The sequence below is a fragment of the Sediminimonas qiaohouensis DSM 21189 genome (assembly GCF_000423645.1).
Lineage (GTDB): Bacteria > Pseudomonadota > Alphaproteobacteria > Rhodobacterales > Rhodobacteraceae > Sediminimonas > Sediminimonas qiaohouensis.
Genome location: NZ_AUIJ01000012.1, coordinates 1 through 57,109 on the forward strand (window position 1 = coordinate 1; position 57,109 = coordinate 57,109).

Sequence of the window (57,109 nt, forward strand, 5' to 3'; positions counted from 1 at the left end):
AAAACGCCAAGCCGTGGAAGACCGTCACCGCGGGTGCAATGGCCAGAAACGAGGCCCTGCGAGCTTCGAAATACCTCGGCCGCGCGATCTGGCGAAACTGGAGTGGATACCACCGCCGAAGCCGCGTCGAGACCAAAATGCACTGCGTGAAAATGCTGGGCCAGCGCCTCATGGCGCGGGACTTCGATCGTCAGGTTGCGGAAGTCCAAGTCCGCATCCTCGTCATGAACGGCTATACCGCGCTCGGCATACCCATAACTGAGCCCGTAGGATGAGTCTGTCTGGGGAAAGGGGGCGTCTGGCCTTCAACCAATTTGTGCAACAGAGTCACGCGCAATCCGAACCTCGCGCCGGACCTGTCGGCCGTGATCGACGCCGTGCTTGCAGCGGAGCGCCGATTCGAAAAGGACATCGCATGACAACCGAAACACATGACACCAGCACGCCACGTGGGCTGCCGGATTGGGCGTGGTACGCGTGCGTTCCCCTGGCCGCGATCATCTGGTGGGCGCTCTACAATCAGCTGATCCCGTTCTCGGAATGGGCCACGTCCCTGTTCCCGGTCGCACGGAATAGCCACACCGGCGAAGCCATTGTCTTTTTCATCTACGACGTGCCCAAGGTGCTCTTGCTGCTGACGGGCATCGTCTTTGTCACCGGCGTGCTGCGCAGCTGGTTCAGCCCGGAAAAGACGCGTGCGATCCTTGCGGGCAAGCGTGAGATCCTTGGCTACCCACTGGCTGCACTGCTGGGCGTGTTCACACCGTTTTGCTCGTGCTCTTCCGTGCCGCTGTTCATCGGCTTCGTCTCGGCCGGAATCCCGTTGGGGGTGACATTCTCTTTCCTTATTGCCGGGCCTCTGGTGGGGCCCGTGGGTCTCGGGCTGCTCTATGGCCTCGTCGGTTGGCAGATCGCCACGATCTACCTCGTCTTCGGTTTCACCATCGCAACGGTCGCGGGGTTCGTCCTCGGGCGCATGGGGCTGGAGCGGTATCTGCAGGACTGGGTGCGCGAGCTGAACGCGGGCCCGGTGGGCGATCTGCCCGAGGAGCAGTTGACGCTGGTGGACCGTCTGAAGATCGGTATCGACCAGGTGCGCGAGATCGTCGGCAAGGTCTGGATCTGGGTGCTGGTCGGCATCGGCATCGGCGCAGCGATCCACGGCTACGTTCCCGAGGCCATGATGCTGCGGATCATGGGTGGCGAGGCGTGGTGGTCCGTGCCGGCGGCGGTCGTGGTGGGAGTGCCCATGTACACCAATGCAGCAGGCGTCATCCCGATCGTCGAGGCGCTCTTGGGCAAGGGGGCCGCACTCGGTACTACGCTGGCCTTCATGATGAGTGTCATCGCGCTCAGCCTGCCCGAGATGATCATCCTCAAGCAGGTGCTGACCTATCGCCTGATCGCGATCTTCATCGCAGTCGTGTCGGCGGGCATCCTCGCCACCGGCTTTTTCTTCAATATCATTCTGTAACCCCCCAAAAGGAGACGCCCATGAAAACCGTCAAGGTCTACGGCCCCGGCTGCAAACGCTGCGAGACAACCGAAGCCATGGTCAAGGAAGCGGCGCAAAAGCTGGGCCTCGACGTGGAGGTCGAAAAGGTGACCGACCAGAAATCAATCGCGATGGCTGGCGTCATGTCCACGCCGGGCATCGCGGTCGACGGCAAGCTTGTGCATGCCGGCGGAGTGCCGGATGCGGTGAAGCTGGAAGGATGGCTCAGCGCATGATTCGTGGTCTTTTTGCCTTCGCCGCGCTTGCTGCGCCGACCGTCGCCGCCGCAGACGTCCTCGATATCCAGCCCGTCACTGACGATGTCTGGGCCATCGTGGGCCCGACCGAACAGCGCAGCCCCGAGAACCTTGCCAACAACGCGACCTTCGGGCTGGTGGTGACGGCGGAGGGCGCCGTGCTGATGGACCCGGGCGGGTCCTACACGGGCGCCGAAATGCTGCACGATGCGGTGCGCAGCATCACCGATCAGCCGGTGGAATACGTCATAAACACCGGTGGACAGGACCACCGCTGGCTTGGCAACGGCTATTGGCAGGCGCAGGGTGCCACGGTGATCGCCTCCGACGCGGCGGTGGAAGATCACCATGCGCGTGCCGAGGAGCACATGATCGCGCTGTCGCGGTTTCTGGACGACGGGCTGGCCGGGACCGAGCCAGCCTATGCCGATGTGACTTTCGAGGCCGACTACACGCTTGATATCGGCGGGCTGACCTTCGACATCATGCATCGCGGCGCCGCCCACACGCCGGGCGACAGTTTCGTCTGGCTGGAAGAGCGGGACGTGATGTTCACCGGAGACATCGTCTATGTGGACCGCATCCTCGGCAACGGTCCGGCACGCGATACCGACAGCTGGATCGCGGTGTTCAAGGCGATGGCGGCGTTTGACCCGGCGCATATCGTGCCCGGTCACGGTGGTGCGACCGATCTGGCCACCGCCACCCGCGACACCCACGACTACCTCGTGAACCTTCGCACGCAAATCGGGGCACTGATCGACTCGGGCGGTGACATCATGGATGCGCCGCAGATCGACCAGTCAGCCTGGTCTTATCTGAAACAATTCGACGCCCTCGCTGGGCGGAATGCACAAGCCACCTATGAAGAAATGGAGTGGGAATAGGAGGGGGGTTGCGTTGCGATCGCCTGCTGTCTTGTATCATCCGCACTTACGTTGCCCGGCGCTTCAGTCGCAATAAGTGGTAAGCAAGCCTTCCGTTTACCTGATTGCAATCTGCGCAGTGAAGGCCAGCTATTACAAATTTTGATCAAGAGTTGACGGGCCGCTTCGGGGCTGGGAGCCGCCGCTAAACGCGTCCTGCGTCAATGGCCGGTTAAGGCCGTTCGCAACGCCCTGCACGAAGGGTGAATTCGTGACGTTCACTGCATGTTTCACCCACGTCAGCACAGCCTCTGAAGCGGATATTGCAGAGAGTTCCCTATCGAATATCGCCCCGCGTCGCCGGTTAACCGCTCCGATCGTTTTACTGCGCACGCTGTCGCTGGGGCTATGCCGCCGAAGCATCCTCGGCACCGGGAGGCCCCCGCTTTCAGAATCTCCGCCGCTGCTCCGCTATCCGGCGTGGGGGAAAAGAAAAAAGCGGCAGGTGGAGGCGGCTCCAATGCCTTGCTTCTCAGTATTATTTCATTTATTCACGAAATATGGAAAAAATGATTCCCTCCCGCCTCGCGACACTCGGCCACCCGCAGCGCCTGACCATCTTTCGGCTGCTCATGCGCCGGTATCCGGACCGCTTGCCGGCCGGGGAACTGGCCGAGGTGCTGGGCCTGAAGGCATCGACGCTGTCGGCCTATCTATCCGCTCTGATGCAGGCCCGGTTGGTGACGCAAGAGCGGGTGGGAACCTCACTGCGCTACGCCATCGATATGACAGAGGTGCGACACACCTTCGACTACCTCCTCCTCGACTGCTGTCGCGGTCGACCGGAGGTCTGCTCGCCCGTCTCACTCCCACAGGTCACAGGAACAACGGCCATGTCCGACCCAAAGTACAAGGTGCTTTTCATCTGCACCGGCAACTCCGCCCGCTCGATCTTTGCCGAATCCATCCTTCGCAAGGAGGCCGGCGACCGCTTCGATGCCTATTCGGCGGGCACGAAACCTTATTCGGAACTCAACCCCTTCGCGCTCGAAGTTCTCGAACAGAAGGGGCATGACATTTCCGCCATGCGGGCCAAAAACGTATCCGAGTTCCACGGCGAAGACGCCCCGAGGTTCGATTTTGTATTCACGGTCTGCAATCAGGCTGCGAATGAGGACTGCCCGGCTTGGGAGGGGCAGCCCGTCAGCGCTCATTGGGGCATGCCCGATCCCGTGCAAGTGGAAGGCACCGATGCACAGAAAAGCCTTGCTTTCCACCAGGCCTACGGAGCGCTACAAAACAGGATCAAGGCGTTCACCGCGCTTCCGGTCTCCTCGCTCGACCGCATCTCGCTGCAGCGGGCAGTAGACGACATTGGCGCAGCGCAAACGGGAGCGTCGGCATGACCGTATATGCACTGAACGGACTCGGCCGAGTCGGCAAGCTGGCCCTGCGTCCCTTGCTTGAGCGGGGGGCGGAGATCGCCTGGATCAACGATGCGGTGGGAGATGCGCAAATGCATGCGCATCTGCTGGAATTTGACACGGTGCATGGGCGTTGGAATGCCTCCTTCGCGGCGGATGACGACAGCGTCACCATCGACGGCAGACGGCTACCCTTCATCGGCACAAAAGACCTCTCGTCTCTTCCGCTGGACGGCGTGGACGTGGTGATCGACTGCACCGGCGTCTTCAAGACCGAGGCAAAGCTTGCCCCGTATTTCAAGGCGGGGGTGAAAAAGGTGGTCGTCTCGGCGCCGGTCAAGGACGGGCCGACGGCAAACGTCGTCTTTGGCGTCAACGACGACGCCTACGATCCGACCCTGCACAGCATCGTGACGGCGGCCTCCTGTACGACGAACTGCCTCGCCCCGGTGGTCAAAGTGATCCACGAGAATTTGCGCATCCGTCACGGGTCGATCACCACGATCCATGACGTAACGAACACACAGACCATCGTAGACCGCCCGGCAAAGGATCTGCGCCGCGCGCGTTCGGCGTTGAATTCGCTGATCCCGACGACGACCGGCAGCGCCACGGCGATCACGCTGATCTATCCGGAACTGAAGGACCGCCTGAACGGCCATGCCGTGCGCGTGCCGCTGCTGAACGCGTCGATCACCGACTGCGTGTTCGAGGTCGAGCGCGAGACCACGGCAGAAGAAGTGAACGCTCTTTTCAAGGCGGCCGCCGAAGGGCCGCTGAAGGGCATCCTCGGCTACGAGGAACGGCCACTGGTGTCCGCCGATTACGTGAACGACGCCCGTTCCTCAATCGTCGACGCGCCCTCGACCATGGTCGTCAACGGCACGCAGGTGAAGATCTACGCCTGGTACGACAACGAGATGGGCTATGCGCACCGGCTGGTGGACGTGGCGCTGATGGTGGGGGCATCTCTGTGAGCCAGCATCCAGAAGGCCTTTCGGCCTATATCGCCGTCACTGCCTCCTACTGGGCCTTCATGCTCACGGATGGAGCGCTCAGGATGCTGGTGCTGCTGCACTTCCACACGCTCGGCTTCACGCCGGTGCAGCTTGCCTACCTCTTCGTGCTTTACGAGATCGCGGGGATGGTGACGAACCTGTCTGCGGGCTGGATCGCGGCGCGTTTCGGGTTGACCTCGACGCTCTATGCGGGGCTCGGCCTACAGGTCGTGGCGCTGCTCGCATTGGCGCAGCTCGACCCGGGCTGGGCGGTCGGGCTGTCTGTGGCCTTCGTCATGGTCGTCCAAGGCGCATCGGGCGTGGCCAAGGACCTCGCCAAGATGTCCTCCAAGTCGGCCGTGAAGATCCTTGCGCCGACAAACGCCGGCGGGCTCTTCCGTTGGGTCGCGCTCCTGACGGGATCGAAAAACGCGGTGAAGGGGCTGGGCTTTCTGCTCGGCGCGGCCCTTCTGGCCATTTTGGGCTTCGTGTGGGCGGTGCTATCGATGGCGGCCGTGCTGGCCGTCATCCTCGTGGCCGTCCTGATCGCCATGCCGCCGGGGCTGCCCAAAGGACGCAAGGGCGCCAAGTTCTCCGAGGTGTTCTCCAAATCGTCCAACGTGAACTGGCTCTCGGCCGCCCGCGTGTTTTTGTTCGGCGCACGGGACGTCTGGTTCGTGGTGGGCATCCCGATCTACTTCTATGCGGTCCTTTCGGACGGGTCGGAAGAGGGCAACCGCGCCGCCTTCTTCATGGTCGGCGCATTCATGGCGATGTGGGTTATTCTCTACGGCATCGTGCAAGCAACAGCCCCGAGGCTTCTGCGCGCGGCAACCCGGCCCGAGGGCGAGCTCGTCACCACCGCGCGCGGCTGGGCGTGGGCGCTCGCGGCGATCCCGGCGGCCCTGACCGCGGCGGCGCTGACGTCGCCCGAGCCGCAGCCCTGGCTCACCGTCACGCTGATCGCGGGGTTGCTCGTCTTCGGCGCGGTCTTCGCGGTGAACTCCGCGCTGCACTCCTACCTGATCCTCGCCTTCACCAAGGCCGAGCGGGTGACGATGGATGTCGGCTTCTACTACATGGCGAATGCAGGCGGGCGCCTCCTCGGCACGGTTCTCTCTGGCCTCACCTACCAAGTGGGCGGTCTTGGCCTAATGCTTGGCACGGCGACCGCGATGGTTGCGCTTTCGGCACTGGCGTCCGGCCGCCTTGACCCCGAGCACACGCAGGTCACCACGCAATGAGTGTCTTCGCACGATAACTGTCGGTCCGGGTCGCCCTCGCCGCAAGGCGCTCCCGGATGATCGACAGGTCCAGGGAAAGACACGCGTCAGGTCGATCGGGATGAGGGTGAGGTCACACCGGAAAGCCATGCGGCACCAACCCAGCGAATGGTCGATCGGTGTTAGAGTCAAACCACCCGAGAACTGGTGATCATCATATGACTATATGAATGGAACAGCGCTTTCTGCGTGCGGATGCAGGTGATGGCGGTCACCCCGGGGGGTGTCCGGCGCCTCCACGCCGGACTGCCGCGTTCAAACTGTGGACTACCGCAGCGCGAAAGTGCGTGCCTTTACACGGTTTCGGAATTGCGACACCATGCCGCGCATGACCGGGCCGATCATGCGCACAGACGCAGAAAACGGCCCTGCGAAATAGGGAGACACCGATGAATACATTACAAACAATAGCAACTGCGGCCGCGGTTGCCATAGGGACGGCCACAATGGTCCCGGCCCAGACCCTGAACTTCGCCTATGACGCCGATCCGGTATCGCTCGATCCACATGAGCAGCTATCGGGCGGCACCTTGCAGCTGTCACACATGATCTTCGATCCGCTGGTGCGCTGGAACAAGGATCTGGGCTTTGACGCGCGCCTTGCAGAAAGCTGGGAGCGGATGGACGACACAACGATGCGCTTTCATCTGCGGGATGGCGTGACGTTCCATTCCGGCAACGAGATGACAGCCGAAGACGTGGTCTGGACCATTGAGCGACTGAAATCTTCTCCCGACTTCAAGGGTGTATTCGCTGGCTGGACCTCGGCCGAGGCCATCGACGAGGATACCGTCGAGATCAAGACCGACGGCCCCAGCCCGCTGGTTCTGCACACGGCGACCTACGTGTTCCCGATGGACAAGGAGTTCTACGAGGAAGGCGGCGCCGAGATCGCCAAACATGGCGACAGTTTCGCCAGTCAGAACGTATCGGGCACCGGCCCCTTCACCATCGTGAGCCGCGAACAGGGCGTGCGCGTGGTGTTCAAGCGCAACCCCGACTACTGGGACGAAAGCAGCCCGGGCAACGTACAAAAAGCGGTCCTGACCCCGATCAAGGAAGCGCCCACTCGCGTGGCGGCCCTGCTGTCGGGCGATGTGGATTTCATCGCGCCGGTGCCCCCCACCGACCTGGAGCGGATCAAGAACGACCCCGACACCAAGTTGGTGACAGAGACCGGCACGCGCATCATCACGCTGCAACTGAACCAAAAGCGGCATGAGGCGCTGGCCAACCCGAAGGTGCGTCAGGCCATAGCCTATGCCATCAACAACGAAGGCATCGTGCAGAAAATCATGAAGGGGTTCGGCACCGTCGCGGCGCAGCAATCGCCCAAGGGCTATGTCGGTCACAACCCCGACCTCGAGCCGCGCTATGACGTCGCCAAGGCACAGGCGCTGATGGAAGAAGCGGGCTATGCCGACGGGTTCGAGGCCACGATGATGTGCCCCAACAACCGCTACGTGAACGACTTCAAGATCTGTGAAGCCTCGGCCGCGATGCTGGCCAAGATCGGGATCGAGATCGACCTCACCACCATGCCCAAGGCGCAATACTGGCCCAAGTTCGACGAACGCGCGGCCGACATCATGATGATCGGCTGGCATTCGGATACCGAGGACAGCGCCAACTTCAACGAGTTCCTGACCATGACCCCGAACCCCGATACCGGGCGCGGGCAATACAACTCGGGCAACTACTCGAACGCCGAAGTTGACGAGCTGACCATAGCCTCGCTGACCGAAACCGACCCGGAAAAGCGGGCGGAGATGCTGCAGCGGGTCGAGGAGATCCTTTACAACGAGGCGGCCTTCATCCCCTTCCACTGGCAGGACCTGGCCTGGGGCGCGCGCAAGGGCGTGATGATCGAGGATGTCGTCAACGTTATGAACTTCCCCTACCTGGGCGATCTTGTGATCAAGCAGTAATGTGATACAGGCGGGCCGGTCCACCCGGCCCGCCTGACAAATAGAAAGACCCCATGCATATTCTCGCATTCCTCCTTCGTCGCGGCGTTCAGGCTGTCGTCGTGATGTTCGTCATCTCGCTGATCGGGTTTTCCATTCAGGACAACCTCGGCGATCCGCTGCGCGAATTGCTCGGACAATCCGTGTCCGAAGAGGTCCGCAACGAAATGCGCGAGGAGATGGGGCTGAACGATCCCTTCGTCGTGCAATACATCCGCTTTCTAGGAGACGCGGTACAGGGCGACCTAGGCGATTCCTATTTCTTCAAACGTCCCGCGCTGGGCGTGATCATGGACAAGTTCTCGGCGACATTCGAATTGGTCCTCGGCGCAGTTTTCATCTTTCTTTCGCTATCGATCCCGGCAGGGATTTATTGCGCCATCCACCGCGACAGCCTTGTCACGCGCATCATCATGTCGGCCTCCATCATCGGGATTTCGGTTCCTGTTTTCCTGACGGCGATCGGCATGGTTTGGCTTTTCGGCGTGGAACTGGGCTGGTTGCCGGCATTCGGTCGCGGCGAAACAGTCGAGATGCCTTGGGGCTGGGATACCGGCCTTCTGACGTGGGACGGCATCAGCCACCTGATCCTGCCCTCGATAACGCTCAGCTCGATCATGCTGCCGCTTTTCATCCGCCTGATCCGGGCCGAGATGATGGAAACGATGAGCACTGACTACGTCCGCTTTGCCAAGGCAAAGGGGCTCAGCACCGCGCGCGTGCGCTATGTGCATGCCTTTCGCAACACGCTGTTGCCGGTGGTCACGGTGGGCGGGCTGATGATCGGCACACTTATCGCCTACACCATCCTGACCGAAACCGTCTTTCAATGGCCCGGCATGGGGTTCCTGTTCCTTGAGGCGGTAAACCGCGTCGATACCCCCCTGATTATCGCTTATATCATCGTCGTCGGCCTGATCTTTGTCGTGGTCAACACGCTGGTCGATTTCCTTTACACGCTCATCAACCCGATGGTGAAGCTCCCGGGGGGCAAGTCATGATCTCACTCAAGGGCTTCATCACGCGCTTCCTGTCTGATCCGGTTGCCATCGGGGCTGGCTCCGTGCTGCTTATCCTGGTGCTGATGGCGATCCTCGCGCCGTTTCTCGCACCGCAGAATCCCTACGACCTGATGCAGCTCGACATCATGGACAGCGAAATGCCCCCCAGCTGGAAACCCGGCGGAGATGAGCGTTTCCTGCTGGGCACCGATGCACAGGGGCGCGGGGTGCTGTCGACGATCATGTACGGCACCGGCATTTCGCTGCTGATCGGGATCGGTGCAGTGATCGTGCAAGGGGTGCTTGGCGTCACGCTGGGCCTGATCGCGGGCTATCGCGGCGGCTGGATCGACGCGTTCCTGATGCGGCTGGCGGATATCCAGATGTCGCTTTCCACGCTGATGATCGCGATCATCGTGCTGGCGATCTTTCAGGCGGCATTCGACGCCAATACATATGCCGATTACGCCATCTTCATGCTGATCGTGATCATCGGCGTGGCGGAATGGCCGAAATTCGCGCGCACGGTGCGCTCATCCGTTCTGGGCGAGAAGAGCAAGGAATATGTCGATGCCGCCCGGGTGATCGGCCTGCCACCGCGCAAGATCATGGTGACACATATCCTGCCCAACACGCTGACGCCGGTGCTTGTCATCTCGACCATCCAGGTGGCCGAGGCGATCATGACCGAGGCCGCGCTGTCGTTTCTCGGGCTTGGCATGCCCACGGACCGGCCCTCGCTCGGCTCGCTCATCCGATCCGGGTTCGAATTCATCTTCTCTGGCTCATGGTGGATCACGCTTTACCCGGCCATCGTGCTGGTTGTCCTGATCCTCGCCCTGAACCTGCTGGGCGACTGGTTGCGCGATGTGCTCAATCCGAAACTGCGCCGGGGGGATGACTGATGGCGATGCTTGAAATCAAGGACCTGCACGTCGCCTTCCCCAAGGGCAAGAAGTCCGAGGTCGAGGCGCTGCGCGGTGTCAACCTGACGCTTGAAAAAGGCGAGCGCCTTGGTGTTGTTGGGGAATCCGGCGCCGGAAAATCCATGCTGGCCTTCGCTATTCTGAACCTCATCGCCGAGCCGGGGCGCGTCTCGCAAGGAAGCATTGCCTTCCACGGCGAGAACCTCCTGGAGCTTTCCGAACGCGATATCCGCAGTATCCGCGGCAACCGCATCTCGATGATTTTCCAGGACCCGATGGTCACGCTCAACCCGGTGCTGTCGATCGGCACACAGATGGTTGAAACGCTCAAGGCGCATCGACGTATATCAGATGCCGAGGCGCGCAAGCTATGCATCGCCAAGCTCAAGGAGGTCGCGATCCCGTCAGCCGAAAGCCGGCTGGACGCCTACCCGCACGAGCTGTCCGGCGGGCTGCGCCAAAGGGTTGTGATTGCCATTGCGCTTTTGACCGATCCGGAACTTATCATCGCCGACGAGCCGACAACCGCCCTCGACGTGACCATCCAGGCCGAGATCATGGCCCTGATCCTCAAACTTTGCCGTGACAAGGATGTGGCCCTGATCCTCATTACCCATGATCTTGGCGTCGTGGCCGAGGTGACCGAGCGGATCATGATCATGTACGCGGGCCTGTGCGTTGAAACCGGCGCCACCCAGCAGATCATTCAAGCCCCGCACCACCCCTATTCCGCCGGCCTGTTGAAGGCGCTGCCGCAATTCGCGGGGCGCGGTACGCGGCTGTATCAAATCCCGGGGTCGATGCCGCCCATCACGGCGCTGCCACCGGGGTGCGCCTATCATCCGCGCTGCGAACGCGCGACCGATATGTGCAAGGCGCAGATCCCTCCGCTCGAACATGGCTGCGCCTGTTTCCACCCGCTCGATCAGACCGAGGCCGCCTCATGACAGACGCCATTGTCGAGACAAAAGGCATCGAGGTCCGTTTCCCGCTGCCCACCCATTTTTTGGCCAGGGAAAAACCCGTGCTTCATGCGCTCAACGGTGTGGATATCGCGATCCAGCCGGGCGAGTCGTTCTGCGTCGTGGGCGAATCCGGCTGCGGTAAAACCACACTGGGCCGCACCATCATGGGGCTTCAGTCCCCCACCGCGGGCGAGATATATTTCAACGGCCAACGCATAGACCAGATGGACGAGGCCGCGCGCAAACCCATCCGCCGCGATATGCAGATGGTGTTTCAAAATCCCTATGCGTCGCTCAACCCGCGCCGCAACGTGTTCGAAACGCTGGCCGAACCGATCCGCCACCTCATGCCCGAAAAGACGGGCCCGGAGGTGCGCGCGCAGGTCGAAGAGGTGCTTGCCGCCACCGGGTGCGATCCGTCCTGGCAGCGCAAGCTGCCGCATGAGTTCTCGGGCGGTCAACGACAGCGTATTGCCATCGCCCGCGCGTTGGTGACCAATCCCGCCTTCATCGTCGCGGACGAGCCGATCTCGGCGCTCGATGTCTCGATCCAGGCGCAGATCCTCAATCTGCTTGATGATTTGCAGGCCGAGCGAGGATTGACCTATCTCTTCATCACCCACGACCTGAGCGTGGTCGAACATTTCGGCACCCGCGTCGCGGTGATGTATCTGGGCCGGGTGATGGAACTGGCTGAAACCGACACGCTCTTCTCGGCGCCCAAGCATCCTTATACAAGGCTGCTGTTGGATGCGATCCCCAAGATCGAAGGTGGCTCTTTCGACAATCCCCGCGAACCGGGTGAGTTGCCCGATCCGGTCAACATGCCCCCCGGCTGCCCCTTCGCGCCGCGCTGCCCGATGGCAGAAGCGCGATGTCGGACCGAGCGGCCCGAACTGCGCACCCTGGACAACGGCACGCAGGCCGCCTGCCATTTCGCGGAGTGATTTGGGACCGACGGATTGATCGACGGTCATCGCAGTTTCACTAATTGGAAATGTGTGTTTTCCGCAGGTCAAAATACAAGAGGGGCACGGCACACCCGGCCAAGCCGACGATCCGACGCAAGCACAACCCGCTGCAGCGGCCGGGCCACCTGCTCCTGAAGCTGGTTACAAACCCGGCGACCTGGCTGACCGGCATCTTTGTACCTGACGGCGAACATCACCGGGTTGGACCTGTTGACGGTCGCGTGGGCGCCTGTCGTGGCGCCCACGCGATGCATGCGGCCTGCGCCGGCCAGATCGCTCCGCCCAGCACGACCAGCCAGCCAACCTTTCGCATATCGGCGGCGACCGGTGCGATGATCCTGTCTTTCTTGCGCGCCCATTGTCCGTCGGCGCGATCGCGTCCGGTGTCGGCCATGCCCGCGCATTAGCACTATTCGGCGCGCGGTTTCCATTCATCATCATGTGTCAAATGGCAGCGACAACCGCGCGCGGCGCGAGGCTTGCAAGACAACAGGCCTTTGGGTGTGGCCGATGTGGAGGCTGGCCAGCCTAACCAATGCAAAGTAAAGAAAAAAGATTCGACAAAACCGGATTTTTGGTTATATTAGAGGTATGACAACGACAAGCCCCAATGCCCGCGCACTGGCCGCCCTTGGCCATGATGCCCGCCTCTCGATTTTTCGCCTGCTGGTCAAGGCCGGGGAAGACGGCCTGCGCGTCAGCGACATCGGCGCGCATCTGGGTTTTGCACCATCGACGCTGGCGCATCACCTGTCGACACTGGTCGATGCGGGCCTTGTGGTGCAGCACAAGGAGGGCCGCGAAGTCCTTAACAAGGCGGACTACCCGGCGATGCAACGCGTGTTGGGGTTCCTGACCTCGGAATGCTGTACCGGCGTGAGCCTCAGTCCCGAAGGGGACGCGGCCTGATTAGGTCGCTGGGTCAATTTTTTTGATCCTAAATAACTAAAAAACTAGAGGTGCAGATATGTCAGATACCAACCTAACCCCTACCGCAGCCGCCGGTTTTGCCCGCTCCTTGTGGCGCGATCACCGCGTATGGCTGGCTTCGGGGCTGATCCTTGCCGGTGTCGGCGTTGTCGATCCGGGGCAGGCGCGCGATAGCGTGGCCTTCACCGCGACCGCGTTGCTGAACACGGCGCCGTTCCTGTTGCTGTCTATCCTTGTCGCCGCATGGGCGATGGCAACCGGCGCCGATAACCTGATCGCCAAGGCGTTCACCGGGGCGCCCGCGGTGATGATCTTCATGGCGGCGCTGGCTGGCGGGCTGTCTCCGTTCTGTTCCTGCGGGGTTATTCCGCTGATCGCCGCGCTGCTGGCGATGGGCGTGCCGCTGTCGGCGGTCATGGCCTTTTGGCTCGCCTCTCCGGTGATGGACCCGTCGATGTTCGTTCTGACGGTCGGGGTGCTGGGCCTGGAATTTGCCATGGCCAAGACGCTGGCGGCCGTGGGCCTTGGCATTTTCGGCGGTTGGGCGGTTCATCTTCTCGCCCGCGTCGGGGGCTTGTCCGCGCCGCTGCGCGACGGGATCGGCGGCGGTTGCGGCGGTGGCAAGCTGCGCGAGCCCAAGCCGGTCGTCTGGCGGTTCTGGCAAAGTGCGGACCGGCGCGCGCAATTCGGGCGCGAAGCGCTGAGTGTCGCGCTGTTCCTGGCAAAGTGGCTGACGCTGGCGTTTCTGCTGGAAAGCCTGATGATGGCCCTCGTCCCCGCCGAAACGGTGACGTCGGTCCTGGGGGGCACGGGGCTTGGACCGATCGCGCTTGGCACCCTGGTGGGCGTTCCGGCCTATCTCAACGGCTATGCGGCGCTTCCGCTTGTTGGCGGCCTGATCGAGCAGGGCATGGCGCATGGCGCGGGGCTTGCCTTTCTCGTGGCGGGCGGCGTTACCTCGCTGCCTGCGGCCATCGCTGTCTGGGCGTTGGTCAAGCCGCGGGTGTTCGTTCTCTATCTTGTGCTGTCGCTCTCGGGGGCTTTCGCGGCCGGGCTGCTGTTCCAGCTTTGGATCGTCGCATGACCACGTCCTGATCGTCAGGGACGAGGCCGCCCGCGCAGGTCCACGTCGATCACTTGCCCGAGGTCCTCAAGGCTGTCGTGAAGCAATTGCAGCAGATAGCGGGGATTGTGCGCGAACCCGCCGGGGTCCTTCTTGACCATTTGGTAATTGTAGGCGGCCCTGAGCAGACGCGGCGTCCAGGATTGATAGCGGTTGGGATAGCCGCCCTCGTCCGGGCCGATCCGCCCGTCGCCATCGGCGTCGGCAAAGAAATAGGGGTATTGCCCCGGCGCATAGGCAATCGGGACACCGATGCTTTGGGCGGCATAGGTGCGGATCGCGGCCTCCAGCTGTTTGTGCAGCCCAACGATTTCCTCGTGAATGCCGCCCGATATATCGCCGTCGCCGTCGAAATCATCGTGCTGGGTGCGTATGTCGCGGACGGTATCGACGCCGCGATGGCAGCTCAGGCATCCGTCGGGATCCACCTGTGTGCTGTGCGGATCGTGGCAGGCGGTGCAACTGCTGGCGCTGGGGACATGGGCAAAACGCCCGGCATAATCCTTGCCGGGATAGTGATAGCCGCCGCGCACCTCCGCGCCGCCCATCACCGCTGCGGCAACTGCGTAATGGATATTGATAAACTGCAGGTCGGCCGAGACGGTGTCGGCATCGATCCCGGTTGCCGCGCTATCGACATCTTCGCCCGATTGCCGGCCACTGTGACAGACCGTGCAAACGGCTGACGCGTCCAGCCCGCCAACCGAGGCCCCGGATGGGAACGTGACGCTATCCAACGCCTGGGCCGCCTCGTTATGGCACGATGCGCAGCCAATGGGTGCATTGATGGCTGCGGCGTGGTCGATCACACCGGGTTGCGATTCGTCCGCGCCCAGGTAGTCCAGGAACCCGGGCTGCGAATGGCAAGCGGCGCAATCGGGCGGCACGGCGCCGTCCTTGTTCCAGTAGGTGAAGGCCAAGGCGCCGTAATCGCTATGGGGGGCGCTCAGCCAATCATGCACGATCGCGGGTAGCTCACCCTTGTCCGGAGACGACGTGCTTTGCTGCGCCAATGTCCCGGCAGGGGTGAAACCCCAGGCAAACAGTATCATGACGATGGTCAGGGCCAAGTGGCGCGGTGTCATCTTGAATTCCCTCGCTCATATCGAAGTTGCCTTATAGGAAAGCATACCACACATTTTCCCCGTCTCCATTGCGCAGGATCAACGCACGGACGACAAATGCAGCTCAGTGTGCGACGGCAAACCGGAGGTATACCAACGATGGCCACGCGGACCCAATCGCAAGAGCTTCGGCCAACCGATGACTGGCCGGTGTTTTCGGCGCGTGCGATGGCTGCGGCTTACCTGTTGGTCTGTTTGCTGCCGCTGGCATTGGCGGGGGTCTCGCGAAGTGCGCCGCTGGACCCCATTGAGGCGATCGGCGCGGGGCTGGGCCTGTCGGGCATGGCCGCCATGGTGGTGCAGGTGGTGACCTCGGGGCGGTTTCGGCATGTCTCTGGCGGCATGGGAATCGACCGGATCATGGCATTTCACAAGATCGCCGCGTACTGGGTTCTGCTGGTGCTGCTGCTGCATCCCCTGGCCTATGTCCTGCCGACATTTCTGGACGATCCCGCGCGCGGTGTTGAGCGGTTGCGCGCCTACCTGCTCCTTCCCGACTACCGGACTGGTGTTGCCGCGCTGCTGGCGCTGGTGGTTCTGGTCGTGATGGGCGTGGCGCGCGCAGTGTTCAGATACGAGGCATGGCGCGGCAGCCACGTCATCCTGGCGCTGATAGTGCTGAGCGCCGGGATGCATCACGCGCTGACCGTCGGACGGCTGAGCAGCATCGGCCCATTGCATTGGGCCTGGTGGGCGGCGGCCGGGGTTGTGGTGGCAGCCTTTGCCGTGCTTTACGGCTGGCGTTGGTTCGCTCTGCTCCGCCGACCCTGGCGCCTGCACGCGGTCAACAAGAAGGCCGACCGCACCTGGGAGCTTGATATCGAGCCCGTGCCGGGCACCTCGCCGCTGCGCTACCGGGCCGGGCAATTCGTCTGGATGACCGAGGGCGCGCGCCGCTTTCCCCTGTTCGATCATCCCTTTTCGATCGCAAGCAGCCCGCAGCGCGAGCAACTCAACCTGATCATCAAGGAGGCCGGGGATTTCACCCGAAAGATCGGCGATCTGGCGCCCGGCACGCTGATCGGGATCGATGGCCCCTATGGCACCTTCACGCTTGACCGTCATCACGGCGATCACGTCGTGCTTATCGCGGGCGGGGTGGGCATTGCGCCGATCATGGGATTGCTGCGCGATCTGGTCGCCCGGCGCGATCCGCGCCCGGTTCGCGTTGCCTATGCCGCCGGCCGCCCCGAGAACATGGCCTGCCTTGACGAGATCGAGGCGGCGAAAACGGTGCTGGACCTCAAGGTGATGCTGATCAGCGAAGAACCGGCCGAGGGATGGACAAACCCGACAGGCCTGCTTGACCGTGGAAAGCTGACCGAGCTTCTTGGCGGGCTTGATCCGGAACGGACGGTGGTCCTCATGTGCGGGCCGGGCGCCATGGTGACGCAGGTCTCGGATATGCTGCTGGACGTGGGGGTGCCGATGAACGGCATCGTCTACGAGCGGTTCGACTACGGCGGCGGCCTGTCCGCACGGCAGGACCGTCAACGCACGCACGCGTTTCTTGGCCTGTTCATGGTGTTGAGCGTATCCGTCATAGGGTTGTCGGTGTTGCTCTTCTGAGGGCAGGTCGAAGTCAGACAGGAGGCGTATCGCATGAAATTCGTAGTGGCGCTGGCTATCGTGTTGGCTGTCGTTTTGGCTGGCCTGATCTGGCTTGCGCTATACGACAAACGCGCCGATGCGGCGGAATGGCGGCGTTTGGCCGCGCTTCAACCCGAAGATCCCCGGCGCTTTTCCGACTCCATGGTCGCGGACCTGCCAGAGCCGGCCCGGCGATACTTCGGCTACACCATCGCGCCCGGCACGCCGCTCTTGCCGGTTGTCCAGATCGACATGACCGGGCGGTTCAGCCTCGGAACAAAGGACGATCCGCGCTATCAGCCCATGCAAGCACGCCAGATCCTTGCCGTGCCCGAGGGGTTCGTCTGGTCGATGCGAACGCTTGGTGGACTGCCGCTATCGGGGTCGGATACCGGGCGCTGGACCCGCTTTCGCATGCTCTGGCTGATCCCGGTCGCGCGAATGGGCGGCACGTCCGATCACGAAAGATCGGCCTTTGGCCGGTACGTGGCCGAGGCGGCGTTCTGGTCCCCCGCCGCGCTGCTGCCGGGGCCGGGGATCACATGGGCGCCCGTGGATGGCGACACCGCCCGCGTCACCGTCAGCCACGAGGCGCTGACGCAATCCGTTGATATCACCGTCGATACTGAAGGGCGGCCCGTTCAAGTAGCGTTTCAGCGCTGGAGCAACGCGAACCCGCAAAAGGTGCACCGGTTGCAGCCGTTCGGCGGATACCTCTCGGACTTCCGCAAGGTTGGCGGCTACCGCCTTGCCCACCGGGTCGAGGCGGGCAACATGTTCGGCACCGACGACTATTTTCCGTTCTTCATGGCCGACATCAGCGCGATCCGGTTCCCCGGCAGCCATGACGCGCCCTGAGCGCCGGTCGCGGCGGGCAGCGGATCCTATTCCCACTCCATCTGTTCATAGGTGGTTTGCGCGTTGCGCCCCGCCAGGCTGTCGAACTGCGCCAAATAGGAAAAGGCCGTCTGGTCCACCTTCGGTGCCTGCATGATGTCGCCGCCCTCGTCTATCAGGGTGCCGATCCGGGTGCGCAGGTTCACCAGGTAGTCGTAGGTGTCGCGGCGTGCCTGCTCAAGCGTCGTGGCAGGGCCGTGCCCCGGCACAACATGGGCGGGGGCATATGCCGCCATCGCTTCGAAGGCCTTGATCCAGCTCCGAACATTGGATTGGCTGCCGACCCCCAGTATGCGCTGGACATAGACGATGTCCCCGGTGAACATCACGCTGCGATCTTTCAGCCAGACGAAACTGTCGCCGGGCGTGTGCGCCTGGCCGCGATGCATGATCTCGAAGGTGAAACCGCCGACATCAAGCGAATGATCGGTGTCAAAGGTGACATCGGCATAGGCCGGCTCGGTCCCGTCCAACCCGTCCCCGATCAATTGCGCCAGCGCCGTCATCTGCATCGAGCCACGATCCTTGTGATCGGCAACCGCCGCCTCGGACGCGATCACGGTCGCGCCCTGCGCCTGCCAATATCCGTTGCCAAGCCAGCGGTGATCCTGCCCGCCGGTGTTGATGACATAGGTCACGGGCTTGTCGGTGATTGTGTCAATGGCGGTGTCGATCATCTTGGCCCCCTTCCACGATCCGCCCGGATCGATCAACACGACGCCCGCGCCGGTGACGACCACGCCAAACGTGGCGTTGTTGCCAAGGTTCGCTGGATCGCGCTGCGTCATCGGGCCGACCAGAGCCCAAACGTCTTTGGTGACGGCTTGGATTTCAAGAGTACCCGCATGCGCCGCCCGTGGCACGGCGGCCGCGACGGCGCAGGCGACCAGGACCATAAAGGCACCTAGACGCCCGGCGGTGGCAGTCAGTCGTGTTTGCATGGTCGCACCCTTCCCTGTGTTCCCCACATCTCATATGCGCCATAATCGATGTGATCGAAATGTGCCCTGCCGTCGCAGGGGCCCGGCGCGCGGTTGACCCGCCGCGCGCCCCCGCCTTGGGCCGGCACTGTACGAATCGCACATCTCACGCCGCGAAACGTCCGTTTGCGCGCAAGCGCCAATCGTTGCCCGACCGTGCGGCGTGGTAACGATCACGCCGGTTTCGTGAGAACAGCGCCGTGCAAGACGGCGATTCCGCGGTCGATCGAATGGGCGACGAGGCTGCGTTGGCGATGTCACACCCGGTCAAGCTGACTTTGAGGCGCGGCCGGGAGAATGTTGTTTTCATGCGCTTTTTCTCGCGGCGTTTGCATCGGCGCCCCGAATAGAAGGGCGCTGGCCGGATCATGGGCGGCGATCATGCGCATCGGCAACCTCGACCGTCTCGGCGCGCACCAGAGCCTGCCGTCCCGGCAACAGCAGCTTGGGCGGCTGCAAGGTGGCGAGGGTCAGCCGCAGGTCGGGATGGGCGCGGAATTCCGGCAGCGCCGGTGTCCAGCGCCGCGCGGGCGCGCTCGGCCATCGGATAGGTGGATAGGCCGGGATTGTTCTGGAAGTAGTAGTTGCCGATCTGCGAATGCCCCGAGAGCGGCACGTGGCTGACGACCAGGAGCGGGCGATCGGCGGCTTGGGCCAGGCGCTGCAACCACAGCAGGTCGGCCTCGCGCAGAACAAAGCCCGAGTGATCGGCGCCGCGGTGGATGCGACTGTCGGCGCGCCACAGCGCGATGCGCCAGCCGCCATATCGTGGATTTCATGACCCAGCGACTGACCGAGGAGTTCCTCATTCTGCGCAACGCTCAGGTGATCGCGGTCGTGATTTCCGTTAAGGTGCCAGATCGGTTTCTCGACCGCGCGGAAGGCCTCGGCCACCTCGGCCCCGAGCCGCAGATCGGTATCGCGATCAACGTCGGAAATCCGGTCGCCCAGATCGAGCACATAAGGGATGTGGCCCGGCTTCGGTGCCCAGTTCACGTCCTTGCGCATCGCCCAGCTTTCAAACGGACGGTAAAGCGGCAGTACCGGCGGGTCCTGCTTGATGCGCTCCATCAGTTCGGCATAGGCGGCCTTGCGGGTCTCGACATCGGTGGAGAAACGGAACCGCTCCCAGATCTCGGCGTATTCTGCGTCGGTGTTGAAGCGCCCTTCGCCCTCGGACGGTCCGTTCGGGGCCCACATCACCCCGAAAGAGCCGAACGGGTCGGCGAAATACATCGGGTTCGACCAGTTGCGGGTCATCATCTCGGGCGATCCGCAGGACCATTTCTCGGCGATGTTCACACGGCCGTTGATGCCGACCTCCTTCCACATCTCGGTGATGGCCTGGGCGGCCAGCAGACCATTGGTGTAGTATGTCGGGTGGGTGTCGAAGGTGATCTCGAACCCGTCATAGCCGACCTCTTTCAAAAGCTCCTTGGCCTTTTCGGGGTTGTATTCGAAGGTTTCCAGTTCGGGTATGTAGAGTGCGCCGTATTCCTCGAGCGTATGGGTCGAAGGGACCACCGCCTTGCCCAGCCACAGCGCCTCGTTGAGCATGTCGCGGTCGATGGCCATGCTCATCGCCTGGCGAATGCGCGGATCGCGCAACTTGGGGTGATTCACGTTCATGATCATGACGTGAAACAGCGGCGTGGCGCTGCCTACCGTGCGCAGGTTGCTGTCGCCCTCGATCAGCGCCAGCTGGTCGGGCGCGATGTTGGTGATGATATCGGCCTCGCCTGTTTTCAGGGCAGTCAGGCGCGAGGCGGTTTCCGGGATGTGCTGAACGGTGACCTTTTCCAGCGGCGCCTTGTCGCCCCAGAAGCCGTCGAAACGTTCCCAGGCCACGCGCTCGCCCGGCACGAATTCGGCCACGCGGTAGGGGCCGGTGCCGACCGGGGCCAACGAGAAGGCCTCGAAATCATCATGTTCGGCCACTTTCGGGTCGCCTGTCAGGCCCTTGGTGTAGTCTTCGGGGATGATCATGACCTGCTGCAGGTTCAGCAGGGTTTCCCACAGCGGCTCTTCCTTTTCGACGCTGACGCGCACGGTCAACTCGTCGACCTTTTCGGCCTTGACGAAATTGCCAAGCCGATCGCGCGAGCGCACCACGTAGGGCGGGAAATCGGCCTGGTACATGCGGTTGAGCGAGAAGACGACGTCGTCCGCGGTCATCGCCTCGCCGTTGTGGAAGGTCACGCCCTCGCGCAGTTTCAGTTCCATGACCTTGGGCTCGACCAGCTTCCATTCGGTGGCCAGCGCCGGCACCCATTCGGTGTCCAGCGTGTCGTGGTTCTTGCCGATCAGGGTGTCGAAAGCGTTGTAGTAGAATTGCGAGCCGACATTGGAATGGTCGCGGCCGGGGTCGAGATAGCTCGATACGTTGGCGGCGCCGACGGTGAGGGTCTGGGCCGTGGCGGCCGAGGCCAGAGATGCCGTCTACGAGGCGGTCGCGCTTGGGATCGGGGGCGGCTTCATGTGGCGTTTCGGAACCTACCGCTCAGACACCGTGCGCCGCATCAGGGTGCCTGAATTCGCGTCCACCGTGGATGAGGCCGTATTTGTCCTTGCCGACGAACGGAATTCGCTCGTTGATCTATTTTTCAACGTCGCCAGACAGCTCCGGCCAGATGTGTTGATACAGATCTGAGATTTCTTGAATGGCGGGATCTTCAATTTCTGTGCCGGCATCCCCAAACAAAAGCAACGCCACGCCTGAAATCTCCGGGAACGATGTCAGTCCTGAAATGGCCAGGGTCCGGGGAAGGTGCCTGTCGGAAGGGCGTCCGAGACAAGACCGCCATGCGCCGCGCCTTGCCAGCGGTAAACCGTCACCGCCCCCGGCTCCAGGGTCAGAGCCGCCTCGACATCCTGGCGATGGTCGGTCGCGACCGCGTGACAGGGCGCTGGGGCGATCTGGCAGGGAATGCGCCCGATCTGGCCGGTCACCGCCCGGTGGACATGACCCGAGATCATGCGGAGCTGGCCCGGGTGGGCCTCGAGCCGCTTCATCAGTGCGGCACCGTTGCGCAGGTTGTCGGCATCCATGGCCGGATTGCCGGCATGCATCCAGGGGTGATGGGTGGCCACGACCGCGGGCTGATCGCCGATGGCGCGGAGCGAGGCGTCGAGAAAGGCGAGCGCCTCGGGCGCGAGCGCACCATGATGGGCGCCCTCGAGCAGGGTGTCGAGGGCGATCAAGCTGAAATGCCCAAAGTCCCGGGTCCAGTGGATTGGTCCCTCCGCGGGCATCCACGGCTGATCTGAGAAGGCCGCACGCATAGCGTCGCGCCGGTCATGGTTGCCCGGAATGGCCATCCACGGCAGGTCGAGGTTGGTCATCAGCGATGCAAAATGGGCGTATTCCTCCGGCGTGCCGTGATCGGTCAGGTCGCCGGTCACGATGGCACAGTCGATTCCGTCCATCAGCGGCAGCTTCGCGTTGATCGTCCCGATCGCCCGCTGCAGGGCGGTTGCCGTGTCGGAGCGGCCATAGGCCAATGCGCCCCGGGGAACGATATGCGTGTCGGTGATCTGGATGAACCCGGGCATCAGACGACCTCGTCTTCGGGCAGGATCAGGATCGCTTCGGGCGCGATAGACAGGCGCACGGTTTCGCCCGGTTGCGGGGCGCTCAGGCCACTGTGCAAGGCGAACAGCGGGCCGGGCGCGGCACCAGACAACGCGATCCGGTAGTGGGTCCCGAGAAAGGTCACAGTTTCGACGCGCGCGGCCACCGGGCCTTCGGCGTTTAACCGGATGTCCTCGGCGCGGGCGTAGGTGGCGTGCCCTTCCGCGGCCCCGACAAGGGGAAGCGAGCCGCCGTCGAGATGCAACTGGTCCGCCTCGACCCGGCCCTGCAGGCGCATGGCGTCGCCCACGAAACGCGCGACAAAGCCGGTCGCGGGCTTGCGATAGAGCGCCTCGGGCGTGCCGATCTGGACGACCTGCCCCTGGTTCATCACGGCCACGCGGTCCGCTATGGCCATGGCCTCGTTCTGATCGTGGGTCACGAAAATCGCGGTCGTGCCGAACCGGCGCAGGAGCATCGCCAGTTCGTCCCGCAACTCGCCCCGCAGCGCGGCATCCAGCGCTGAAAGCGGCTCGTCAAGCAACAGCACGCGCGGGCGCGGCGCGATGGCGCGGGCCAATGCCACGCGCTGGCGCTGTCCGCCCGACAGCGCGGTGATCGGCCGTTCGGCATAGGGCTCCAACCGGCACAGGGCGATGACTTCCTCGACACGCACGTCGACTTCGGCCTTAGTCAGTTTCTGCATCTTCAGGCCGTAGCCGATGTTGCCGCGCACCGACATGTTGGGAAACAGCGCGTAGGACTGGAAGACCATGCCGATCCTGCGTTGTTCGACCGGCTGGCGGGTCACGTCCTCTCCGTCGAACCTGATTTGTGCCCCGGGGTCCGGTGCCTCAAGCCCGGCAACGATCCGCAGCAGGGTGGATTTTCCGCACCCCGAGGGGCCGAGCAGCGATACGATCTCGCCCCGGGCGATCTCGAGATCCGTCGGCAGAAGCGCCTGGGTGCCGCCGGGAAAGGTCTTGGCGATGTTGGTCAGGGTCAGTGTCATTGCATATTCCTCTGGGCGCGTGCGCTTGCCCATTGCATGGCCATCAGAAGCGGCACGATCATCACGAAAAAGACCAGCGTGTAAGCCGAAGCAACCTCCAGCCGCATCGAGGCGTAGCTGTCGGCAAGGCCCACCGGCAAGGTCTTCAAGTAAGGTGTGTGCAGCATCCAGGTCAGGTTGAATTCGCCGATCGAAAGCGTCACCACGGTCAGCGCCCCGGCGAGGATCCCCGGCAACGCGTTCGGCACGACGATATCGACGAACCGCCGCGCGGGCCGGGCGCCAAGCGACGCTGCCCCTTCCTCAAGCGATCTCAGGTCGATGGTGGCAAGGACCGACAGGACCGAGCGCACCATGAACGGCAGCGTATAGAGGACGTGACCGACGAGAATGAAGCTCCAGTTGGTGCGGAACCCCTGGTACGTGCCGTAGAGCTGCAGCAGCGCCAGTGCCAGCGCGAGACCGGGAATGGCCAGCGGCAACGAGGTGAATTCCTCCAACACGCGCGACGCCCGGCCGGGATTGCGCGCAAGGGCATAGGCCGCCGGCACCCCGAGGATCAGGGTCACGGCCAGGCACGCCAGCGCCAGCCGGATCGACAGAAAGATGCTGCCGGAATAAAGCTCCCAAACCTCGCCGACCCACTTCAGCGTCAGGCCGGAAGACAGGCCCCTGAAGTAGTTCACAGTCAGCCCGGCCTGAACCGACTGGATGATCGGGATCAGCAGGAAAGCACAGGCCAGAAGCGTGACGATCAGCGCGATGAGCTTGGTAGGGGTTTTCATCTGCTTACCCTCCTGCCGCAACGGTTTGTCCGGAGATGCTGCGCGCCATCAGCAACATGATCCATGTCACCAGCCCCAGGGTCACGGACAGGGCCGAGGCCATGGCGATCTTCGCCGAGAGGGTGAATTCGGTGTAGATTACCATCGGCAGCACATCGATGTCGGTGGCCAGCGTAAAGGCGGTGCCGAATGCGCCCATTGCGGTGGCAAAGGCGATCGCCCCGGCCGCGGCCAGTGCCGGCGCAAGCGCGGGAAGCAGCACGTCGAGGATGATCCGGTGCGGCCGCGCCCCGAGTGTCCGCGCCGCTTCCTCCAAGGCCGGATCGATCTTCTCGGCGGCGGCCATGACGGTTAGAAGGACGCGCGGGATCGAGAAATAGAGATAGCCCAGGAACAGGCCGAAAACCGAATAGGCAAAGACCAAATGACCCGGCACGATCTGGTTCACGAGGCCTTGCCGACCGCCAAGAAGAATGATCATGAAGCCCACGACGACGCCCGGAAAGGCCAGCGGCAGCGTCAGGATCGACAACAGGGCATTGCGGCCTGTGAAACGGTTACGGACAAGAAACAGCCCCGCAGTGGTCGAGATCACCAGCGCGGCCGCCGTGACAGCGAGCGAGACGGCAACCGTCTGCACCAGCGTCGACAGGTATCGCGGGGTTTGCAGGATCTGCAGGTAGATACCCCAGCCCGCATCGCTTTCGCTGGACGCCATGATCAGCCGCGCCAGCGGAAGCGCCAGAAAGGCCAGGGTGAAGATGGCCAGCGGCACCAGGCAGAGCATCACGAAGTGGCGCTGCGTCATTGTTCAGTGTCCTTGCATTCTGTGAAACGGGCGGGGCACATGTGCTCCGCCCGGTCCGGCGTGGCGCTTAGTCGACCTCGGAGAGGTACCGCTCACCAAAGCCCGCCTGCGCGCGTTCCATCTCGGCGTAGTCCACGGCAACCGCACGGTCGTAGTCGGAAGCCGGCAGGAACTTTTCTGCCACCTCGGCCGGCAACTCGACCGGACGCGCGGGCTGCAGATAGGCATTCGTCCAGATCGCCTGACCTTCATCGGACATGATGAAATCCAGCACCTTCTTGCCGGTCTCTTCATGCGGCGCGTTCGCCACGAGGCTCATGACATAGGGCACGCGCACCGAGCCCTCGCAGGGCAGCACGAATTCGAAGTTGCCGTCCTCTTCGTATTTGCCGCGATAGGCGTTGAAATCGTAGTCGAAGAGGATCGGAATCTCGCCGGACACGACGCGGGCGAAAGACGTCTGCTTGGGCACGATCGGATCGTTCTCGGCCAGCGTGTTGAAGTACTCGATCGCCGGGTCGAAGTTGCCCAGATCACCACCATTGGCCATGTTCACCGCCACGGCGCCGGCATAGCCGACGAAGGCCGACGACGGGTCGAGATAGCCCACCATGCCGCGATATTCGGGCTTGGTCAGATCGGCCCAGCACTGCGGCACCGGGGCACCGGCAAGCGCATCGACGTTCACGAAGAGGCCAAGCGTGCCATAGTGCGTGGCGAACCAGCGGCCCTCGGGATCCTTCAGGCCGTCCGGGATCTCGTCGAAGCCTGCGGGCTTGTACGCCTGCGCAACGCCTTCGCTGCTCGCCTTGATGCCGGTGGTGACGCCGTAATAGGCGATGTCGGCCACCGGGCTGGCGCGTTCGGCCAGCAACTGGCTCAGGGTCTGGCCAGAGTTCTTGTTGTCATGCGGCATCTGGACGCCAAGCTCTTCTTCGACAGCCTCCAGCATCGAGGCCCAATCGGCCCATTGCGGCGGGCAGTTGTAGCAGACGGCATCTTCGGCAAAGGCCGGTGCGGTGATCGCAGTTGCGAAAAGCGCAAAAAGAACAGTATGTTTCATTAGTTCATCCTTGTTTGAGATCGGTCTTGAGCGAGGGAACTGACGGCGGCCAGGGGGCAACCTGGTCGTCGTCACGGTTTTCCGCGCCGGGCCGCGCGAGCGTGGCACCGGCACGAAAAGTGAAAGGGAGGGGCGGATGCTGAACGGGCGCCTCTCCCTGCATCAGGTCCAGAAGGCTCTGCGCGGCCTGGCGGCCCATCGCCTCTGGTGTTGTCTCGATGGTGGTCAGTGGCACTTCGAGCAGGCGGCCGATTTCGATCCCGTCGAACCCAACGACCGACAGGTCCCGCGGCACGCACCGGCCCATCAGGCGAGCGGCCGACTGCACCCCGATTGCGAGGAAGTCGTTCGAGGCGAAGATCGCGGTCACGCCATTAAGCGAGCCGAGGATACCGGCCAGCAGCTCCGGCGTGTTGGCTTCGGCCTCGCTCAGTTCGATGAGCGTGGGATCCGGCAGGCCACGGGCCCGGCATTCCGCGTGAAAGCCCGCATAGCGATTGCGGGACCGGTCCGAACTGGCAAAGCGCAGCGCCAGGAATGCCGTCTGCCAGTGGCCCAGTTCGGCGAAGCGCCGCGCGACCTCGCGCGCGGCGACGAAATTGTCGACGTGCGCTGTTGGCAGTCCATCTATTGGATCGTGGAACATCAGGGAAACGGGGATGCCGCGTTCACGCGCCAACCCAAGCGCACTGCTGCGCGCCGGCGCGACCATCGTCACGATCAGGCCATCGACCTCCTTTTCGACAAGTGTCGAAATCGCGTCGCTGTCGGCGTCGGCCTCATAATTCGAACTCGAAATTAGAAGCTGGTAGCCCGTGCCAGCCAACGCTTCTTGCGCGCCCTGTACCGCTTCGGCGAAGACAGGATTTGCCAGGGACGGCACGAGGCAGCCAATTGTCATGGAACGGCTGCTCTGCAGAGCGCGGCCCCTGGAGCTGAAGGAAAATCCAAGCTCGCGCGCGGCGTTCTGGACCCGCTCACGAACATCCGGGCTGGCCGGGCCAGAAGCGTTCAGCACACGGCTGGCCGTTGCCACACCGCATCCAGCCGCGCGGGCCACATCCTTGATGGTAACTTTCGGTCTCTGGGTCATGGGCCACGCTCAATGGAAACGTTTCCACGCTCTTCTAACGTCGATTCTCTACAGGAATGTGACACTCACCAAGCGATGTCGCGCGGTCAAAACGACGTCGAGAAACAGATAGGTTGCCGAAATTTCGCACGCACAACGCTGTCTTGCCGGGCGCGCTGCAATGGGAGGTAATCACGCCGAGACAACGAAAGCATCGACACAGTGGCGTCATTATTCCACCCCGCGCCACCCCGGATCGAGTTCTGCATCCCGGCAGACAGAGCCACATAGATGGAAGTTGCCGATATTATTGAGGGGAATTGGTAGCGGAGGAGGGACTTGAACCCCCGACACGCGGATTATGATTCCGCTGCTCTAACCACCTGAGCTACTCCGCCAAAACCGGTATGCCACTTACGAAAGCTGCCCCACCCCGTCAAGGGCCAAACGCTTCCTCGTCTCCAGAAAGATGCACGCCGCGAAATGCGCGGCTCAGCCCCTGCCCCGCCGCCGCCCTTCACCCCCTGTTTGATCGGGCCCGAGTCAACCAGGGTCAATCATCAAGCCGTGGTCGCTTGCATGTCACCACATTTCCACATCATCATACGCCCAAATGACACAGACAGGAGCATGAACCGTGCTGGAAGACGTCAAGACCATCGTCGGCGCCACTAATGTCAGCGAGGGCGCGGACATGGCCCGCTGGACCCACGACTGGACGGGTATCTACCACTGGCGCCCGCTGGCCGTAGTGCGCCCGGCGAACACCGACGAAGTGTCAAAGGTGATGCGCCTGGCCCATGAAACCGGAACGCCCGTCGTTCCCGTTTCGGGCAATAGCGGCCTGTCGGGCGGCACGCAGGCCGATGGCGCGTTGATGCTGTCGCTGGACCGCATGAACACCATCCGCGAGGTCCGCGCTCCTGCCCGCATCGCGATCGTCGAGGCCGGTGTTGTCCTCACGGCCCTGCACGACGCCGCCGATGCCGAGGGGCTGATATTCCCGCTGACATTCGGCGCGCGCGGCTCGGCGATGATCGGCGGCTGCCTGTCCACCAACGCGGGCGGCTCCAACGTCCTGCGCTATGGTAACACCCGCGATCTTTGCCTCGGGCTCGAGGTGGTCCTGCCCGATGGCCGCGTCATGGACCTGATGAGTGAACTGCACAAGGACAACTCGGGCTATGACCTGCGGCACCTGATGATCGGCGCCGAAGGTACGCTGGGCATCATCACCGCGGCGGTGCTCAAGCTGGCCCCGAAACCCCGCGCCTATGCCACCGCGATGGTCGCGGCGCCCGACCTCGATCAGGCGCTGATCCTGCTCAATCGCCTGCAAGAGGCCACCGGCGGCACGGTCGAGGCATTCGAATACATGCCCCGCACCTATATCGAGGGCCACCTCGCCCGCTTCAACGACGCGCGCGAGCCGTTCGATGACCCCCATGACGTGAACATCCTCGTTGAGGTCGGAACCACCACCCCGCGCGACAGCACCCCCGGCCCCGACGGGCAGGTGCCGCTGACGTCCTACCTCGAGGAGGTGCTGGGATCGATGTTCGAGGATGGCACCCTGCTCGATGCGGTTGTCGCCCAGAACGACAGCCAGCGCGCCGCGATGTGGGCCCGACGCGAGGCCGCCGCCGAGATCGCCCTTGCGCGCCGCCCGATCGTTGTGACGGACATCGCCGTGCCGCTTGACCGGGTCGCGACCTTCCTGACCCGGATCGAGGCGCGATTGCCCACGCTCGACCCCGGCGCCGAAAGTATCTCGGTCGCGCATCTTGGCGATGGCAACGTCCACTTCACCGTCTGGCCAAGCACCGATGACACCGCCGTTCACGACGCCATCAACGAGGCGGTCGAGGACGAAGTGCTCAGGCTCGGCGGCAGCTTCTCGGCCGAGCACGGCATCGGCACCTCCAAGCTGCCCTCGATGAGCCGGCGCAAGAACCCGGTCGCCGTGGACGCGATGCGCGCCATCAAGGCCGCGCTCGATCCCAAGGGCATCATGAACCCCGGCAAGGTTCTCCCGCCCGAGACCAGCTAGCCCTGTGCCCGTGCATCTTCTGGCCTGAAATATCCCGGGGGAGGCGCCCATCGGGCGACGGGGGCAGAGCCCCCTATCGCCAGCTGAAAAAGTCCCGCCCCGCCTGCGTCAACAGGAACGCGGCCATGGCGCGGCCGATCTCGGCGCCATCCTCTACCGGGCCGCTGCGCGCATCGCTGATCACCTCCGAGCCGTCCGGCCGCAGCACCTCGCCGCGCAGGTGCAAGGTGCCGCCCGTGATCTCGGCCAGCCCCCCGATCGGTGTCTCGCACGACCCGTCGAGCCCGGCCAGGAACGCGCGCTCGGCCGCCAGCAGCGTCGCGGTCCCGTGGTCGTGGATCGCGGCCAGCATCTCGGCGGCGCGGCTGTCATCCTCGCGCCGCTCGATCCCGATGGCGCCCTGCGCCACGGCGGGCAGCATGTCCTCGGGGGCGATGGCCGAGCGGGCCACGTGCGCCATGTCCAGCCGGTTCAGCCCGGCCATGGCCAGGAACGTCGCGCTGGCCACCTCCTCGCTCAGCTTGCGCAGGCGAGTCTGCACGTTGCCGCGAAATTCCACCACCTCGAGATGGGGAAACCGGTGCAGCAATTGCGCCCGGCGCCGCAGGCTCGAACTGCCCACGCGGGTCCCTTCTGGCAACTCTGCAAGGCTTTGATATTTCAACGAAACAAAGGCATCGCGCGCGTCTTCGCGCGGCAGGTAGGTGTCTAGGGTCAGGCCCGGAGGCTGCGCCGAGGGCATGTCCTTCATCGAATGAACGGCGATGTCGATCGCCCCCGATGTCAGCGCCTCCTCGATCTCCTTGGTGAACAGCCCCTTGCCGCCGATCTCTTTCAGCGGCCGGTCCTGCACTTTGTCCCCTGTTGTCTTTATGACAACGATTTCAAAGGCTTCCTGATCAAGGTCAAAGGCGGATGACAACCGATCTCGGGTCTCATACGCTTGGGCCAGTGCCAGCGGAGAGCCGCGCGTGCCGATCCTGAGCGGTTGGGCGGGGGTGGGGAGGTTTGCAATCATGGAAAAACCTGTAATCGCGGCAGGTTGTCCTGACAAGCACTGAGGCGCTTGACATCTTGTCGCCGGGGGGTGACGACAGCCCTAAGCGAAGGGGATTACCATGGCTGAAAAGACGATATTGCGCGCGCTTGCAGGTGAAACACAAGATGTGCCACCAATCTGGATGATGCGGCAGGCGGGGCGTTACCTGCCGGAATACCGTGCCACGCGGGCGAAGGCAGGTGATTTCCTTTCCTTGTGTTATAACAGTGACTTGGCAACCGAGGTCACGCTGCAGCCGATCCGGCGCTACGGGTTCGACGCGGCCATCTTGTTCGCCGATATTTTACTTGTTCCCCAAGCACTTGGCGCCGACCTATGGTTCGTTACCGGCGAAGGGCCGCGGCTTTCGACGATCACGTCGCAGGCGGAGCTGGAGCAGCTCCGCCCGGTCGCCGACATCCACGAAACCCTTTCGCCGATCTACCAGACCGTGCGCAACCTGTCGCAAGAGTTGCCGCGCGACATCACGCTGATCGGATTCGCAGGCGCGCCCTGGACGGTGGCGACCTACATGATCGCCGGGCGCGGCACCCCGGACCAGGGGCCCGCGCACGCGCTCAAGCAGGAAAACAAACCCGTTTTCGAGGCCCTTTTGGACCGCGTCACCGAGGCCACCATCGAATACCTCTCGGCCCAGATCGAGGCCGGCGCCGAGGTGGTCAAACTGTTCGATAGCTGGGCCGGATCGCTCAAGGATAAAGATTTCGAAAAGTATTCGCGCGATCCCGCCGCGCGCATCGTCACCGAATTGAAACGCCGCCATCCGGGCATCCCGGTCATCGCCTTTCCGCGCGGGGCGGGTGACAAATACATCGGCTTTGCCCGCGCCACGGGCGCAGATTGCGTTGCAGTGGACGAAACCGTCAGCCCCGAATGGGTGGCAAAACACCTGCAACCCGATAGCTGCGTGCAGGGAAATCTCAAGTCATCCCATATGGTTACGGGCGGCGATGCGATGATCTCGGAGACCCGCCACATTGTCGAGGCGCTACGCAATGGGCCGCATATCTTCAACCTTGGGCACGGCATCACCCCCGATGCCGACCCCGACAACGTCCAACGCATGATCGACGCGATTCGCGGCTGATGCGTGAGGGCGCGAAACGGACGTAGCGTACGTTTCGCGCCCTCAACTGCCAGGTTCGTACGATTGTTGGCCCTGCGCCCGTATTAGCGCGGCGCGGCGCGGGTCATACCCATTTCGCCAGCGGCGGCAGGCTCATCAGGACGGCGTTGGCGTCGTGCCCGGTTTCCAGGCCGAACTTGGTGCCCCTGTCATAGACGAGGTTGTATTCGGCATAGAGCCCGCGATGCACAAGCTGCGCATCGCGGTCGGCGTCGGTCCAGGGTGTATCGCGCCGCGCCTCGATGATCGGCAGGAACGCGGGCAGGAACGCGCGGCCGACATCTTGGATAAAGGCGAAATCCGCCTGCCAGTCGCCGGTGTTGTGATCGTCCAGGAAAATCCCCCCCACCCCGCGCGCGCGGTGGCGGTGCGGGATATAGAAATACTCGTCCGCCCAGGCCTTGAACCGGGGGTAATAGGTGGGGTCGTGGCGATCGCAATGCTGTTTCTGGACGGCATGGAAATGAGCGGTGTCCTCGGCGTATTCGATGCACGGGTTCAAATCCGACCCGCCGCCGAACCACCACGCGCCGGGGGTCCAGAACATGCGCGTATTCATGTGCACGGCGGGGCAATGCGGGTTTTGCATATGCGCCACCAGGCTGATGCCGCTGGCCCAGAACCGCGGATCATCCGCCATCCCCGGCACGCCGCGCGCGGCCATCGCGGACTGCGCCCGCTCGCCCAGGTGGCCGTACACCTCGGACACGTTGACGCCGACCTTCTCGAACACGCGCCCGCCGCGCATTACGCTCATCAGGCCGCCGCCCGCGTCGCTGCCATCGTCCGAGGCGCGGCGCGTTTCGCTCACCTCGAACCGGCCGGCGGGCAGCGCGGCGGTGGGGCCAACGCCCTGGCTGTCCTCCAGCGCCTCGAAGGCGGCGACGATCTCGTCGCGCAGGGTGCGAAACCACGCGGCGGCGGATCGCTTCTCGGTCAGCATGTCGTTGTCTTGGGTCACTCTCTTGCCTCCTCGCCCCATCTGGCGCTGCCTTGTAGCAACCCCCGTCCCCGGGGGCCAGAGGACAGACCGCCCCGCCACCTGCGCGCGCACTTAGATGTTTCTTCTGACTAGGTTCGACATCTGGCACAAGAACGGCGGTGATGGCCTTGAGCGGGCATTGCACAACCGGCTGAGAAGCCGCACATCGTCGGGCCGCGGTGCGGCGATCCTCCGCTGGTGCGGGGCACTTTATTCCAGCCAAATCCGAACAACATCAGAGCGTTGCGCGGACGTCAGCCCAATCGCCGTGCCGGGGGGCGGCCCGGCGATGCGCGGCGGCCTACGGCCGCTATTCCGCGCAGGGCGTTATATGAAATGTCCGCTCAAGGCCATTCATGCCCCCGGATCGTCCGCCGATGCGCTCTCGCTTCCGAGCACTTCAATGCGCCGGGGCACCCACCGGGTCCAGCAGGGTGCGCCCGCCATCCAGCGTCAGGATCTGTCCCGTCATGAAGCGCGAGCCGTCGCTGGCCAGGAACTGCACCGTTTCCGCCAACTCGCGCGGCGAGGCGATGCGCCCCAGCGGCGTGTGCTCTTCGATCTCGCCGCGAAACTCGCTGTTGTCCTTCAGCGCGTCCTTGAGGCTGGCCGACATGACCGAGCCGAACGCCACCGCGTTGACCCGGATACGGTAATCCGCAAGCGCCACCGCCAGCGAGCGCGTCATCTGCTCCAGCGCCGCGGTGGACACCGAATAGCCCAGCAGTTCGGGGTTCGACCGCCGCGCGGCGATCGACGACAGGTTCACGATGGTGCCCGCCGGGCCGCCATCGCGCCCCTTGCTTTGCTTGATCATCCGCTTGGCCACCGCCTGCGACAGGCGCAGCGCGGTCATCAGGTTTTGCTGCAACAGCATCTCGACCGCGTCGTTTTCGGGGTCCAGCGGATCGCCCGAAACCATCTGCCGCGAGGCGTTGATCAGGATATCGACGCTGTCGAAGGCATCGATGGTGGCCGACAACAGGTTGGCAACCGTCAGCTTCTGGCGCAGATCGCCGGCGAACCATCGGAAATTGCGGTTGTCGTCGTTCGGGCCCAACTCCTTTAGCAGGCGCGCCTCGTCCATGTCGGCAAAGACGACATTGGCGCCCTTGTCCACGAAATGACGCCCGATCGCCAGGCCGATGCCGTTGGCCGCGCCGGTGACGATGGCGGTTTTTCCGGAAATTGTGAGGGACATGGGAGGGCTCCGTTGATTCCGAAGGGGGCAGGATAAGCCAGATCAGCGCCGCTGGCGAGACGGGCGCGCGGCGCTGAGCACCTTGAAGCGGCGATCGCCGTCCAGCTCGGTCACTTGCGCGAAGTGCTGCGACAGGGTCGCCTCGTAGGGCAGGTGCCGGTTGGCGACCATCCACAGGCATCCGCGCGGCGCCAGCATCGCAGCAGAGGCGGCAATGAACGCACGGCCCAGATCCGTATCGGCGGCGCGCCCGGTGTGAAAGGGCGGGTTCATCACCACCGCGTCGCAGGCGGCATCGGGGCGCCAGCGGGTCGCATCGGCCCAGTGAAACACAGCGCGCGGATCATCCACGTTCACCCGTGCACAGGCCAGTGCATCATAATCGGCCTCGACCAGGTCAATCCGCCGGACGTCGCCGCATTTCGCCAGCACCCGGTGCGACAGGTAGCCCCATCCGGCGCCCAGATCGACCACATGCGCGCCGATATCGCTGGGCAGCACATCCGCCAACAGTGCCGAGGCCGGATCGACCGCATCGGCGGAAAACACCCCTGGCGCGGTGACATACCCGCCCGCGATCGGCGCGGGGCCTGCACTGGCCCAATCGGCAAAAGCGCCGGCATGGGTGGTCAGCCATATCGTCTTGCCATGTGCCTTGGAAAAGCTTCCCGTGATCACCGCCCGCTTGCGACAATCGCGCAGGATCGAATCGATGCCGTCGGTTTTTTGTCCATCGATCACCAGGAGGCCGCCTTGCGCGGCATCCGCGGCCTGCGCGATCAGGGCACGCGCACGGGCCTTGGAGCGGGGCAGGAATACCACCGCCGCGCCGTAGGCCGTGCCATCGCGGGGCGCTTGTGTGGTGGTCCATCCGTCGGCGTTCAGCGCATCGATATCGGGGCGGAACCCTGATATCATGTCGCAGCGCGCGCGTGGCAGCACCGACAAATCCATGCCCGCACGCGGCGCGAACACGGCGATCCGTCCCTCATCGGGCAAGGCCAGCCCGCCATCGGTCAGGGCCAGCGACAGGCGCGCGGATGTCATGCGCCTATTCTTCCCGTTCCATCGTGCATTGCAGCGGATGCTGGTGCCGGCGGGCGAAATCCATCACCTGCGTCACCTTGGTCTCGGCGATTTCGTGGCTAAACACACCGACCACGGCCAGACCCTTCTTGTGAACGGTCAGCATGATCTCGAACGCTTGCGCGTGATTCATGCCAAAGAACCGCTCGAGGATATGCACGACGAATTCCATCGGCGTGTAATCGTCGTTCAGCAATAGCACCTTGTAGAGCGGTGGCCGCTTGGTTTTGGTTCGCGTTTCGACCACGACCGAGGCATCGCCGTCGCCGTCGTCGCCGCCATTCGGGCTGTCGGACATCTTTTCGTAGCGCTCTGTCATGCTGCGTGTCCTGATGCGTTTCAACTCGGGGCCGGTGACTCTGTATATAACCTGTGGGCCGCCAGTGAAAAGAGGGGGGCGAACAGCGCCCTCACAGCCAGTGTTGGGGATGGCCGCGCGCGCGCCCCAAAATGTTGATCCAAGCCGCCCATGAAGCAAATTTTTATCACAAAAAGAGTGCATTGCGCGCCATTCTTGATATGCTATTCTTTAGCATACAGGCAAGGGTCAGACCGGAAAACCGGCGGCCACAAGAGCACGAGAGGCAGTGATCGTGAAGGCTCGGAACAGGCAGCCGGCGCATGCTGGCATAATGATTCTGGCGGCGGCTTGGCTGCTGGTGGCAATGGTCGGCACAGGTATCGCCGCCCCTTATGCCGCGATGGTGATGGACGCCCGCACCGGCAAGGTTCTGCATTCGCGCAACGCCGACACCCGCCTTCATCCCGCATCCCTGACCAAGATGATGACCCTCTACATCGTGTTCGAGGCCGTCGAAAACGGCGAAATCGGGCTGGATGACAAGGTGCGCATTTCGCGCAACGCCGCGTCCGAGCCGCCCAGCAAACTGGGCCTGCGCGCCGGTCAGCGGATCAAGCTGCGCTACCTGATCCGGGCGGCGGCGGTGAAATCGGCCAACGATGCCGCCACCGCGCTTGGCGAGGCGATCGAGGGCACCGAGGCCGCCTTTGCCCGCCGCATGAACCGCACGGCCAAGGCCCTGGGCATGACGCGCACCACGTTCAAGAACATGCATGGCCTGACGGAATCGGGGCACCTGTCCACCGCGCGCGATATGACGATCCTTGGGCGGCATGTGATTTACGACTATCCGCAGTATTATAACCTGTTCTCGCGCAAGACCGCCGATGCCGGGGTGCGCCGCGTGCGCCACACAAACCGGCGGCTGCTATCCGACTATTCCGGCGCGGACGGGATCAAGACGGGCTATACCCGAGCGGCGGGCTTCAACCTGGTGGCATCGGCGCATCGCGGACGCGAGCGGGTCATCGCAACGGTGTTCGGCGGGCGGTCCACCGCGACGCGCAACGCGCGCGTGGCCGAGCTGTTGGACATGGGATTTTCCCGCGCGCCCACGCAAGTGGCCCTGCGCAAGCCGCAAAAGCCCGCCTATCATGGCTCCAGCCGTCGCGCGGGCAAGACCATCCGCATCGTGACCACCCTGCACCGCAGCCTGCGCCCGCGCCTGCGCCCCGCCCCCGCCACGCCGCAGGTCGCCTCCGCCGCGATCAAGGATGGCGTGACCGAGGCGCTGGCCGAGATACAGGCAACGCCGGACCTTCCCGATGACATCGTGGCGCCGCGCGCGCGCCCCGCAAACCTGACCATATCGCCCGAGGAAGAAGCCGTCATCGTGGCCGCCGCCAGTAGCCTGCCGCAACCGGGCGAGAGCGAGCCCGAGGCAGAAGGCGACAGGGACCCCGAACGCGAGGTGGTCACACGCATCAGCACCTCGGGCGGGCATGACTGGGGCATCAACCTAGGCCGCTACAACACCCGGCACGAGGCACAGGGCGTGTTGCTCAAGACCGCGCTGCGCGAGATGTCCACGCTGGAGGGCTCATTGCGCAAGGTGGTGCCGCGCGGCGGCGGCTATGACGCGCAGTTCATGGGACTGGATCGCGACTCGGCCGATGTGGCCTGCCGGCGGCTTCAGGCGCGGCAGATCACCTGCTTCATGATGGCGCCGGGCTGATCTCGGCGGGCGCATACGCCGCTCATGGCTTGGGGTGATCATCCCATTCGTCGTTCAGGATGCGCCGGCTGTCGCCCTCGGGGTCGTCATACTGGTTTGAGCGGATCGTGTAGATGAACCCCAACAGGCCGACACCGCCCAATAGCAGGGAAATCGGGATCAGGTAGGTCAGGATATTCATGGCGTCACCTTAGCCGCAATGCGTTCAGCGACACCGTAATGGATGACGCGGACATCGCCAAGGCCGCGATCAGGGGCGTGGCCAGACCGGCCACCGCCAGCGGCACGGCGATGATATTATAGGCCGTCGCGATGCGGAAGTTTTCGCGGATGCGCCGGGTCGCGGCGCGCGCGGTATCCAGCGCCTGCGCGATCGGCGACAGATCCCCGCCCAGCAGCACGATATCCGACGCCACCCGCGCCGCATCCAGCGCCGTCGCGGGCGAGATCGACACATGCGCCGCCGCCAGCGCCGCCGTGTCATTGAGGCCGTCGCCGACCATCAGAACATTCCGCCCCTCCTGCGAGAGTTGCTCGATGCGCGACAGCTTGTCATCGGGCAATGCCTCGGCCAGCCAATCGGTGATGCCCAGACGGGCCGCCAGCGCCTCGACCGCCTGGGTGGAATCGCCCGATATCAGGATCACCCGCTTGCCCGCGTCCATCAGGGCACGCACGGCCTCGTCCGCGCCGGGGCGCAACCGGTCACTGAAGGTAAACGCCTGCGGCGCGCGCCCCTCCACCGACAGCCACGCGGCAGTTTCCACCGTCGCGTGCGGCGCCTCCACCCACGAGGCGCGGCCAAGCCGCACCCTCAGCCCCTGCCAGAGCCCTTGCGTGCCGTAGCCCGGCACCTCGGTCAGGTCGGTCACCTTGGCGGGGGTAATTCCGGCCCCGCGTGCGGCCTGTGCCAACGCGCGCGACAGCGGATGCGCCGATGCCTCGGCCAGCGCCAGCGCGATTTGCAGATCGGCGCGCGCGTGGCTGCCCATGTTGGTCAGCTCCGGCGTCCCCTCGGTCAGGGTGCCGGTCTTGTCGAACACCACCGTATCGACGGCCGCCAGACGCTCAAGCGCGGTGGAGTGCTTGATCAGCATGCCGCGCTTGAACAGGCGCCCCGACGCGGCGGTCGTCACCGCCGGCACCGCAAGGCCAAGCGCACAAGGGCAGGTTATGATCAGAACGGCGGCGGCGATGTTCAGCGCAGTGCGCACGTCCCACGTATACAGGAACCAGCCCAGGAAACTGAGCGCCGAGAGGATATGCACCCCCGGCGCATACAGCTTGGCCGCCCGATCCGCCAACGAGGTATAGCGCGAGCGCCCCGATTCCGCGATCGCCACCAGATCGGCCATCCGGTGCAGCGATGTCTCGGCCCCCACGGCCGTGGCGCGCACCTGCAATGGGCCGGTCAGGTTGACCTCGCCGGCGCTGACGGCCTGGCCCGGCGCGGCGAATACGGGCACGGTTTCCCCAGTCAGAAGCGAGCGATCCAACTCCGACGTGCCGCTGACGATCTCGCCATCGACGGGCATGCGCCCGCCGGGGCGCACCGCCACGATATCGCCCACCGCCACCTCGGCCACGGGCAGCTGCACCTCGGCCCCGTCGCGGATGACCATGGCGCGCGGCACCTCCAGCGCGGCCAGTTCCTCGGCCGCCGACCGCGCGATGGCGCGGGTGCGGTGATCCAGGTACCGCCCCGCCAGCAGGAAGAACGTCAGCGCCAGCGCCGCGTCGAAATAGGCGTGCGCGCCCGATAGCGACGTCTCCCACAGCGACGTGATCACCGCCAGAACGATCGCCAGCGTGATCGGCACGTCCATATTGAGCTGCCCATGCCGTAGCGCCGCCCATGCATTGCGGAAAAACGGCTGCCCGGAAAACGCGATGGTCGGCAGCGTGATCGCCGCCGAGATCCAGTGGAACATGTCGCGCGTGGCGTCCGCCGCCCCCGACCAGACCGAGATCGACAGCAACATCACGTTCATCGCGGCGAACCCCGCCACCGCCAGCCGCATCAGCAGGTCGCGCCCGGCCTTGTCGGTCTGGGTGGCGGCGATGGTGCCGGGGTCCAGCTCGTGCGCCTCGTATCCGATGGCGTCCAACGCCGCGATCAGGTCTTGCGGCATTACCTCGGGCGCGGCATCCACCTGCGCCCGCTTCAGGGTCAGGTTCACCCGCGCCTCGTGCACACCGGGATAGGCGGCCAGCGCGCGCTCGACCTTGGCGATGCAGGCGGAGCAATGGATCGTCGGCAGCGACAGCGCGATACGCGCATCGCGCACCGCCACGTCACGTTCGGCCAGCGCCTCGGCCGAGGGAGCAGCCGAACAGGCCGGGCAGGCCGCGATCGAGGGGCGCGCCGCGTCTGCCATGGATCACCTTTTCACATGCAGGTTGAACCGCTGCTGAAACGGTGTGCCATCCGGCGCTATGGCATCCATATGCACCACCCAGTTGCCCCCCGCCAATTCCAGCGGCGCAACATAGGCCGAGCCGTTGAAGCTCAGATCAGGTGCCACGTCCTGCGCCACCGTTGTCGCACGGCCGACCGACACATCCAGCGCGCGCGCCTCAACCGGCACGCCCTGCGCGTCGGTGATCCGCACCACCAGAACGCCATCGCCCTGATCGGCCCGCACGGTCCAGCCAAGCGCCTCTTGCGCGGCCTTTCGCTCGTTGAAGGTCTGGCTAGCGACATAGCCGTTGCGCACCTCCAGCCCCGGAAAGGTCTTGACCGCCGAATAGGCCAGCACAAGGTTAACCCCGATGATTACGGCAAAGGCGGCGGCAAAGCCCAGGAATACATGCCGCCCGGTGAGTTTGCGTTCGGCCATCAATTGCCCTTTCCGTTAAAGATGGTGTCCTTGTAGACGCGGTCGCCGTTGGCGTTGTCCTCGACCCAGATGCGGATATCGACACGTTCACTCATCGCTGGACCGGACCGGGCCGGCGCGGTGACATAGACGCGCTGTTGCAGCGTGCTGTCGGCAGGCACCGGGACCGCGCTGTAGGGCGTGCCCTCGATCTGCAAGCGCAGCGACGGATCGCCCTTGACCGCCAGGTTGAACATGCGTTCCTCGCCATGCTTGTTGCGCAGCCGCACGTCATAGGTGTTGCGGATCGCGCCATCGGACATGGTGACATAGGTCGGGTTGCGCACCGGCGCCACCGTCAGCCCGATATCCGAGCGCACGAACAGCGCCACGATCAGGCCCACGCCAACCAGCGCCCAAAGCACGGTGTATAGGATCGTGCGCGGGCGGAACACGTGCTGCCAGACCGGCTTGGGCGGGTGGCCCGCGCGCTCGCGGGTTTCATCGGTCAGGGCCATGTAATCGATCAAACCGCGCGGTTTGCCGATCCGCTCCATCACGTCATCGCAGGCATCGATGCACAGCGCGCAAGTGATGCATTCAAGCTGCTGACCGTCGCGGATATCGATGCCCATCGGGCAGACGTTGACGCAGGCCATGCAATCGATGCAATCGCCCAATTCCTCGGCGCCCTCGCCCTTGCGGTGCTTGCCGCGCGGCTCGCCGCGCCACTCGCGGTAGCCCACGACAAGGCTATCCTCGTCCAGCATCGCCGCCTGGATGCGCGGCCAGGGGCAGGCGTAGATGCAGATCTGTTCGCGCGCAAAGCCGCCGAACAGGAACGTCGTCAGCGTCAGAACCAGGACGGTGATATACGCCACCGGGTGCGCATCCAGAGTGAACAGATCCCGCGCCAGCGTCGGCGCATCGGCGAAATAGAACACCCACGCGCCGCCCGTCGCCAACCCGATCAGGAACCACGACACCCATTTCGTCACCCGCAGACGGGCCTTGCGGAAATCCAGCTTTTTCTGGCGGTGCAGGCGCAGGCGCGCGTTGCGGTCGCCCTCGATCCACCGCTCGACCAGGATATAGAGATCGGTCCACACCGTTTGGGGGCAGGCATAGCCGCACCACACCCGGCCAAGCGCCGAGGTGAACAGGAACAGGCCCAGCCCCGCCATCACCAACAGACCCGCGATGAAATAGAACTCGTGCGGCCAGATCTCGATCCAGAAGAAGAAGAACCGCCGATTCGCCAAGTCGATCAGCACCGCCTGGTCCGGCAGGCTCGGCCCCCGATCCCAGCGGATCCAGGGGGTGATATAGTAGATGCCCAACGTGACGATCATGATCGCCCATTTCAGGTTCCGAAACTTGCCTGAAACACGGCGGGGAAAGATCGGTTCGCGCGCCTCGTACAGGCTCGGCGGGGCTTCGGGTTCGGTGTTGGCCACAGATTCGCTCCGAAATATGTGCTTGGAATTGTGCCTCTTGTCACAGGGATAAGGCCAGAGGGCTTTGACCTGTGTCAAATCTGAGTCTGATACCTATCTATTCCTTTCGCCCGCCTCTTCCAACGCGGCCTGCCGCCGCAGCCACGCGGCAAAGGCCCGTGCCGGCGGGCGCAACACGCCGGGGCGCGTCACAATGTAATAAGCGGTATCCTCGGGCTCCTCGAACAGCAGCCGCAGACGCCCAGCGGCGATGTCGTCCTGCACCCATTGCAGCACCGTCAGCGATACCCCCTGCCCCTGCCGCAGCCCCTCCAGCAGCAAGTTGCCGGGCACCTGCGTCAGTCCCCCGGCGCGCTGCGTCGCGAGCCCTTTCTTGCGCAGCCAATCGGTCGCCTCGGAGGTACCGTATTCCTGCACCCACGGCAGATCCAGAAGGTCCGCCGGCCCGTCGATCCGCCGATCCCCCACCAGCGACGGCGCCGCCACCACCACCAGCGGCGATGTGAACAGCCGCTCGGCCTGCAACCCCGGCCAATGGCCCAGCCCGTGACGCACCGCGATGTCAATGCCCCCCGGCTCCAGCGCGACGCGCTGCGGGGTGGGGTTGATCATCACATCCACATCGGGGTGGCGATTGCGGAAATCCACCAGCCGCGCCATCAGCCATTGCGCGGCAAAGCTGGGCGTCGTCGTCACCTGGAGCGGGCGGCCCTCGTCGGCATCCCTCAGCGCCTCGACCGCGCGCCCGATGGCCCCGAACCCCAGGCTCAGGGCCTCGGCAAGTTGTCCGCCCTCCGCCGTCAGCGCCAGCGCCCGACCCGACCGATCCACCAGCGCCACGCCAAGGCGCGTCTCCAGGGCCTTGACCTGCTGGCTGATCGCGGCGTGGCTGACATTGAGTTGCGCGCCCGCCGCCGCGGTCGATCCCGTCTCGGCCAGGGCGGCAAAGGCCCGCAGCGCCGAAAGGGGTGGCATATCCAGCCAATCCATTTGTAAGCCTGTCTTACGTATTGCGTTTTTTCCTGAGTCGCATCGTTGCACGTAAAGGCGCATATGTGAAGCACGATCAAATCGGGAAAGGAACGTCTATGATGTATCTATTCGCAAAATCTTTCATGACTGCAACCCGTTTTGAAGACGGCAACCCGGCCCCCGGGGCGCGACCCGGCTCACCGGAAAGCAAGCCGACCCTGTGCGCGCGCGCCTTGCGGACCCCCGCAAAGACGCGAACGGCGCGAGGGTAAGGCGAGGTGTTCGGCGCCTGACAAGAGCCCCCGCGCGCCGTAGGCGGCTGCTCAGGACGTGGTTGGGACTGCTCTGTTGCTACCGTTGGGCGGTCGGTCGATGAGCCGCGCATCGACGGGCCGCGGTGCGGCGATCCTGCGCTGGTGCGCTGGCGCTTTATCCCCGCCAAATCCGAAAAACCTCAGAGCATTACGCAGGTGTCAGCCAACTCGCCGTGCCGTCACGCCAGAGCCGTGCCGATGAAGGGTGGCGCCCCTTCGGGGCGACGGACGTCCCGGCGATGCGCGGCGGGCTTCCCCCTTGATTCCGCGCTGGGCGCTATATCGAAGGCCCGTCGCCGGGCATCCTGCGCCAGGCTTGCGGGTGCTTGACGATCACCGATTTTTCGGGAGGGTAATAAATCGCACCGGCCCTCCAGGAAACGCGCGAACAGGACGGAGAGCCGGTGCTGAACCCATGGGGGTCACCCCCCATGGGTATTCTTATACCCGGGGGCGGTTATTCACCGCCGCCAAGTTGGTGAACATAGGTCGCCACGGCCCGGATCTCGGACTCGTCCAGACGGCCCTGCCACGATGGCATCACGCCGAACCGGGCGTTGATCACGGTTTCCTTGACGGTCGCGTAATCACCACCATAGAGCCAGATCGCGTCGGTCAGGTTCGGCGCACCCTGGAACTGGTCGCCGGTGCCGTCCACGCCGTGACACGAGGAGCAGTTGATGTCGAACACCTCTGCCCCCGCCTCGACCAGCGCCGGATCCTTCGGCTCATAGCTGGGCGACAGGCTCATGACGTAGTTGACGACCTGCTCCACCTCTTCGGGCGGCAGGATTTCACCGAAGGCGGGCATCTGCGACCAGCGCGCGTCGGGGTCTTCCTCGTTGCGGATGCCGTGGGTGATCGTGGTGTGGATGTCCTCGATCGTGCCACCCCACAGCCATGCATCGTCCAGCAGGTTGGGATAGCCCCCCGCCTGCACGCCTGCCGCGCCCGAACCGTGGCACTGTGCGCACCAGGTCTTGAACACGGCCTCGCCAGCGGACGTGGCATAGCTGTTCAGCTCGGGATCCTCCGAGATCTCCGTCAACTCGACCGACGCCAGCCGCTCGTTGATGCCGGCGTTGGCCTGTTCGGCCTGTTCGATCTCGGCCGCGACATTGGCCCGCGTGGACCACCCCAACAGGCCGGGCGTTGCGCCCTTGATGCCGGGCCAGGCCGGGTAGGCGATGGTATAAAGCACCGCCCACACGATCGTGGCATAGAAGGTCCACAGCCACCACCGCGGCAGCGGCGTGTTGAGTTCCTCGATGCCGTCCCACTCGTGGCCGGTGGTTTCGACCTCGTTCTTCTTCTTTTGCGGTTGTTTTGCCATGGTCCTCACGCCTCCTTGGGCCGTGCGTCGCGCGTGTTGGCGGCGGTGTCGTCGTCGCCCTTGCGGGGCGCTGGTGCATCTTCGTGCCGGAACGGAATGTCCGCGACATCGCGGTACGCCTTGGTCGATCCCGGGCGGAAGGCAAAGATCACCACCCCGATGAAAAAGGCGAACAGCGCCAGCAACACCCAGCTATCGGCGAATTGTCTGAGCAGGGAATAAGTTTCCATTACATCCCCCTTTCTCAGCGGCTTGCTTCGGGCGTGAAGGTCGAGAAATCGACCAGCGTGCCCAGCATCTGCAGATACGCGATCAAGGCGTCCGCCTCAGATATGCCGGGCTGCCCGTCAAAGTTGCGCACCTGCACCTTTTCGCCATAGCGCTCGTACAGACCGTCGATACCATCACCGAACGGATCGATCTGCGCCTCAAAATCGGCCTTGGCGTTCTCGATCATCTCGTCAGAGTACGGCACGCCGACCAACGCATGCGTCGATAGCAGGTCCTCGATATGCTCGCCCTCGATCAGGCGGTTTTCAAGGAAGCCGTATTTCGGCATCACCGATTCAGGCACCACCGATTGCGGATCACGCAGGTGATCCACGTGCCACGCGTCCGAATAGCGCCCACCGACACGCGCCAGGTCGGGCCCGGTCCGCTTGGAACCCCACTGGAACGGGTGGTCATACTGCGATTCCGCCGCAAGGCTGTAGTGGCCATACCGCTCTACCTCGTCACGCATCGGGCGCACCATCTGGCTATGGCAGACGTAGCACCCTTCGCGCACGTAGATGTCGCGCCCGGTCAGCTCCAGCGGGGTGTAGGGGCGCATGCCCTCTACATCCTCGATCGTGTTTTCCAGCCAGAACAGCGGGGCGATCTGAACGATCCCCCCGACTGTCACGACGAGGAAGGCGAAGATCGTCAGAAGTGTGATGTTCTTCTCGAGGATCGTGTGTTTTTCCAGAATTGCCATCTCTCCGGCCCTCCTATTCAGCCGGGACCGCGGAATTCGTGGCCTCAACGGCCGGCGAACGCCTTACGGTCATCCAGAGGTTGTAGCACATGATGATGGCACCCAGCAGGAACAGAACCCCACCCAATCCGCGCACCACATACATCGGGAACTTGGCGGCAACCGTGTCAGCGAACGAGTTCACGAGGAAACCGTTTGCATCCACTTCGCGCCACATCAGGCCTTCCATGATGCCGGTCACCCACATGGATGCCGCGTAAAGGATGATGCCGATCGTGGCGAGCCAGAAGTGCCAGCTTACCAGGCTCAGGCTATAGAGCCGCTCGCGGTTCCACAGCTTGGGCACCAGGAAGTAGAGCGCACCAAAGGTGATCATGCCGTTCCAGCCAAGCGCACCCGAGTGCACGTGCCCGATGGTCCAGTCCGTGTAGTGCGAGAGGGAGTTGACCGCGCGGATCGACATCATCGGCCCCTCGAAGGTGGACATGCCGTAGAACCCGACCGAGATCACCATCATCCGTATGATCGGATCGGTCCGCAGCTTGTCCCACGCGCCGCTGAGCGTCATCAGGCCGTTGATCATCCCGCCCCAGGACGGCATCCACAGCACGATCGAGAACACCATGCCCAGCGTCGAGGCCCAGTCAGGCAGCGCCGTGTAGTGCAGGTGGTGCGGACCGGCCCAGATATAGATGAAGATCAGCGCCCAGAAGTGGATGATCGACAGTTTGTAGCTGTAGATCGGCCGCTCGGCCTGTTTGGGTACGAAATAGTACATCATCCCAAGGAACCCGGCCGTCAGGAAAAAGCCCACGGCGTTGTGGCCATACCACCACTGCGTCATGGCGTCCTGCACCCCCGAGAACACCTGCACGGACTTCGACCCATACAGCGACACCGGGATGCTCAGGTTATTGACGATGTGCAACATCGCCACCGTGATGATGAACGACAGGTAAAACCAGTTGGCCACGTAGATGTGCGGCTCTTTCCGTTTCACGATGGTGCCCAGGAACACCGCCAGGTACGCAACCCAGACGACCGTCAGCCACCAGTCAACGTACCATTCCGGCTCGGCGTATTCCTTGGATTGCGTCGCGCCCAGCAAATAGCCCGTCGCCGCCAGCACGATCACCAGCTGGAAGCCCCAGAACACGAACCACGCCAGGTTGCCGCCCCAAAGGCGCGCGGCGCTGGTGCGCTGAACCACGTAGAACGAGGTCGCGATAAGGGCGTTTCCGCCAAAGGCGAAAATCACAGCGCTGGTGTGCAGCGGGCGAAGCCGTCCGAAATTCGCATAGCCCTGCGCCCAATCGAAATTGAGTTGCGGAAATGCCAACTGGAACGCGATCGTCACGCCGACCAGGAACCCGACAACGCCCCAGCCCGCGGTCGCGATGACCCCGGCGCGCACGACGCCATCCATGTATTGCCTCGACAGATCCACGCCCGGCGACGGCTCGTCGGTGCGGCGCAGCGTCCAAAGAAAAAAGCCACCGGCGACCAGCGCGACCGTCAGCGCGTTCACCAGATAGGCCAGATCGCGCGCGTAATTGGCCGCGATCAACGCCAGTAGCGTGACCAGGCCAAGCGCAATCAGCTTGATGTAATTACCCATTTTGCGTCCCTTCGTCTGATCTGTGCGCGAGTCGGTATAATTCGCGCCCCTATTTCTAGATCATGCCACGTAATGATCACATCGGCGAATTGTCGCTTTGATCTGCATCAAAACCGCGCACGCGGTTTCTTGACCCGTGTCAAAGTAACATCATCCGATAATAGCTAGAGTGTCCTCCATCGCCCCCAACGGAGCAGACCCAAAGGAGACCGAAATGGAATTCAAATCCCTACTTTCCGTGCTGACGGACAAGGCCCTCGCCAACCCCGTGCTTGACCAGGGCATCGCGCTTGCAGATGCCAACCAGGCGCATTTCGACGTGATGTGCATGGGCGTCGACCGCAGCCAGACAGGGTATTATTATGCCGGGGCCAACGCGATGGTCCTGCAAGAAACCATCACCCGCGCCCAGGAAGAAGCGCGCGATATCGAGGACGCGGTCAAGGCACGCCTCGGCGTCTCCGGCATTTGGTGGAGCACCGACAGCGGCGTCGCGCAAATCGCCGACCTCGGCCGCCACGTCGCCGCGCGCGCCCGGTTCTCCGATCTGGTGATCCTGCCCCAACCCTACGGCGAAGGGCGCGGCGCCGAGCTTGAACCGATCGTCGAATCGGCCATGTTCGAAGGTCACGCCCCGGTGCTGGTGATGCCCGACAACGCCAAACCGCTAACGCAACCCAAACAGATCGTGCTCGGCTGGAACGAAAGCGCCGAGGCACTGGCCGCCGCGCGCGCCGCGCTTCCCTTCCTGCGCGCGGCCGAAACGGTGCGCGTGGTCGTGATCGATCCGCCCACGCACGGGCCCAACCGCTCTGACCCGGGCGGTCAACTCTCGCAATACCTGGCCCGCCACGGCGTGCGCGCCGAGATCGACGTGCTGTCGAAGACCATGCCGCGCGTGTCCGATGTGTTGATGCGCCACGCGGACGATACCGAATCGGAAATGGTGGTGATGGGCGCCTACGGCCACTCGCGCTTCCGCGAGGCAATCCTCGGCGGCGCCACCCGCAACATGCTGGAACAGGCAAAGCTGCCCGTGTTCATGGCGCACTGATCCACCCGGGGGCTCTCCGGTCACCCGTGGGAGCCTCCGGCAGGAGTATTTCGGGCAAGATGAAGCACAAGACCATCACGCCTGTTTCTTCTGGCCGAAAATATCCCGGGGTGAATTGGCCGCAGGCCAAGAGGGGCAGCGCCCCTCCCCGCCCGGCGGCCGCGCCGGCGGATCAGGCCAGCATGCCCCCGTCGGCGTCGTCGCCCGCCTCGTTCATCAGGCGGCTGAAATCGGGCACCGTCACGTGGCGCTTGCCCTGCAACTCGATCACCCCGTCCCGCTTGAGCGCCGAGATCTGGCGGCTCACCGTTTCCAGGGTCAGCCCCAGGTAATCCGACATCGCCTCCCGCGTCAGCGGCAGGTCGAACACCAGCGGCCCCTCGGTGCCGCGCAGGTTGAGCGTGGCATCGCGCCGCGCGATGATCGACAGCAGGCTGGCGATTTTCTCGCGCGCGGTCTTGCGCCCCAGCACCAGCATCCATTCGCGCGCCGCGTCCAGCTCGTCCAGCGTCATTTCCAACAGGCGCTGCGCGATATGCGGCGTCGTTGTCACCATCGATTCGAACGGTTTCTTGCGGAAACAGCACATCACCAAATCCGTCGTCGCCACCACGTCATAGGCCGCGCCATCGCGCCCCGGGCGGCCGACGAAATCGCTGGGCAGCAGCAGGCCCACCATCTGGGTGCGCCCGTCCTCCATGGTTTGGGTCAGCGTGGCAATGCCGGACACCACCGAGCCGACGAAATCCATCCGATCCCCGGCCCAGACCACGGTCTGACCGGCCTCGAAGGTTCGGTAGAACTTGATCTCCTCAAGATGGCGCAGTTCGTCGGATTCGCACCGGGCACACACGGCCCTGTGCCGGATCGGGCAGTCTTCGCAATCATGCGAGACCACTGAGATTTGATCATTTGGCATGTTTTCTCTTCGCGCGCTTGATCTGGGTCAAGGATGACCAGTTTACCTACCCTTAAGTGTATGCGCATGGAGACCAAAGAACAACTCGCAAAACTGGGGCTGTTTGACGCGAAAGTGCCGCGTTACACCAGCTATCCAACGGCGCCGCACTTCGCGCAGGGCGTTGATTCGTCGCATTTCACCGACTGGATCGGCGCAATCGCCCCCGGATCGGAAATCTCGTTATATTTGCATATCCCGTTTTGCCGGCGGCTGTGCTGGTTCTGCGCCTGCCGCACGCAGGGCACCCAATCGGACAAACCCGTCGTCGCCTATCTTGAGACGCTCAAGGCCGAGCTGGCGATGCTGGGAAACCTTCTGCCCGAGGGCGTGCGCCTGTCGCGGTTGCACTGGGGCGGGGGCACGCCCACCCTGTTGCCTGCCGGCATGATGCGCGATCTGGCCGGGGCCATTGCCGACGTGGCGCCGTTCTCACGCAGCTACGAATTCTCGGTCGAGATCGATCCCAACGAGGTGGACGAAGATCGCCTTGCCGCGCTGGCCGCCGCGGGGATGAACCGCGCCTCGGTGGGCGTGCAGGACTTCAACGAGGAGATCCAGCAATCCATCGGCCGGATTCAGGGCTACGAGGTGACGCGCGACGCGATCGAGGCGATTCGCGGCCATGGCGTGCACAGCCTGAACGCCGATATCCTCTATGGCTTACCGCACCAGACACGCGAGCGAATCACCGAAAGCGTGCAAAAGCTGCTGTCGCTCAACCCCGACCGGGTCGCGCTTTATGGCTACGCGCATGTGCCGTGGATGGCCAAGCGGCAACAATTGATCCCGTCCGATTCGCTGCCCACCCCGCAGGAGCGGCTGGAGCTGTTCGAAACCGCCCGCAAGCTGTTCTTGTGGGACAATTACGCCGAGATCGGCATCGACCATTTCGCCGCGCAATCCGACGGCCTGACCGTGGCGCAGAAGGCCGGGAAACTGCGCCGCAATTTCCAGGGCTATACCGACGATCCGGCCGAGGTGCTGATCGGGCTGGGCGCCTCTTCGATTTCGCGCTTTCCGCAGGGCTATGCCCAGAACGCGCCCGCCACGGGCGCCTATACGGGCCGCATCCGCGAGGGGATGTTCGCCACCTCGCGCGGGCACGTCTTTAGCGACGAGGACAAGCTGCGCGGCCGCATGATCGAGGCGCTGATGTGCGATTTCCGCATCGACACCGCCGAGTTGGTCGAGCGGTTCGCGATCCCCGCCGCGCAAGTGGTGGAGATGTTCGAGGCCGCCGCACGGCAATTCCCCGACGTGCTGGATATCACGCCCGAGCGCCTGTTCATCCCGCCCGAGGCCCGCGCCCTGACCCGCATGATCGCGCGCAGCTTCGACGCCTACGAGATGAGCGCGTCTGGCCACAGCTCGGCGATCTGAACGCGCCCCGCGCCCGCGCGCCCTTGCCAGCCCCGCCCGGCGGTGGCAGCGTAGGCCGGTCATGCGGATCGCCACCTTCAACGTCCAGAACATGCGCCTGCGCCGGGATGGGCGCGGGCGGGTCTCGCTGGACGGCGCGCGCGATGCCGATGTCCCCGAGGATACCAGCCGGGGCGCGGCTGCGCTGGACCCGCTTGACCGGCGCCTGACGGCGCGGGTGCTGCACAGCGCGGATGCCGATATTGTCGCCCTGCAAGAGGTGTTCGACCAGGCCACGCTGGATCATTTCCACGATACCTACCTGCGCCCCACCGGCGCCCTGCCCTACCCCGTGCGGCACTGCTTGCCGGGCAATGACGGGCGCGGGCTTGACCTTGCGGTGATGAGCCGCCTGCCGCTGACCGCCGTCACCTCGCACGCGGGCGCGACGCCGCGCAGCCTTGGCATCCTCGCGCCGGAGGGCGTCGACCCCGACCGCCGCGTTTTCCGGCGCGATTGCCTTGAGGTGGACGCCGGCGCGCTGACGCTGTTCATAACCCACCTCAAAGCCCCCTACCCGGATGCCGACGCCGTCTGGCCGGTGCGCCGGGCCGAAGCGCTGGCCCTGCGCGCCTTGATCGCGCGCCGCTTCGACGATCCGGCCGGGGCGCTGTGGATGATCCTGGGCGATTTGAACGAGCCGGTGCAGGAAACGCGCGAAAGCCGCGCCATCGCCCCGCTGCTGCCCCCGTTCACCGCCGACCTTCTGGATCGCGTGCCCGCCGATGAGCGATGGTCGTGGTACGAGCCGCACGCCCGCCTCTACGGTCGCCCCGATGCGATGCTGGCCAGTCCCGCGCTGGCGCGCCGCTTTGCCGCGGCCTGCCCCCGCATCATCCGCGCCGGCATGGGCACCGAGGCCGCCCGCGACCCCGCCCCGCGCCTGCCCGGCGTCGGCCACCACCGCCCCCACGCCAGCGATCACGCCGCGGTGGTGATCGACCTGCCGGGGCTATAGCGCGCGCCAACAGACACACGATATCCGGGTAACAGCCAAAGTGCCATTGAGACCGGGTCGGGACAGGGGGTATCGCCGCGGCCGGCCTGTTGCGGACATTGAGCGAACGGTTGAAGAGCCGCGCATCGTTGGGCCGCGGTGCGGCGATCCTCTGCTGGTGCGGGGCACTTTATCCCCGCCAAATCCGAAGAACCTCAGAGCATTGCGCAGGTGTCAGCCAAATCGCCGTGCCGGGGGAGCGGCCCGGCGATGCGCGGCGGTGCTATGCGCCCCTGTTCCGCGCATTGGTGTCACGCCTCCACGAACGCCCCCAACACCGGCGCCCCTGCCCTGCATCCAATCAGGCCCCACTCACCCCGCCAGGTCCAGCGCCGCCGCCAGCAGGGTGCGCGCATACTCGGTCTGCGGCGCGTCGAACACCTGCTCGGCCTCGCCGTATTCCACGATATCGCCGTCCTTCATCACCACGATCCGATGGCTCATCGCGCGCACCACGTTCAAATCGTGGCTGATGAACAGGTAGGCCAGCCCGTATTTCACCTGTAGATCGCGCAGCAGATTCACGATCTGCACCTGCACCGTCATGTCCAGCGCCGAGGTCGGCTCGTCCAGCACCAGCAGCTTGGGCCGCAACACCATCGCCCGAGCAATGGCGATGCGCTGCCGCTGACCGCCGGAAAACTCGTGCGGATAGCGGTGCATCATTGCCGGGTCCAGGCCAACCTCCTCCATCACCTCGGTGACCATCTCGTGCTTGCTGCGCCCCGGCGCCACGCCGTGCACGCCCAGCCCCTCGGCGATGACCTGCTCACAGGTCATGCGCGGGCTGAGGCTGCCGAACGGATCCTGGAACACGATCTGCATGTCACGCCGCAACCGCCGCAGCTTGCGGGTGGACCACGCGCGCACATCCTCACCGTCGAATGTCAGCCCGCCCTCGGACTGGATCAGCCGCATGATGCCCAGTGCCAGCGTCGTCTTGCCCGATCCGCTTTCGCCCACGATACCAAGGGTCTCGCCCGCGCGCAGGCCGATGCTGGCGTCGTTCACCGCCTTCACATGGCCGACCGTACGCTTCAGCAGCCCCTTCTGGATCGGGAACCACACCCGCATCCCCTCCGTACGCAGCACCTCGGGCGCGTCCCCGGCGATCGGCGCCGGTTCTCCGACCGCGCGCGCCGCCAGAAGCTTGCGGGTATACGCGTGCTGCGGCGCATCGAATATCCGCGCTGTCGGGCCGCTCTCGACGATCTCGCCATCCTTCATCACACACACCTTGTCGGCGATCCGCCGCACGATTGCCAGGTCATGCGTGATGAACAGAAGGCCCATGTTCTCGCTGCGCTTCAGATCGGCCAGTAGCTCCAGGATCTGCGCCTGTATCGTCACGTCCAGCGCCGTTGTCGGCTCGTCCGCGATCAGGACATCGGGCTTGTTGGCCAGCGCCATCGCGATCATCACGCGCTGCCGCTGCCCCCCAGATAGCTGGTGCGGATAGGCGTCCAGCCGGCTCTCGGGTTCGCGGATACCCACCCGCGTCAGCAGCTCAATGATCCGCTTGCGCGCCGCCGCGCCCACCAGCCCCTGATGCAGCGCGAGGCTCTCGCTCAGTTGCTTTTCCAGCCGGTGCAACGGGTTCAGCGACGTCATCGGCTCCTGGAAGATGAAGCTGATATCGTTGCCCCGCACCTTGCGCAGCAGCGCGTCGTCGGCGCCGATCATCTGCTGCCCGTCATAAGTGACCGACCCGCTCACCCGTGCGGCATCGCCCAACAGCGACACCGTGCTCAGCGCCGTCACTGATTTCCCCGAGCCGCTCTCGCCCACCAGCGCCACCGTCTCGCCCCGCTCCAACGCAAAGCTGACACCGCGCACCGCTGGCGTGTCCTGCCCGTCCTGGCGAAATGTCACCGACAGGTTCTTGACCTCAAGAAGGCTCATTGAAACGTCTTTCTGGGGTCAAAGGCGTCGCGCACCCCCTCGAAGATGAAAACCAGCAGAGACAGCATGATGGCAAAGGTGAAAAACGCGGTGAAACCAAGCCACGGCGCCTGCAGGTTCTGCTTGGCCTGCAAGGTCAGCTCGCCCAGCGAGGGCGCCGAGGACGGCAGGCCAAAGCCCAGGAAATCAAGGCTGGCCAGCGTCGCGATGGTGCCGGTCACCAAAAACGGCAGCATGGTCAGGGTCGCCACCATCGCATTAGGAAGCATGTGGCGGAACATGATCACCGTGTTGCTAACACCCAGCGCCTTGGCCGCGCGCACGTATTCAAGGTTGCGCGCCCGCAGGAACTCGGCCCGCACCACGCCCACCAGCGCAGTCCACCCGAACAGCACCGTGATAAACACCAAAAGCCAGAATCCGCGCCCAAGGATCGCGAACAGGATGATGATCACGTAAAGCGCCGGCGTCGCGCCCCATATCTCGATGACCCGCTGGAATATCAGGTCCAGCCACCCGCCGAAAAACCCCTGCACCGCGCCCGCCGTGATGCCGATAAAACTGGCCAGCGACGTCACCAGAAGCGTGAACACGATCGACAGGCGGAACCCGTAGATCACCCGCGCCAGCACGTCGCGCTTGGTGTCGTCCGTGCCCAGCAGGTTCTGCGCGTTCGGCGGCAGGGGCGCCGCGCCGGGCCGGTCCACCGTGGTCTGGTACGAATACGGGATCGGCGGCCAGATGGTCCAACCCGCCTCGATCTGCTTACCGTCCACCATGCCCGTTTCCGATTGCGCGATCAGGTCCTCGGGCCGGTCGAAACAGGCATCCAATCCCCCAGTCGCGATCAGGCACTGCACCTCCGGGTCGCGATAGATCGCCTCGGTCTGGAAATCGCCGCCAAACGCCGTCTCGGGATAGAACTTGAAAATCGGCGCGTAGAAATCGCCGCGGTACTGCACCAGGATCGGCTTGTCATTGGCGATGAACTCGGCAAACAGCGACAGGCCGAACAGCAGCGTGAAAATCACCAGCGACCAGAACGCGCGCCCGTTGCGCCGGAAATTGCGCCACCGCCGCTGATTGAGCGGACTAAGCTTCATCGCGCCGCCCCCTGTGACCGCTGTGCTTCATCTTGCCCCAAATACTCAAGCGGGGTGAGCCCGAAGGGCGAGGGGGCACAGCCCCCTGATGGCGCCAATGCCCGCATCTAACCCTCCCGCTTTTCAAAATCGATACGCGGATCGACGAACACGTACATCAGGTCCGACAGGATACCGACGATCAGCCCGATCAACCCGAAGATAAACAATGTGCCAAAGATCACCGGGTAATCGCGCGCCACCGCCGCCTCGAAGCCCAGCCGCCCCAACCCGTCAAGCGAGAAAATCGTCTCGATGATGATCGAGCCGCCAAAGAACACCCCAATGAACACCGCCGGGAACCCCGCGATCACGATCAGCATCGCGTTGCGGAACACGTGCCCATAGAGCACCTTGCGCTCGCTCAGGCCCTTGGCGCGGGCGGTAATCACGTAGTGTTTCTTGATCTCGTCCAGGAAACTGTTCTTGGTCAGCAGCGTCAGCGTCGCAAACGCCGATATGGTCGAGGCCGTCACCGGCAGCGCGATATGCCAGAAATAATCGCCCACCTTGCCCAGCAGGCTCAACTCCGACCAGTTGTCCGAAGTCAGGCCCCTGAGCGGGAAAATCTGCCAGTATGACCCGCCCGCGAACAGCACCAGCAGCAGGATGCCGAACAGGAACCCCGGTATCGCGTATGCCACGATGATCAGCCCGCTGGTCCATGTGTCGAACCGCGTGCCGTCGCGCACTGCCTTGCCGATGCCCAGCGGGATCGAGATGACGTAAGCGATCAGCGTCGACCAAAGGCCCAGAGTGATCGACACCGGCATCTTCTCCAGCACCAGGTCGATAACGCTGATCGATCGGAAATAGCTCTCGCCGAAATCCAACCGCATGTAGTTCCACATCATGCCGAAGAACCGCTGCAACGGCGGCTTGTCAAAGCCGAACTCGCGCTCCAGGTCCTCGATGAACTCGGGCGGCAGGCCCCGCGCACCGGCGTATTCGCTGTCGCCCGACATCGCGGCATTGCTGCCCGCGTCGCCCGACCCGGCGAAGCCCTGGAACACGTCGCCCTGCCCCTGCACCCGCGCTATCACCTGTTCGATAGGGCCGCCGGGGACGAATTGCACCAATGTGAAATTGATCACCATGATCCCGATCAGCGTCGGAATGATCAGCAGCAGCCTGCGCAGTATGTAGGCGCCCATCCCGGCCCCCTTAGCGGCGCAGCGCACCAGCGTCGATCAACGCCTGGTGCTTTTGCGGGTTGTACCACCAGATCGAGATCTCCCCCAGCCCCATCATCGGCGGGGTGTCGTCATAGGGACGCTCGAACATGTCGAAATAGGCGATGTTGTGGCTGGGCTTGTACCATTGCGGCACCCAGATATGCATCGCCCTGAGCACCCGGTCCAGCGCTGAAACCGCCACGTTCAGATCCTCGCGCGACTCGGCGTTCTCGATCGTCTTGATCAGGCTGTCCACCGCCGGGTTCGACACGCCCGCGATGTTGTTCGAGCCCTGCGCCGTGGCCGCGTCGCTGCCGAACATGCCGCGCAGCTCGATCCCCGGCGTCATCGACATGGCATAGCGCCGCGTGGTGATGTCGAAATCGAATTTCTTCTCGCGCTCCTGCAACTGCGCGCTGTCCACGCGCACGTAACGCACATCGACGCCCAACCGCTTGAGGTTCTCCACGTAGGGGTTGATGATCCGCTCGAACGAGGCGCTGTCGTTGAGGATCTCGACGCTTAGCGGCTCGCCTGCCTCGTTGGTGCGGATGCCGCGATCGCCCACGGTCCAACCCGCCGCATCCAGCAGCCTGCTGGCCCGGCGCAGCACCCGGCGGTCGGCCACGTCCCCCGACTTGGACTTAGCCGGGGTAAAGGCGGGCTCGGTGAACACCTCCTCGGGCAGATCATCGCGCAAGGGTTCCAGCAGGGCCAGCTCCGCCTCGCTCGGCATGCCCTCGGCCTGCAGGTCCGAGTTTTCCCAGAAACTGTCGGTGCGCTCATAGAGGCCGTAAAACAGGCTCTCGTTCGACCATTGGAAGTTGAACGCCATGGAAATCGCCTTGCGCACGCGCGGGTCACTGAATTTCTCGCGCCGCAGGTTGAACCACCAGCCCTGCGTGCCCGCCGGGCGCCCGTCGGGCAGGGTTTCCACCTTCACGTGCCCCTGCTTGATCGCCGGAAAGTTGTAGGCGGTCGCCCAGATCAGCGATTGGAACTCCTCGCGATACGCGTAGGCGCCGCCCTTGAACGCCTCGAACGCGGTGGTGTAATCGGCAAAGTATTCCACCTTGATCCGGTCGAAATTATTCTGGCCCACGTTCACGTTCAGGTCCTTGGCCCAGTAATCGTCGCGCCGCTTATAGGTGACGGAATTGCCCGCATCCACCTCTTCAAGCATATAAGCCCCCGATCCCAAGGGCGGCTCCAGCGTCGATTCCCCGAAATCGCGGGTCTCGTAATACGCCTTGGAAAAGATCGGCAGCCCCGCCGCCGACAGCAGCAACTCCCGCAGCGCGCCATCGGGGTTGAAGGTGAATTTCACCCTGTGCTTGTCCAGCGCCTCGACCGATTTGAAATCGCGAAACAGCACCCGGTAGGAGGGCTGCCCCTTGTCGCGCAGCGCCTCGTAGGAAAACACCACATCCTCGGCCGTGACCTGGGTGCCGTCGGAAAACTCGGCTTCCGGGCGCATGTGGAAAATCACCCACTCGCGGCTTTCGGGGTATTCCACCGTGTGCGCCACCAGACCGTACATCGCGTCCGGCTCGTCCAGGCCGCCGGTCATCAGCGTGTCGAAGAACACCGTCGATAGCGCGGCGGCGTTACCCTTCAGGATATAGGGCGACAGGCTATCGAAATTGCCGAACGCCCAGGTCGAGAACTCGCCGCCCTTGGGCGCGTCCGGGTTGACGTAGTCGAAATGATCGAACCCCTCTTCGTATTTCAACTCGCCGAAGGTCGAAACGCCATGTGCCTTGATGATCGTCTGATCCCCTTCGGACGTCGCCGCCGTGGCACCCAGGCCCGCGATTAGAACCATTAGCGCGGCCAATGTGCCCCGCGCCGCGCTTGTCATGCGGCGCGCCCCGGTCTGGCTGCTGCGTGTCTGGCGCATCGGTTGTCCTCCCTCATGCGGATCGCGGCGCGTGGTGGCCGCCGCTCACGCTAATGGTGCGAGCGCCCCCTGTTCAAGCACCTATCGCCTCACATCGGGGTGATATGGCACCCCCGCCCCCAAGGACAAGCCAAAGGCCGCCCTTCCGGGGGGAAGAACGGCCTTCGTATCTGCAATGCGTAACAAAGGGCACCGCCCGACCGCGGGTGGGCGCGCCAATGGTATGTGCAAGGCACTTTATGGTGCCGCCACATCGAACGATGTGTTCAGAAAACCGGACGTTGAAAAGCGCCCACCCGTTCGGGCGGACGGGCGCTGCCCGGCGGCGCTGCGCGCCTTGATTGCCGGGCTGGCGCGTTGGCTGAGTGGCCGCAAGCAGCCCCAGCCAAATCACGCGTCACCGACGTGCCTTATTCGGAAA

The 57,109-nt window shown here is 64.0% G+C and carries 52 protein-coding genes, 1 tRNA gene and 1 pseudogene (1 of these 54 cut by a window edge); 23 read left to right on the top strand and 31 right to left on the bottom strand.

What is annotated here, in order from left to right:
* The 12 genes and pseudogenes from G568_RS0111070 to G568_RS0111125 form a co-directional block, all read left to right on the top strand.
* Positions 1–275 (top strand): annotated as a pseudogene (locus G568_RS0111070) (IS5/IS1182 family transposase); the annotation flags it as partial.
* A gap of 140 nt (positions 276–415) precedes the next feature.
* The gene (locus tag G568_RS0111075; protein ID WP_026758102.1) at positions 416–1,474 is read left to right on the top strand and encodes a permease; all 1,059 of its coding nucleotides are present in this window, start codon (positions 416–418) and stop codon (positions 1,472–1,474) included.
* 20 nt (positions 1,475–1,494) lie between these two features.
* Complete coding sequence (locus tag G568_RS0111080) at positions 1,495–1,731, top strand: thioredoxin family protein (protein ID WP_026758103.1); 237 nt, start codon at positions 1,495–1,497, stop codon at positions 1,729–1,731.
* Positions 1,728–2,639 (top strand): MBL fold metallo-hydrolase, encoded by a 912-nt coding sequence (locus tag G568_RS18695; RefSeq protein ID WP_051202926.1) that lies wholly within the window; start codon positions 1,728–1,730, stop codon positions 2,637–2,639. The genes G568_RS0111080 and G568_RS18695 overlap by 4 nt, the downstream gene beginning before the upstream one ends.
* Positions 2,640–3,178: 539 nt before the next feature.
* Positions 3,179–4,024, top strand: a complete 846-nt coding sequence (locus G568_RS0111090) for an arsenate reductase/protein-tyrosine-phosphatase family protein (RefSeq protein WP_026758104.1) — start codon at positions 3,179–3,181, stop codon at positions 4,022–4,024.
* Complete coding sequence (locus G568_RS0111095; RefSeq protein WP_026758105.1) at positions 4,021–5,019, top strand: ArsJ-associated glyceraldehyde-3-phosphate dehydrogenase; 999 nt, start codon at positions 4,021–4,023, stop codon at positions 5,017–5,019. Before G568_RS0111090 ends, G568_RS0111095 begins: the two co-directional genes overlap by 4 nt.
* Positions 5,016–6,284, top strand: a complete 1,269-nt coding sequence (gene arsJ, locus G568_RS0111100; protein ID WP_026758106.1) for an organoarsenical effux MFS transporter ArsJ — start codon at positions 5,016–5,018, stop codon at positions 6,282–6,284. Before G568_RS0111095 ends, arsJ begins: the two co-directional genes overlap by 4 nt.
* A gap of 485 nt (positions 6,285–6,769) precedes the next feature.
* Positions 6,770–8,251, top strand: coding sequence for an ABC transporter substrate-binding protein (locus G568_RS0111105; RefSeq protein ID WP_245582932.1), 1,482 nt, complete (start codon positions 6,770–6,772; stop codon positions 8,249–8,251).
* Positions 8,252–8,304: 53 nt separating this feature from the next.
* Entirely contained in the window at positions 8,305–9,291 is a 987-nt protein-coding gene (locus G568_RS0111110; RefSeq protein WP_037374041.1) for an ABC transporter permease, read from the top strand.
* Positions 9,288–10,196, top strand: a complete 909-nt coding sequence (locus G568_RS0111115; protein ID WP_026758109.1) for an ABC transporter permease — start codon at positions 9,288–9,290, stop codon at positions 10,194–10,196. The genes G568_RS0111110 and G568_RS0111115 overlap by 4 nt, the downstream gene beginning before the upstream one ends.
* Entirely contained in the window at positions 10,196–11,164 is a 969-nt protein-coding gene (locus G568_RS0111120; protein WP_026758110.1) for an ABC transporter ATP-binding protein, read from the top strand. Before G568_RS0111115 ends, G568_RS0111120 begins: the two co-directional genes overlap by 1 nt.
* Complete coding sequence (locus tag G568_RS0111125) at positions 11,161–12,129, top strand: ABC transporter ATP-binding protein (protein WP_026758111.1); 969 nt, start codon at positions 11,161–11,163, stop codon at positions 12,127–12,129. The genes G568_RS0111120 and G568_RS0111125 overlap by 4 nt, the downstream gene beginning before the upstream one ends.
* A gap of 217 nt (positions 12,130–12,346) precedes the next feature.
* Here the strand turns inward: G568_RS0111125 and G568_RS20275 are convergent, their stop codons facing one another.
* On the bottom strand, positions 12,347–12,547 hold the full coding sequence (locus tag G568_RS20275; protein WP_157084384.1) for a hypothetical protein: 201 nt from the start codon (positions 12,545–12,547) through the stop codon (positions 12,347–12,349).
* Positions 12,548–12,744: 197 nt separating this feature from the next.
* Here G568_RS20275 and G568_RS0111135 point away from each other — a divergent pair, with 197 nt between their 5' ends.
* Together G568_RS0111135 and G568_RS0111140 are read left to right on the top strand one after the other, a co-directional pair.
* Entirely contained in the window at positions 12,745–13,062 is a 318-nt protein-coding gene (locus G568_RS0111135) for an ArsR/SmtB family transcription factor (RefSeq protein ID WP_026758113.1), read from the top strand.
* Between the two features lie 58 nt (positions 13,063–13,120).
* Complete coding sequence (locus tag G568_RS0111140; protein WP_026758114.1) at positions 13,121–14,167, top strand: permease; 1,047 nt, start codon at positions 13,121–13,123, stop codon at positions 14,165–14,167.
* Positions 14,168–14,181: 14 nt separating this feature from the next.
* Here G568_RS0111140 and G568_RS0111145 read toward each other — a convergent pair whose 3' ends face one another.
* On the bottom strand, positions 14,182–15,291 hold the full coding sequence (locus G568_RS0111145) for a cytochrome c3 family protein (RefSeq protein WP_026758115.1): 1,110 nt from the start codon (positions 15,289–15,291) through the stop codon (positions 14,182–14,184).
* Between the two features lie 138 nt (positions 15,292–15,429).
* Here G568_RS0111145 and G568_RS18700 point away from each other — a divergent pair, with 138 nt between their 5' ends.
* Positions 15,430–16,899, top strand: a complete 1,470-nt coding sequence (locus tag G568_RS18700; RefSeq protein ID WP_051202927.1) for a ferredoxin reductase family protein — start codon at positions 15,430–15,432, stop codon at positions 16,897–16,899.
* A 33-nt stretch (positions 16,900–16,932) separates the two neighbouring features.
* Entirely contained in the window at positions 16,933–17,778 is an 846-nt protein-coding gene (locus G568_RS0111155) for a DUF6544 family protein (RefSeq protein WP_026758116.1), read from the top strand.
* 26 nt (positions 17,779–17,804) lie between these two features.
* On the opposite strand, the gene G568_RS18705 is transcribed toward G568_RS0111155, so the two are convergent.
* On the bottom strand, positions 17,805–18,758 hold the full coding sequence (locus tag G568_RS18705; protein ID WP_051202929.1) for an MBL fold metallo-hydrolase: 954 nt from the start codon (positions 18,756–18,758) through the stop codon (positions 17,805–17,807).
* Positions 18,759–19,163: 405 nt separating this feature from the next.
* Positions 19,164–21,065, bottom strand: coding sequence for an ABC transporter substrate-binding protein (locus G568_RS18710; protein WP_245582933.1), 1,902 nt, complete (start codon positions 21,063–21,065; stop codon positions 19,164–19,166).
* A 145-nt stretch (positions 21,066–21,210) separates the two neighbouring features.
* Here G568_RS18710 and G568_RS20280 point away from each other — a divergent pair, with 145 nt between their 5' ends.
* Positions 21,211–21,447, top strand: a complete 237-nt coding sequence (locus tag G568_RS20280; RefSeq protein ID WP_157084386.1) for a hypothetical protein — start codon at positions 21,211–21,213, stop codon at positions 21,445–21,447.
* Positions 21,448–21,533: 86 nt separating this feature from the next.
* On the opposite strand, the gene G568_RS0111180 is transcribed toward G568_RS20280, so the two are convergent.
* The 7 genes from G568_RS0111180 to G568_RS0111210 all read right to left on the bottom strand — a co-directional run bounded on the left by G568_RS0111180 (position 21,534) and on the right by G568_RS0111210 (position 27,506).
* Positions 21,534–22,349: a phosphodiesterase gene (locus G568_RS0111180; protein WP_026758117.1), complete on the bottom strand. Its 816-nt coding sequence runs from the start codon at positions 22,347–22,349 to the stop codon at positions 21,534–21,536.
* Entirely contained in the window at positions 22,349–23,380 is a 1,032-nt protein-coding gene (locus G568_RS0111185) for an ABC transporter ATP-binding protein (RefSeq protein ID WP_026758118.1), read from the bottom strand. The genes G568_RS0111180 and G568_RS0111185 overlap by 1 nt, the downstream gene beginning before the upstream one ends.
* Entirely contained in the window at positions 23,377–24,165 is a 789-nt protein-coding gene (locus tag G568_RS0111190; protein ID WP_026758119.1) for an ABC transporter permease, read from the bottom strand. The genes G568_RS0111185 and G568_RS0111190 overlap by 4 nt, the downstream gene beginning before the upstream one ends.
* A 4-nt stretch (positions 24,166–24,169) precedes the next feature.
* Positions 24,170–24,973 (bottom strand): ABC transporter permease, encoded by an 804-nt coding sequence (locus G568_RS0111195; protein WP_026758120.1) that lies wholly within the window; start codon positions 24,971–24,973, stop codon positions 24,170–24,172.
* 67 nt (positions 24,974–25,040) lie between these two features.
* A complete protein-coding gene (locus tag G568_RS0111200; RefSeq protein WP_026758121.1) occupies positions 25,041–26,036 on the bottom strand; it encodes an ABC transporter substrate-binding protein in 996 nt (331 codons plus the stop codon).
* Between the two features lie 4 nt (positions 26,037–26,040).
* Entirely contained in the window at positions 26,041–27,129 is a 1,089-nt protein-coding gene (locus G568_RS0111205) for a LacI family DNA-binding transcriptional regulator (RefSeq protein ID WP_026758122.1), read from the bottom strand.
* Positions 27,130–27,429: 300 nt separating this feature from the next.
* A tRNA-Met gene (locus tag G568_RS0111210) sits at positions 27,430–27,506 on the bottom strand.
* Between the two features lie 296 nt (positions 27,507–27,802).
* Here G568_RS0111210 and G568_RS0111215 point away from each other — a divergent pair.
* The gene (locus tag G568_RS0111215; RefSeq protein ID WP_084627392.1) at positions 27,803–29,158 is read left to right on the top strand and encodes an FAD-binding oxidoreductase; all 1,356 of its coding nucleotides are present in this window, start codon (positions 27,803–27,805) and stop codon (positions 29,156–29,158) included.
* Positions 29,159–29,231: 73 nt separating this feature from the next.
* On the opposite strand, the gene hemC is transcribed toward G568_RS0111215, so the two are convergent.
* Positions 29,232–30,176, bottom strand: coding sequence for a hydroxymethylbilane synthase (gene hemC / locus G568_RS0111220; protein ID WP_026758124.1), 945 nt, complete (start codon positions 30,174–30,176; stop codon positions 29,232–29,234).
* A gap of 100 nt (positions 30,177–30,276) precedes the next feature.
* Between hemC and hemE the strand changes: the two genes are divergently transcribed.
* The gene (gene hemE, locus G568_RS0111225) at positions 30,277–31,305 is read left to right on the top strand and encodes a uroporphyrinogen decarboxylase (RefSeq protein WP_026758125.1); all 1,029 of its coding nucleotides are present in this window, start codon (positions 30,277–30,279) and stop codon (positions 31,303–31,305) included.
* Positions 31,306–31,408: 103 nt separating this feature from the next.
* Here the strand turns inward: hemE and hemF are convergent, their stop codons facing one another.
* From hemF to clpS, 4 genes are all read right to left on the bottom strand, one after another.
* Positions 31,409–32,287, bottom strand: a complete 879-nt coding sequence (hemF, locus tag G568_RS0111230; RefSeq protein WP_026758126.1) for an oxygen-dependent coproporphyrinogen oxidase — start codon at positions 32,285–32,287, stop codon at positions 31,409–31,411.
* Between the two features lie 439 nt (positions 32,288–32,726).
* On the bottom strand, positions 32,727–33,527 hold the full coding sequence (locus tag G568_RS0111235; RefSeq protein WP_026758127.1) for an SDR family NAD(P)-dependent oxidoreductase: 801 nt from the start codon (positions 33,525–33,527) through the stop codon (positions 32,727–32,729).
* Between the two features lie 42 nt (positions 33,528–33,569).
* Entirely contained in the window at positions 33,570–34,574 is a 1,005-nt protein-coding gene (locus G568_RS0111240) for a class I SAM-dependent methyltransferase (protein WP_026758128.1), read from the bottom strand.
* A 4-nt stretch (positions 34,575–34,578) separates the two neighbouring features.
* Entirely contained in the window at positions 34,579–34,932 is a 354-nt protein-coding gene (gene clpS / locus G568_RS0111245; RefSeq protein ID WP_026758129.1) for an ATP-dependent Clp protease adapter ClpS, read from the bottom strand.
* A 313-nt stretch (positions 34,933–35,245) separates the two neighbouring features.
* Here clpS and G568_RS0111250 point away from each other — a divergent pair, with 313 nt between their 5' ends.
* Positions 35,246–36,649 carry a D-alanyl-D-alanine carboxypeptidase family protein gene (locus G568_RS0111250; protein WP_051202931.1) on the top strand — a complete coding sequence of 468 codons (1,404 nt, stop codon included), beginning with the start codon at positions 35,246–35,248 and terminating at the stop codon, positions 36,647–36,649.
* A gap of 22 nt (positions 36,650–36,671) precedes the next feature.
* Here G568_RS0111250 and ccoS read toward each other — a convergent pair whose 3' ends face one another.
* The 9 genes from ccoS to ccoN form a co-directional block, all read right to left on the bottom strand.
* On the bottom strand, positions 36,672–36,830 hold the full coding sequence (gene ccoS, locus G568_RS0111255) for a cbb3-type cytochrome oxidase assembly protein CcoS (RefSeq protein ID WP_026758131.1): 159 nt from the start codon (positions 36,828–36,830) through the stop codon (positions 36,672–36,674).
* Between the two features lie 4 nt (positions 36,831–36,834).
* A complete protein-coding gene (locus G568_RS0111260; protein WP_026758132.1) occupies positions 36,835–39,027 on the bottom strand; it encodes a heavy metal translocating P-type ATPase in 2,193 nt (730 codons plus the stop codon).
* 3 nt (positions 39,028–39,030) lie between these two features.
* The gene (locus G568_RS0111265; RefSeq protein WP_026758133.1) at positions 39,031–39,489 is read right to left on the bottom strand and encodes a FixH family protein; all 459 of its coding nucleotides are present in this window, start codon (positions 39,487–39,489) and stop codon (positions 39,031–39,033) included.
* Positions 39,489–40,943: a cytochrome c oxidase accessory protein CcoG gene (gene ccoG / locus G568_RS0111270; RefSeq protein WP_425423407.1), complete on the bottom strand. Its 1,455-nt coding sequence runs from the start codon at positions 40,941–40,943 to the stop codon at positions 39,489–39,491. Before ccoG ends, G568_RS0111265 begins: the two co-directional genes overlap by 1 nt.
* Positions 40,944–41,018: 75 nt before the next feature.
* Positions 41,019–41,915: a LysR family transcriptional regulator gene (locus G568_RS0111275; protein WP_026758135.1), complete on the bottom strand. Its 897-nt coding sequence runs from the start codon at positions 41,913–41,915 to the stop codon at positions 41,019–41,021.
* 753 nt (positions 41,916–42,668) lie between these two features.
* Positions 42,669–43,544, bottom strand: coding sequence for a cytochrome-c oxidase, cbb3-type subunit III (ccoP, locus tag G568_RS0111280; protein ID WP_026758136.1), 876 nt, complete (start codon positions 43,542–43,544; stop codon positions 42,669–42,671).
* A gap of 5 nt (positions 43,545–43,549) precedes the next feature.
* Complete coding sequence (locus G568_RS0111285) at positions 43,550–43,774, bottom strand: CcoQ/FixQ family Cbb3-type cytochrome c oxidase assembly chaperone (RefSeq protein ID WP_026758137.1); 225 nt, start codon at positions 43,772–43,774, stop codon at positions 43,550–43,552.
* A 14-nt stretch (positions 43,775–43,788) separates the two neighbouring features.
* Positions 43,789–44,520 (bottom strand): cytochrome-c oxidase, cbb3-type subunit II, encoded by a 732-nt coding sequence (gene ccoO, locus G568_RS0111290; protein WP_026758138.1) that lies wholly within the window; start codon positions 44,518–44,520, stop codon positions 43,789–43,791.
* Positions 44,521–44,533: 13 nt separating this feature from the next.
* The gene (gene ccoN, locus G568_RS0111295) at positions 44,534–46,138 is read right to left on the bottom strand and encodes a cytochrome-c oxidase, cbb3-type subunit I (protein ID WP_026758139.1); all 1,605 of its coding nucleotides are present in this window, start codon (positions 46,136–46,138) and stop codon (positions 44,534–44,536) included.
* A gap of 214 nt (positions 46,139–46,352) precedes the next feature.
* Between ccoN and G568_RS0111300 the strand changes: the two genes are divergently transcribed.
* Positions 46,353–47,192, top strand: a complete 840-nt coding sequence (locus tag G568_RS0111300) for a universal stress protein (RefSeq protein WP_026758140.1) — start codon at positions 46,353–46,355, stop codon at positions 47,190–47,192.
* Positions 47,193–47,364: 172 nt separating this feature from the next.
* Here G568_RS0111300 and fnrL read toward each other — a convergent pair whose 3' ends face one another.
* The gene (gene fnrL, locus G568_RS0111305; protein ID WP_026758141.1) at positions 47,365–48,111 is read right to left on the bottom strand and encodes a transcriptional regulator FnrL; all 747 of its coding nucleotides are present in this window, start codon (positions 48,109–48,111) and stop codon (positions 47,365–47,367) included.
* Positions 48,112–48,177: 66 nt separating this feature from the next.
* Between fnrL and hemN the strand changes: the two genes are divergently transcribed.
* Positions 48,178–49,533: an oxygen-independent coproporphyrinogen III oxidase gene (hemN, locus tag G568_RS0111310; RefSeq protein ID WP_026758142.1), complete on the top strand. Its 1,356-nt coding sequence runs from the start codon at positions 48,178–48,180 to the stop codon at positions 49,531–49,533.
* Between the two features lie 61 nt (positions 49,534–49,594).
* Positions 49,595–50,530, top strand: coding sequence for an endonuclease/exonuclease/phosphatase family protein (locus tag G568_RS0111315; protein ID WP_026758143.1), 936 nt, complete (start codon positions 49,595–49,597; stop codon positions 50,528–50,530).
* A gap of 351 nt (positions 50,531–50,881) precedes the next feature.
* Here the strand turns inward: G568_RS0111315 and G568_RS0111320 are convergent, their stop codons facing one another.
* The 5 genes from G568_RS0111320 to G568_RS0111340 all read right to left on the bottom strand — a co-directional run.
* Positions 50,882–52,471 (bottom strand): ABC transporter ATP-binding protein, encoded by a 1,590-nt coding sequence (locus tag G568_RS0111320; RefSeq protein ID WP_026758144.1) that lies wholly within the window; start codon positions 52,469–52,471, stop codon positions 50,882–50,884.
* Positions 52,468–53,574, bottom strand: a complete 1,107-nt coding sequence (locus G568_RS0111325) for an ABC transporter permease (protein ID WP_026758145.1) — start codon at positions 53,572–53,574, stop codon at positions 52,468–52,470. The genes G568_RS0111320 and G568_RS0111325 overlap by 4 nt, the downstream gene beginning before the upstream one ends.
* A gap of 107 nt (positions 53,575–53,681) precedes the next feature.
* On the bottom strand, positions 53,682–54,767 hold the full coding sequence (locus G568_RS0111330) for a microcin C ABC transporter permease YejB (protein WP_026758146.1): 1,086 nt from the start codon (positions 54,765–54,767) through the stop codon (positions 53,682–53,684).
* A 10-nt stretch (positions 54,768–54,777) separates the two neighbouring features.
* Positions 54,778–56,688, bottom strand: a complete 1,911-nt coding sequence (locus G568_RS18715) for an extracellular solute-binding protein (protein ID WP_245582934.1) — start codon at positions 56,686–56,688, stop codon at positions 54,778–54,780.
* Between the two features lie 410 nt (positions 56,689–57,098).
* On the bottom strand, positions 57,099–57,109 hold the 3' portion of the coding sequence (locus G568_RS0111340; RefSeq protein WP_026758147.1) for a c-type cytochrome. The gene runs 511 nt beyond the window's last position; only the last 11 of its 522 coding nucleotides appear in the window; its start codon lies off the right edge, out of view; the stop codon is at positions 57,099–57,101.

What these genes read in the sequence shown, in the direction of transcription:
- G568_RS0111075 (WP_026758102.1), top strand. Translation starts at nt 416, where the DNA reads ATGACAACCGAAACACATGACACCAGCACGCCACGTGGGCTGCCGGAT.
- G568_RS0111080 (WP_026758103.1), top strand. Translation starts at nt 1,495, where the DNA reads ATGAAAACCGTCAAGGTCTACGGCCCCGGCTGCAAACGCTGCGAGACA.
- G568_RS18695 (WP_051202926.1), top strand. Translation starts at nt 1,728, where the DNA reads ATGATTCGTGGTCTTTTTGCCTTCGCCGCGCTTGCTGCGCCGACCGTC.
- G568_RS0111090 (WP_026758104.1), top strand. Translation starts at nt 3,179, where the DNA reads ATGGAAAAAATGATTCCCTCCCGCCTCGCGACACTCGGCCACCCGCAG.
- G568_RS0111095 (WP_026758105.1), top strand. Translation starts at nt 4,021, where the DNA reads ATGACCGTATATGCACTGAACGGACTCGGCCGAGTCGGCAAGCTGGCC.
- G568_RS0111105 (WP_245582932.1), top strand. Translation starts at nt 6,770, where the DNA reads ATGGTCCCGGCCCAGACCCTGAACTTCGCCTATGACGCCGATCCGGTA.
- G568_RS0111110 (WP_037374041.1), top strand. Translation starts at nt 8,305, where the DNA reads ATGCATATTCTCGCATTCCTCCTTCGTCGCGGCGTTCAGGCTGTCGTC.
- G568_RS0111115 (WP_026758109.1), top strand. Translation starts at nt 9,288, where the DNA reads ATGATCTCACTCAAGGGCTTCATCACGCGCTTCCTGTCTGATCCGGTT.
- G568_RS0111120 (WP_026758110.1), top strand. Translation starts at nt 10,196, where the DNA reads ATGGCGATGCTTGAAATCAAGGACCTGCACGTCGCCTTCCCCAAGGGC.
- G568_RS0111125 (WP_026758111.1), top strand. Translation starts at nt 11,161, where the DNA reads ATGACAGACGCCATTGTCGAGACAAAAGGCATCGAGGTCCGTTTCCCG.
- G568_RS20275 (WP_157084384.1), bottom strand. Translation starts at nt 12,547, where the DNA reads ATGGCCGACACCGGACGCGATCGCGCCGACGGACAATGGGCGCGCAAG.
- G568_RS0111135 (WP_026758113.1), top strand. Translation starts at nt 12,745, where the DNA reads ATGACAACGACAAGCCCCAATGCCCGCGCACTGGCCGCCCTTGGCCAT.
- G568_RS0111140 (WP_026758114.1), top strand. Translation starts at nt 13,121, where the DNA reads ATGTCAGATACCAACCTAACCCCTACCGCAGCCGCCGGTTTTGCCCGC.
- G568_RS0111145 (WP_026758115.1), bottom strand. Translation starts at nt 15,291, where the DNA reads ATGACACCGCGCCACTTGGCCCTGACCATCGTCATGATACTGTTTGCC.
- G568_RS18700 (WP_051202927.1), top strand. Translation starts at nt 15,430, where the DNA reads ATGGCCACGCGGACCCAATCGCAAGAGCTTCGGCCAACCGATGACTGG.
- G568_RS0111155 (WP_026758116.1), top strand. Translation starts at nt 16,933, where the DNA reads ATGAAATTCGTAGTGGCGCTGGCTATCGTGTTGGCTGTCGTTTTGGCT.
- G568_RS18705 (WP_051202929.1), bottom strand. Translation starts at nt 18,758, where the DNA reads ATGCAAACACGACTGACTGCCACCGCCGGGCGTCTAGGTGCCTTTATG.
- G568_RS0111180 (WP_026758117.1), bottom strand. Translation starts at nt 22,349, where the DNA reads ATGCCCGGGTTCATCCAGATCACCGACACGCATATCGTTCCCCGGGGC.
- G568_RS0111185 (WP_026758118.1), bottom strand. Translation starts at nt 23,380, where the DNA reads ATGACACTGACCCTGACCAACATCGCCAAGACCTTTCCCGGCGGCACC.
- G568_RS0111190 (WP_026758119.1), bottom strand. Translation starts at nt 24,165, where the DNA reads ATGAAAACCCCTACCAAGCTCATCGCGCTGATCGTCACGCTTCTGGCC.
- G568_RS0111195 (WP_026758120.1), bottom strand. Translation starts at nt 24,973, where the DNA reads ATGACGCAGCGCCACTTCGTGATGCTCTGCCTGGTGCCGCTGGCCATC.
- G568_RS0111200 (WP_026758121.1), bottom strand. Translation starts at nt 26,036, where the DNA reads ATGAAACATACTGTTCTTTTTGCGCTTTTCGCAACTGCGATCACCGCA.
- G568_RS0111205 (WP_026758122.1), bottom strand. Translation starts at nt 27,129, where the DNA reads ATGACCCAGAGACCGAAAGTTACCATCAAGGATGTGGCCCGCGCGGCT.
- G568_RS0111215 (WP_084627392.1), top strand. Translation starts at nt 27,803, where the DNA reads ATGGCCCGCTGGACCCACGACTGGACGGGTATCTACCACTGGCGCCCG.
- hemC (WP_026758124.1), bottom strand. Translation starts at nt 30,176, where the DNA reads ATGATTGCAAACCTCCCCACCCCCGCCCAACCGCTCAGGATCGGCACG.
- hemE (WP_026758125.1), top strand. Translation starts at nt 30,277, where the DNA reads ATGGCTGAAAAGACGATATTGCGCGCGCTTGCAGGTGAAACACAAGAT.
- hemF (WP_026758126.1), bottom strand. Translation starts at nt 32,287, where the DNA reads ATGCTGACCGAGAAGCGATCCGCCGCCGCGTGGTTTCGCACCCTGCGC.
- G568_RS0111235 (WP_026758127.1), bottom strand. Translation starts at nt 33,527, where the DNA reads ATGTCCCTCACAATTTCCGGAAAAACCGCCATCGTCACCGGCGCGGCC.
- G568_RS0111240 (WP_026758128.1), bottom strand. Translation starts at nt 34,574, where the DNA reads ATGACATCCGCGCGCCTGTCGCTGGCCCTGACCGATGGCGGGCTGGCC.
- clpS (WP_026758129.1), bottom strand. Translation starts at nt 34,932, where the DNA reads ATGACAGAGCGCTACGAAAAGATGTCCGACAGCCCGAATGGCGGCGAC.
- G568_RS0111250 (WP_051202931.1), top strand. Translation starts at nt 35,246, where the DNA reads ATGATTCTGGCGGCGGCTTGGCTGCTGGTGGCAATGGTCGGCACAGGT.
- ccoS (WP_026758131.1), bottom strand. Translation starts at nt 36,830, where the DNA reads ATGAATATCCTGACCTACCTGATCCCGATTTCCCTGCTATTGGGCGGT.
- G568_RS0111260 (WP_026758132.1), bottom strand. Translation starts at nt 39,027, where the DNA reads ATGGCAGACGCGGCGCGCCCCTCGATCGCGGCCTGCCCGGCCTGTTCG.
- G568_RS0111265 (WP_026758133.1), bottom strand. Translation starts at nt 39,489, where the DNA reads ATGGCCGAACGCAAACTCACCGGGCGGCATGTATTCCTGGGCTTTGCC.
- G568_RS0111275 (WP_026758135.1), bottom strand. Translation starts at nt 41,915, where the DNA reads ATGGATTGGCTGGATATGCCACCCCTTTCGGCGCTGCGGGCCTTTGCC.
- ccoP (WP_026758136.1), bottom strand. Translation starts at nt 43,544, where the DNA reads ATGGCAAAACAACCGCAAAAGAAGAAGAACGAGGTCGAAACCACCGGC.
- G568_RS0111285 (WP_026758137.1), bottom strand. Translation starts at nt 43,774, where the DNA reads ATGGAAACTTATTCCCTGCTCAGACAATTCGCCGATAGCTGGGTGTTG.
- ccoO (WP_026758138.1), bottom strand. Translation starts at nt 44,520, where the DNA reads ATGGCAATTCTGGAAAAACACACGATCCTCGAGAAGAACATCACACTT.
- ccoN (WP_026758139.1), bottom strand. Translation starts at nt 46,138, where the DNA reads ATGGGTAATTACATCAAGCTGATTGCGCTTGGCCTGGTCACGCTACTG.
- G568_RS0111300 (WP_026758140.1), top strand. Translation starts at nt 46,353, where the DNA reads ATGGAATTCAAATCCCTACTTTCCGTGCTGACGGACAAGGCCCTCGCC.
- fnrL (WP_026758141.1), bottom strand. Translation starts at nt 48,111, where the DNA reads ATGCCAAATGATCAAATCTCAGTGGTCTCGCATGATTGCGAAGACTGC.
- hemN (WP_026758142.1), top strand. Translation starts at nt 48,178, where the DNA reads ATGGAGACCAAAGAACAACTCGCAAAACTGGGGCTGTTTGACGCGAAA.
- G568_RS0111315 (WP_026758143.1), top strand. Translation starts at nt 49,595, where the DNA reads ATGCGGATCGCCACCTTCAACGTCCAGAACATGCGCCTGCGCCGGGAT.
- G568_RS0111320 (WP_026758144.1), bottom strand. Translation starts at nt 52,471, where the DNA reads ATGAGCCTTCTTGAGGTCAAGAACCTGTCGGTGACATTTCGCCAGGAC.
- G568_RS0111325 (WP_026758145.1), bottom strand. Translation starts at nt 53,574, where the DNA reads ATGAAGCTTAGTCCGCTCAATCAGCGGCGGTGGCGCAATTTCCGGCGC.
- G568_RS0111330 (WP_026758146.1), bottom strand. Translation starts at nt 54,767, where the DNA reads ATGGGCGCCTACATACTGCGCAGGCTGCTGCTGATCATTCCGACGCTG.
- G568_RS18715 (WP_245582934.1), bottom strand. Translation starts at nt 56,688, where the DNA reads ATGCGCCAGACACGCAGCAGCCAGACCGGGGCGCGCCGCATGACAAGC.